At 63.4% G+C, this 55,250-nt stretch carries 55 protein-coding genes, 2 tRNA genes and 3 rRNA genes (2 of these 60 cut by a window edge); 32 read left to right on the plus strand and 28 right to left on the minus strand.

The annotated features are described in order from the left end of the window. Both cooS and AArcSl_RS04440 read left to right on the plus strand, forming a co-directional pair. Nucleotides 1-409, plus strand: the end of a protein-coding gene (cooS, locus tag AArcSl_RS04435) for an anaerobic carbon-monoxide dehydrogenase catalytic subunit (protein WP_119815581.1). 1,472 nt of this gene lie to the left of the window's left edge; 409 of the gene's 1,881 nt are visible here — the last part of the coding sequence; its start codon lies beyond the left edge, outside the window; the stop codon is at nt 407-409. A gap of 6 nt (nt 410-415) precedes the next feature. Next, the gene (locus AArcSl_RS04440) at nt 416-1,327 is read left to right on the plus strand and encodes an ATP-binding protein (RefSeq protein ID WP_119815583.1); all 912 of its coding nucleotides are present in this window, start codon (nt 416-418) and stop codon (nt 1,325-1,327) included. Between the two features lie 57 nt (nt 1,328-1,384). Here the strand turns inward: AArcSl_RS04440 and AArcSl_RS04445 are convergent, their stop codons facing one another. After that, the gene (locus AArcSl_RS04445; protein ID WP_119815586.1) at nt 1,385-3,064 is read right to left on the minus strand and encodes an ABC1 kinase family protein; all 1,680 of its coding nucleotides are present in this window, start codon (nt 3,062-3,064) and stop codon (nt 1,385-1,387) included. A gap of 3 nt (nt 3,065-3,067) precedes the next feature. Then, nucleotides 3,068-3,424, minus strand: a complete 357-nt coding sequence (locus tag AArcSl_RS04450; RefSeq protein ID WP_119815589.1) for an Hsp20/alpha crystallin family protein — start codon at nt 3,422-3,424, stop codon at nt 3,068-3,070. Nucleotides 3,425-3,552: 128 nt separating this feature from the next. On the opposite strand from AArcSl_RS04450, the gene AArcSl_RS04455 reads away from it, so the two are divergent. Next, nucleotides 3,553-4,275 carry an HAD family hydrolase gene (locus AArcSl_RS04455; RefSeq protein ID WP_119815592.1) on the plus strand — a complete coding sequence of 241 codons (723 nt, stop codon included), beginning with the start codon at nt 3,553-3,555 and terminating at the stop codon, nt 4,273-4,275. 57 nt (nt 4,276-4,332) lie between these two features. On the opposite strand, the gene AArcSl_RS04460 is transcribed toward AArcSl_RS04455, so the two are convergent. After that, nucleotides 4,333-5,124, minus strand: a complete 792-nt coding sequence (locus AArcSl_RS04460; protein ID WP_119815595.1) for a Nif3-like dinuclear metal center hexameric protein — start codon at nt 5,122-5,124, stop codon at nt 4,333-4,335. Nucleotides 5,125-5,244: 120 nt separating this feature from the next. Between AArcSl_RS04460 and AArcSl_RS04465 the strand changes: the two genes are divergently transcribed. Together AArcSl_RS04465 and AArcSl_RS04470 are read left to right on the plus strand one after the other, a co-directional pair. Beyond that, a complete protein-coding gene (locus tag AArcSl_RS04465; protein ID WP_119815598.1) occupies nt 5,245-5,667 on the plus strand; it encodes a fluoride efflux transporter FluC in 423 nt (140 codons plus the stop codon). Further along, nucleotides 5,664-6,020 carry a fluoride efflux transporter FluC gene (locus AArcSl_RS04470; protein WP_119815601.1) on the plus strand — a complete coding sequence of 119 codons (357 nt, stop codon included), beginning with the start codon at nt 5,664-5,666 and terminating at the stop codon, nt 6,018-6,020. The genes AArcSl_RS04465 and AArcSl_RS04470 overlap by 4 nt, the downstream gene beginning before the upstream one ends. 164 nt (nt 6,021-6,184) lie before the next feature. Here the strand turns inward: AArcSl_RS04470 and rrf are convergent. From rrf to AArcSl_RS04490, 4 genes are all read right to left on the minus strand, one after another. Then, nucleotides 6,185-6,306, minus strand: a 5S ribosomal RNA gene (gene rrf, locus AArcSl_RS04475). A gap of 138 nt (nt 6,307-6,444) precedes the next feature. Continuing rightward, nucleotides 6,445-9,359, minus strand: a 23S ribosomal RNA gene (locus AArcSl_RS04480). Between the two features lie 209 nt (nt 9,360-9,568). Further along, nucleotides 9,569-9,640: transfer RNA gene (locus AArcSl_RS04485), tRNA-Ala, on the minus strand. A gap of 177 nt (nt 9,641-9,817) precedes the next feature. Then, nucleotides 9,818-11,289 (minus strand): 16S ribosomal RNA (locus AArcSl_RS04490). The 16S, 23S and 5S rRNA genes sit together here with 1 tRNA gene alongside, the layout of an rRNA operon. Nucleotides 11,290-11,827: 538 nt before the next feature. Between AArcSl_RS04490 and AArcSl_RS04495 the strand changes: the two genes are divergently transcribed. Next, nucleotides 11,828-12,388: a TATA-box-binding protein gene (locus AArcSl_RS04495; protein ID WP_119815603.1), complete on the plus strand. Its 561-nt coding sequence runs from the start codon at nt 11,828-11,830 to the stop codon at nt 12,386-12,388. 30 nt (nt 12,389-12,418) lie between these two features. Here the strand turns inward: AArcSl_RS04495 and AArcSl_RS04500 are convergent, their stop codons facing one another. Together AArcSl_RS04500 and AArcSl_RS04505 are read right to left on the minus strand one after the other, a co-directional pair. After that, nucleotides 12,419-12,784 carry a HesB/IscA family protein gene (locus AArcSl_RS04500; protein ID WP_119815606.1) on the minus strand — a complete coding sequence of 122 codons (366 nt, stop codon included), beginning with the start codon at nt 12,782-12,784 and terminating at the stop codon, nt 12,419-12,421. Between the two features lie 222 nt (nt 12,785-13,006). Then, nucleotides 13,007-13,090, minus strand: a tRNA-Leu gene (locus AArcSl_RS04505). A gap of 71 nt (nt 13,091-13,161) precedes the next feature. Here AArcSl_RS04505 and AArcSl_RS04510 point away from each other — a divergent pair. Next, on the plus strand, nt 13,162-13,701 hold the full coding sequence (locus AArcSl_RS04510) for a DUF309 domain-containing protein (protein WP_119815609.1): 540 nt from the start codon (nt 13,162-13,164) through the stop codon (nt 13,699-13,701). A 117-nt stretch (nt 13,702-13,818) separates the two neighbouring features. After that, nucleotides 13,819-14,628: a M14 family metallopeptidase gene (locus AArcSl_RS04515; protein ID WP_119815611.1), complete on the plus strand. Its 810-nt coding sequence runs from the start codon at nt 13,819-13,821 to the stop codon at nt 14,626-14,628. Nucleotides 14,629-14,669: 41 nt separating this feature from the next. On the opposite strand, the gene AArcSl_RS04520 is transcribed toward AArcSl_RS04515, so the two are convergent. Beyond that, nucleotides 14,670-15,116: a UPF0179 family protein gene (locus tag AArcSl_RS04520; RefSeq protein WP_119815614.1), complete on the minus strand. Its 447-nt coding sequence runs from the start codon at nt 15,114-15,116 to the stop codon at nt 14,670-14,672. Between the two features lie 118 nt (nt 15,117-15,234). Between AArcSl_RS04520 and AArcSl_RS04525 the strand changes: the two genes are divergently transcribed. Further along, entirely contained in the window at nt 15,235-17,118 is a 1,884-nt protein-coding gene (locus tag AArcSl_RS04525; RefSeq protein WP_119815617.1) for a YcaO-like family protein, read from the plus strand. 35 nt (nt 17,119-17,153) lie between these two features. On the opposite strand, the gene AArcSl_RS04530 is transcribed toward AArcSl_RS04525, so the two are convergent. Then, nucleotides 17,154-18,164, minus strand: coding sequence for a mechanosensitive ion channel family protein (locus AArcSl_RS04530; RefSeq protein WP_119815620.1), 1,011 nt, complete (start codon nt 18,162-18,164; stop codon nt 17,154-17,156). A gap of 74 nt (nt 18,165-18,238) precedes the next feature. Next, complete coding sequence (locus AArcSl_RS04535; protein WP_119815623.1) at nt 18,239-18,682, minus strand: RNA-binding protein; 444 nt, start codon at nt 18,680-18,682, stop codon at nt 18,239-18,241. A 112-nt stretch (nt 18,683-18,794) separates the two neighbouring features. On the opposite strand from AArcSl_RS04535, the gene AArcSl_RS04540 reads away from it, so the two are divergent. Then, a complete protein-coding gene (locus tag AArcSl_RS04540) occupies nt 18,795-19,295 on the plus strand; it encodes a DoxX family protein (RefSeq protein WP_119815626.1) in 501 nt (166 codons plus the stop codon). 6 nt (nt 19,296-19,301) lie between these two features. On the opposite strand, the gene AArcSl_RS04545 is transcribed toward AArcSl_RS04540, so the two are convergent. Next, on the minus strand, nt 19,302-19,526 hold the full coding sequence (locus AArcSl_RS04545) for a DUF1918 domain-containing protein (RefSeq protein ID WP_119815628.1): 225 nt from the start codon (nt 19,524-19,526) through the stop codon (nt 19,302-19,304). Between the two features lie 120 nt (nt 19,527-19,646). Between AArcSl_RS04545 and AArcSl_RS04550 the strand changes: the two genes are divergently transcribed. Beyond that, nucleotides 19,647-20,207, plus strand: a complete 561-nt coding sequence (locus AArcSl_RS04550) for an NUDIX hydrolase (RefSeq protein WP_119815631.1) — start codon at nt 19,647-19,649, stop codon at nt 20,205-20,207. A 75-nt stretch (nt 20,208-20,282) separates the two neighbouring features. Here AArcSl_RS04550 and AArcSl_RS04555 read toward each other — a convergent pair whose 3' ends face one another. After that, nucleotides 20,283-21,350, minus strand: a complete 1,068-nt coding sequence (locus tag AArcSl_RS04555; RefSeq protein WP_119815634.1) for a phytoene/squalene synthase family protein — start codon at nt 21,348-21,350, stop codon at nt 20,283-20,285. A gap of 142 nt (nt 21,351-21,492) precedes the next feature. Between AArcSl_RS04555 and AArcSl_RS04560 the strand changes: the two genes are divergently transcribed. After that, nucleotides 21,493-22,635: an acyl-CoA dehydrogenase gene (locus AArcSl_RS04560; RefSeq protein WP_119815637.1), complete on the plus strand. Its 1,143-nt coding sequence runs from the start codon at nt 21,493-21,495 to the stop codon at nt 22,633-22,635. Nucleotides 22,636-22,656: 21 nt separating this feature from the next. Here the strand turns inward: AArcSl_RS04560 and AArcSl_RS04565 are convergent, their stop codons facing one another. Further along, nucleotides 22,657-23,061 (minus strand): nuclear transport factor 2 family protein, encoded by a 405-nt coding sequence (locus AArcSl_RS04565; protein ID WP_119815640.1) that lies wholly within the window; start codon nt 23,059-23,061, stop codon nt 22,657-22,659. A 76-nt stretch (nt 23,062-23,137) separates the two neighbouring features. On the opposite strand from AArcSl_RS04565, the gene AArcSl_RS04570 reads away from it, so the two are divergent. Further along, nucleotides 23,138-23,638 (plus strand): DUF367 family protein, encoded by a 501-nt coding sequence (locus tag AArcSl_RS04570; protein ID WP_119815643.1) that lies wholly within the window; start codon nt 23,138-23,140, stop codon nt 23,636-23,638. 60 nt (nt 23,639-23,698) lie between these two features. On the opposite strand, the gene AArcSl_RS04575 is transcribed toward AArcSl_RS04570, so the two are convergent. Beyond that, the gene (locus AArcSl_RS04575; protein ID WP_119815646.1) at nt 23,699-24,247 is read right to left on the minus strand and encodes a hypothetical protein; all 549 of its coding nucleotides are present in this window, start codon (nt 24,245-24,247) and stop codon (nt 23,699-23,701) included. 129 nt (nt 24,248-24,376) lie between these two features. On the opposite strand from AArcSl_RS04575, the gene AArcSl_RS04580 reads away from it, so the two are divergent. The 3 genes from AArcSl_RS04580 (at nt 24,377) to AArcSl_RS04590 (ending at nt 26,428) form a co-directional block, all read left to right on the plus strand. Then, on the plus strand, nt 24,377-24,790 hold the full coding sequence (locus AArcSl_RS04580; protein WP_119815649.1) for a MarR family transcriptional regulator: 414 nt from the start codon (nt 24,377-24,379) through the stop codon (nt 24,788-24,790). A 168-nt stretch (nt 24,791-24,958) separates the two neighbouring features. Beyond that, on the plus strand, nt 24,959-25,684 hold the full coding sequence (locus tag AArcSl_RS04585; protein WP_119815652.1) for a diphthine--ammonia ligase: 726 nt from the start codon (nt 24,959-24,961) through the stop codon (nt 25,682-25,684). Nucleotides 25,685-25,783: 99 nt separating this feature from the next. After that, nucleotides 25,784-26,428: a hypothetical protein gene (locus AArcSl_RS04590; RefSeq protein WP_119815654.1), complete on the plus strand. Its 645-nt coding sequence runs from the start codon at nt 25,784-25,786 to the stop codon at nt 26,426-26,428. 133 nt (nt 26,429-26,561) lie between these two features. Here the strand turns inward: AArcSl_RS04590 and AArcSl_RS04595 are convergent, their stop codons facing one another. Beyond that, nucleotides 26,562-26,978: a hypothetical protein gene (locus AArcSl_RS04595; protein WP_119815658.1), complete on the minus strand. Its 417-nt coding sequence runs from the start codon at nt 26,976-26,978 to the stop codon at nt 26,562-26,564. Nucleotides 26,979-27,075: 97 nt separating this feature from the next. On the opposite strand from AArcSl_RS04595, the gene AArcSl_RS04600 reads away from it, so the two are divergent. Continuing rightward, a complete protein-coding gene (locus AArcSl_RS04600) occupies nt 27,076-27,558 on the plus strand; it encodes a YbaK/EbsC family protein (RefSeq protein ID WP_119815661.1) in 483 nt (160 codons plus the stop codon). A gap of 323 nt (nt 27,559-27,881) precedes the next feature. Here AArcSl_RS04600 and AArcSl_RS04605 read toward each other — a convergent pair whose 3' ends face one another. Together AArcSl_RS04605 and AArcSl_RS04610 are read right to left on the minus strand one after the other, a co-directional pair. After that, nucleotides 27,882-28,631 carry a methyltransferase domain-containing protein gene (locus tag AArcSl_RS04605; protein WP_119815664.1) on the minus strand — a complete coding sequence of 250 codons (750 nt, stop codon included), beginning with the start codon at nt 28,629-28,631 and terminating at the stop codon, nt 27,882-27,884. Nucleotides 28,632-28,637: 6 nt separating this feature from the next. Further along, nucleotides 28,638-29,033 (minus strand): nascent polypeptide-associated complex protein, encoded by a 396-nt coding sequence (locus AArcSl_RS04610; protein ID WP_119815667.1) that lies wholly within the window; start codon nt 29,031-29,033, stop codon nt 28,638-28,640. Between the two features lie 122 nt (nt 29,034-29,155). Here AArcSl_RS04610 and AArcSl_RS04615 point away from each other — a divergent pair, with 122 nt between their 5' ends. Further along, nucleotides 29,156-29,941 (plus strand): creatininase family protein, encoded by a 786-nt coding sequence (locus AArcSl_RS04615; protein WP_119815670.1) that lies wholly within the window; start codon nt 29,156-29,158, stop codon nt 29,939-29,941. A 92-nt stretch (nt 29,942-30,033) separates the two neighbouring features. Here AArcSl_RS04615 and AArcSl_RS04620 read toward each other — a convergent pair whose 3' ends face one another. Beyond that, a complete protein-coding gene (locus AArcSl_RS04620; protein ID WP_119815673.1) occupies nt 30,034-30,699 on the minus strand; it encodes an O-methyltransferase in 666 nt (221 codons plus the stop codon). Between the two features lie 61 nt (nt 30,700-30,760). Here AArcSl_RS04620 and AArcSl_RS04625 point away from each other — a divergent pair, with 61 nt between their 5' ends. Beyond that, a complete protein-coding gene (locus AArcSl_RS04625) occupies nt 30,761-32,443 on the plus strand; it encodes an acyl-CoA mutase large subunit family protein (protein WP_119815676.1) in 1,683 nt (560 codons plus the stop codon). Between the two features lie 21 nt (nt 32,444-32,464). Here the strand turns inward: AArcSl_RS04625 and AArcSl_RS04630 are convergent, their stop codons facing one another. Together AArcSl_RS04630 and AArcSl_RS04635 are read right to left on the minus strand one after the other, a co-directional pair. Continuing rightward, nucleotides 32,465-35,254 (minus strand): ATP-dependent helicase, encoded by a 2,790-nt coding sequence (locus AArcSl_RS04630; protein ID WP_119815679.1) that lies wholly within the window; start codon nt 35,252-35,254, stop codon nt 32,465-32,467. Nucleotides 35,255-35,336: 82 nt separating this feature from the next. After that, nucleotides 35,337-36,143: an aldo/keto reductase gene (locus tag AArcSl_RS04635; protein WP_119815682.1), complete on the minus strand. Its 807-nt coding sequence runs from the start codon at nt 36,141-36,143 to the stop codon at nt 35,337-35,339. Nucleotides 36,144-36,191: 48 nt separating this feature from the next. On the opposite strand from AArcSl_RS04635, the gene AArcSl_RS04640 reads away from it, so the two are divergent. Then, a complete protein-coding gene (locus AArcSl_RS04640) occupies nt 36,192-36,416 on the plus strand; it encodes a hypothetical protein (protein ID WP_119815685.1) in 225 nt (74 codons plus the stop codon). Between the two features lie 26 nt (nt 36,417-36,442). On the opposite strand, the gene AArcSl_RS04645 is transcribed toward AArcSl_RS04640, so the two are convergent. Together AArcSl_RS04645 and AArcSl_RS04650 are read right to left on the minus strand one after the other, a co-directional pair. Continuing rightward, complete coding sequence (locus AArcSl_RS04645) at nt 36,443-37,483, minus strand: carbohydrate kinase family protein (protein WP_119815688.1); 1,041 nt, start codon at nt 37,481-37,483, stop codon at nt 36,443-36,445. A 66-nt stretch (nt 37,484-37,549) separates the two neighbouring features. Next, on the minus strand, nt 37,550-38,707 hold the full coding sequence (locus AArcSl_RS04650) for a cobalamin-independent methionine synthase II family protein (RefSeq protein WP_119815691.1): 1,158 nt from the start codon (nt 38,705-38,707) through the stop codon (nt 37,550-37,552). Between the two features lie 164 nt (nt 38,708-38,871). Between AArcSl_RS04650 and AArcSl_RS04655 the strand changes: the two genes are divergently transcribed. The 5 genes from AArcSl_RS04655 (at nt 38,872) to AArcSl_RS04675 (ending at nt 44,094) form a co-directional block, all read left to right on the plus strand. Then, nucleotides 38,872-39,156, plus strand: coding sequence for a DUF7545 family protein (locus AArcSl_RS04655; RefSeq protein WP_119815694.1), 285 nt, complete (start codon nt 38,872-38,874; stop codon nt 39,154-39,156). Nucleotides 39,157-39,428: 272 nt separating this feature from the next. Beyond that, the gene (locus tag AArcSl_RS04660) at nt 39,429-41,909 is read left to right on the plus strand and encodes a PKD domain-containing protein (protein ID WP_119815697.1); all 2,481 of its coding nucleotides are present in this window, start codon (nt 39,429-39,431) and stop codon (nt 41,907-41,909) included. Nucleotides 41,910-41,983: 74 nt separating this feature from the next. Then, on the plus strand, nt 41,984-42,763 hold the full coding sequence (locus AArcSl_RS04665) for a hypothetical protein (protein ID WP_119815700.1): 780 nt from the start codon (nt 41,984-41,986) through the stop codon (nt 42,761-42,763). Between the two features lie 95 nt (nt 42,764-42,858). Beyond that, nucleotides 42,859-43,584: a metal-dependent hydrolase gene (locus AArcSl_RS04670; protein WP_119815702.1), complete on the plus strand. Its 726-nt coding sequence runs from the start codon at nt 42,859-42,861 to the stop codon at nt 43,582-43,584. Nucleotides 43,585-43,695: 111 nt separating this feature from the next. After that, nucleotides 43,696-44,094, plus strand: coding sequence for an OsmC family protein (locus AArcSl_RS04675; RefSeq protein WP_119815705.1), 399 nt, complete (start codon nt 43,696-43,698; stop codon nt 44,092-44,094). Between the two features lie 36 nt (nt 44,095-44,130). Here AArcSl_RS04675 and AArcSl_RS04680 read toward each other — a convergent pair whose 3' ends face one another. Next, nucleotides 44,131-44,922, minus strand: a complete 792-nt coding sequence (locus AArcSl_RS04680; protein WP_119815708.1) for an HAD-IIA family hydrolase — start codon at nt 44,920-44,922, stop codon at nt 44,131-44,133. Nucleotides 44,923-45,126: 204 nt separating this feature from the next. Here AArcSl_RS04680 and AArcSl_RS04685 point away from each other — a divergent pair, with 204 nt between their 5' ends. The 3 genes from AArcSl_RS04685 (at nt 45,127) to AArcSl_RS04695 (ending at nt 47,397) form a co-directional block, all read left to right on the plus strand. Continuing rightward, nucleotides 45,127-45,903 (plus strand): GTP cyclohydrolase IIa, encoded by a 777-nt coding sequence (locus AArcSl_RS04685; RefSeq protein ID WP_119821728.1) that lies wholly within the window; start codon nt 45,127-45,129, stop codon nt 45,901-45,903. Next, the gene (locus tag AArcSl_RS04690; protein ID WP_119815711.1) at nt 45,900-46,907 is read left to right on the plus strand and encodes a zinc-dependent alcohol dehydrogenase; all 1,008 of its coding nucleotides are present in this window, start codon (nt 45,900-45,902) and stop codon (nt 46,905-46,907) included. The genes AArcSl_RS04685 and AArcSl_RS04690 overlap by 4 nt, the downstream gene beginning before the upstream one ends. 112 nt (nt 46,908-47,019) lie before the next feature. Further along, the gene (locus AArcSl_RS04695) at nt 47,020-47,397 is read left to right on the plus strand and encodes a 6-pyruvoyl trahydropterin synthase family protein (protein ID WP_119815714.1); all 378 of its coding nucleotides are present in this window, start codon (nt 47,020-47,022) and stop codon (nt 47,395-47,397) included. A gap of 55 nt (nt 47,398-47,452) precedes the next feature. Here AArcSl_RS04695 and AArcSl_RS04700 read toward each other — a convergent pair whose 3' ends face one another. Then, the gene (locus tag AArcSl_RS04700; RefSeq protein ID WP_119815717.1) at nt 47,453-47,929 is read right to left on the minus strand and encodes a type IV pilin; all 477 of its coding nucleotides are present in this window, start codon (nt 47,927-47,929) and stop codon (nt 47,453-47,455) included. Nucleotides 47,930-48,124: 195 nt separating this feature from the next. Here AArcSl_RS04700 and AArcSl_RS04705 point away from each other — a divergent pair, with 195 nt between their 5' ends. Genes AArcSl_RS04705 through AArcSl_RS04715 form a run of 3 tightly spaced genes read left to right on the plus strand, consistent with a single transcriptional unit; the run spans nt 48,125 to nt 50,959 of the window. Further along, a complete protein-coding gene (locus AArcSl_RS04705) occupies nt 48,125-49,561 on the plus strand; it encodes a hypothetical protein (RefSeq protein WP_119815720.1) in 1,437 nt (478 codons plus the stop codon). Between the two features lie 25 nt (nt 49,562-49,586). Next, nucleotides 49,587-50,357, plus strand: a complete 771-nt coding sequence (locus tag AArcSl_RS04710; protein ID WP_119815723.1) for an O-methyltransferase — start codon at nt 49,587-49,589, stop codon at nt 50,355-50,357. Between the two features lie 20 nt (nt 50,358-50,377). Next, nucleotides 50,378-50,959, plus strand: a complete 582-nt coding sequence (locus AArcSl_RS04715) for a CoxG family protein (RefSeq protein ID WP_119815726.1) — start codon at nt 50,378-50,380, stop codon at nt 50,957-50,959. Between the two features lie 99 nt (nt 50,960-51,058). Here the strand turns inward: AArcSl_RS04715 and AArcSl_RS17010 are convergent, their stop codons facing one another. Further along, on the minus strand, nt 51,059-52,039 hold the full coding sequence (locus AArcSl_RS17010; protein ID WP_119815728.1) for a hypothetical protein: 981 nt from the start codon (nt 52,037-52,039) through the stop codon (nt 51,059-51,061). A gap of 312 nt (nt 52,040-52,351) precedes the next feature. Here AArcSl_RS17010 and AArcSl_RS04725 point away from each other — a divergent pair, with 312 nt between their 5' ends. Beyond that, nucleotides 52,352-54,544, plus strand: a complete 2,193-nt coding sequence (locus tag AArcSl_RS04725) for a GH32 C-terminal domain-containing protein (RefSeq protein WP_119815731.1) — start codon at nt 52,352-52,354, stop codon at nt 54,542-54,544. Between the two features lie 33 nt (nt 54,545-54,577). Here AArcSl_RS04725 and AArcSl_RS04730 read toward each other — a convergent pair whose 3' ends face one another. After that, nucleotides 54,578-55,250: the 3' portion of a glycoside hydrolase family 68 protein gene (locus AArcSl_RS04730; protein WP_119815734.1), read on the minus strand. Its footprint extends 623 nt past the window's final position; 673 of the gene's 1,296 nt are visible here — the last part of the coding sequence; the start codon falls outside the window, past its right edge; its stop codon occupies nt 54,578-54,580.

Consider the following 55,250-nt stretch of genomic DNA (forward strand, 5'->3'; position numbering starts at 1 on the left):
GCTGCACGCGCTCGGTAACGCCGCTGGGCTCGACGGCCCGCTTCCGCCGGTGTGGCACATGGGTTCGTGTGTCGACAACTCCCGGATCGGCAACCTGGTTCGGGCGATCTCGGAGGGCGCCGACGTCCCCACGCGGGAGCTTCCAGTCGCCGCGAGCGCGCCGGAACTCATCGCCGAGAAGGCAGTGAGCATCGGCGCCTGGGCGCTGACGCTGGGCCTGCCGGTCCACACCGCCCCGACGCTGCACATGGATCAAAGCGAGGAGGTGAGCCGGATCATGACCGAGGACCTGAAGGGGATCACCGGCGGCTACGCGATCCAGGAGGAGGATCCCGACGCCGCGATCGACGCGCTCGTGGCGGCGGTCGACGAACGCCGGCTGGCGCTGTTCGACGAGACTGGAGCGTGATATCGGATGTGTGAAGAGTGCGGCTGTCACGACGGCGCGGGACACGCGCACGGTCATCCCCACGGTCACGACCACGACCACGACCACGATCACGATCACGCCGATGTCGAAACCGAGTCGGCCGTCGACGCTCCGTTGCGGATCGCGGTGACCGGGAAGGGCGGCGTCGGGAAGACGACGCTGTCGGCGGCGCTTTCGACCCGGCTCGCGTCGGCAGACGACGTCGTCGCCGTCGACGCCGACCCCGACATGAACCTGGCGGCGACGATCGGCTGCGCGGAGCCGCCGCCGGTCACCGAAAAACGGGATCTCATCGAGGACCGGGCAGGCGGCGACGGGCTCGTGCGGCTCTCCCCCGACGTCGAGGACGTCCTCGAGAGCCACTCGACCCGATTCGGCGACGGGGACCGCGGTCGCCTGCTGACGATCGGCGCACCAGAGGGCGCGAACACGGGGTGTATGTGTGCCGAAAACAGCTTCGTCCAGTCGCTGGTCCGGTCGGCGCTCGACGCCGACTGCGCCGTGCTCGACATGGAGGCCGGCATCGAACACCTGGGTCGCGGGACCGCAGGCGACGTCGACGCGATGATCGTGGTCGTCGGCCCGTCGCAGTCGGCGGTGGAGACCGCAGAGGGGATTCGGGAACTGGCCACGGAGATGGGTGTCGAGGACGTGTACGCGGTCGTCAACCGGGTCCGCGGCGAGGAAGGCGAGACCGTCCGGGAGGCGCTGGCACTGCCAGTGCTGGAGACGGTACCATACGACGAGGACGTTGCCGCGGCGGCGCTTTCGGGAAGGCCACCCGTCGAAGCCAGCGATCGACTGAACGTCGCGGCCGAACGGATTCTCCGGGGGATCGAACGCCGGATCGACGGCGAGTCCTCCCCGTCGGCGCGTCCCGTCGAGGGCGACGACTGATCTGCGGCTGCGGTGACGGCGACGCCTCCCCTCGCGGCGGCGGCGCGATGGACGACGTCACTTCTCGTTTTGTTTCCGCTCCCGGATCGCCTGTCGGGTGAACTGCGGGCGCGCCCGGATCGCCTTCGGCGTGCGGAACGACCGGTAGAGGAACAAAAGCGGCACCACCGTGAGCAGCGCGACTGCCGCCGCGATCCGCCAGTCGGCGCCGAACGCGTAGATGATCGACGCCGAGAGCACGCCGACCGCCGAGAAGATCGTGTACGTGAGCCGCTTTGCGAGCTTCGCGAACACGTCGTGGTCGTCCTCGACGGCGACGTTGACCGAGAGGCTGTCGCGTTCGAGCCGGTCGAGCGTCCGGTCGAGCTTCGGCGGGATCGTGACCATCGCCTCCGCGGTCGACTGGAGCTGTCTGGCGCCCCGTTCGGCCAGTTCCCGGGCGGTCTGCTCGTAGTACCCCTTCTCCGAGAGGTAGTCGGTCGCGACGGAGATGAAATCGAAGTCCTCATCGAGCGTGACACACACCCCTTCCAGGACCGTGACCACCCGGAGGATGAGCGCCAGGTTCCGCGGCAGACGAAGGGGGAACTCGTAGATCGTCGACTCCACGCTGGCGAGCACCTGGTTCACCCGGTACTGTTCGATGTCCTCCCCGCGGGCGTCCGCGATCGCGAGCTCCATCACCTCCCCCATCACCTCCCGGTCGACGTTCGGCGAGATCGTCCCCATCTCGATGAGCGTCTGGAGGATCGCGTCAGTGTCCTGCTGGGCGACCGCGACGTAGAAGTCGACGATCTTGTCCTGGATGAACGGGTCCACCCGCCCCGACATGCCGAAGTCGTAGAAGATGATCGTCCCGTCTTCGGCGACTGCGAGGTTCCCCGGATGTGGGTCGGCATGGAAGACGCCGTCCTCGATGATCATCTGCATGTACACCCGCTGGAGGTCGACCGCGACGTCGGTCCGGTCGAGCCCCATCGCGTCGAGTTCCTCGACATCGGTGATCTTGGTCCCGGGGATGTACTCCATCGTGAGCACTCGCGGGGTGCAGGCGGACTCGACCGACTCCGGGATCACGAGGCTGTCGTTGTCCGCGAAGTTGCCGCGGATCTCTCGAAGGATCGACCGCTCGCGTTCGTAGTCCATCTCCTCACGGATCGTCTTCGCGAACTCGTCGGCGAGGTTCTCCAGCGAGAACGCCCGCCCCTCGCCGATGAACCGCTTCAACACCGGCAACAGCCACCGGATCGCCCGGAGGTCCGCCTCGACCAGCTCTTCGATCCCCGGTCGACGGATCTTGACCGCCACCCGCTGTCCCTCGTAGGTGGCGACGTACACCTGCCCCAGCGATGCGCCGCTTATCGGATCCGTGTCGAACTCGTCGAACGCCTCCGCGACGGGGCCGAGCTCCTCCTCGAGCACCTGTCTGGACTCCACCCACGGCGCCGGGGGGACGTCGTCCTGCAGGCTCGAGATGACGTCGATGTACGCCGGCGGGAGGATGTCCGGACGCGTCGACAGCAACTGACCGAGCTTGATAAACGTCGGCCCGAGCGTGAGAAGCGTCGACAAGAGGATTTCCGCGCGCTCGACCTGGGTCTCGTAGGCGACGTCCCTCGACGCACCGAACAGGAGATACCGTCGTCTGTCCCTCGCGTAGGCGACGATCAGCGGGAAGAACTGGCGGATGATCAGGACGAACCGCCAGTACGCGCGGAGAGTGACCAGCGTGACCACCCGCTACGTTTCGTCGATCGGGATCTCTCTGCGTCCCGCCGCATCGCGTTTGGGAAGCCGGATCTCGAGGACGCCGCCGTCCATCTCCGCCTCCGCCGCGTCGCCGACACAGTCCGGAGGCAACGGGAGTTCGGCGTCGAGAAACAGCGGCCGGTTCTCGCGGACGTACTGGAACCCCTCGGGGGAGACTTTCTCCCGGCGCGCCTCCACGTCGACCCGGTTCGGTTCCGCGATCACTTCCGTCGTCTCCGCGGTCGCCCCGGGGAGATCGATGACGAGCAGATACGCGTCCTCCGATTCGAGCAGATCGGCGAAGATCGCCTCCGGAAGCTCCCGAAGGGCTTCCCGTAACGCGGACATATCCCCGGATACGGGGCGACGGGCGTTAAATGTCGTGGTCGGCGTAGTTGACGCTGCCCGCCCGGCGACGAGAAGACGCCGCTCGGCCGCAAAACCCATACCGGTCGACGTCCTATAGAGCAGTCCCGATGGCAATCGACTCCTACGACGTGTGGCTGTTCGACCTCGACGGCACGGTCGTCGACGTGGAGTGGTCGTACACGCGGGAGCTGTTCGATCGTGTCGGCGACCGGATCGGCCGGGAGTTCACCGACCGGGAGGCGCTCGTCCTCTGGCACGGCCTCGGCGGGGATCGGAACGGGCAGCTGCGCGAGTGGGGACTGGAGCCGACGGGGTTCTGGGAAACCTTCCACGACGAGGAGAACCCACTCGAACGCGCCGACGCCACGTATCTCCATCCCGACGCCGAGCGCCTCATCCGAGAGATCCACGGCCCGATCGGGCTCGTAACTCACAGCCAGGAGTTTCTGGCGTCGCCGGTGCTCGACCGGCTCGACATCCGCGACTGGTTCGATGTCGTCGTCTGCTGTACGGACGAACTCGGCTGGAAACCCGACCCGGCACCGGTGTGGTACGCGCTGGAGTCGATGGGTGCCGCCGACGCCGATCGGGTGGTGCTCGCCGGCGACAGTTCGAGCGACGTCGGCGCCGCCTGGAACGCCGGCCACGACGCCGTCCACGTCGAACGCCACGGCCACGAGAGCCGGGGACGGTGTGTACTCGCCGATTACATGGTCCAGTCGTTCGACGAGTTCCCCCGGGTTCCGCTCGCCGACGCCGATCTGTCCTTCCTCCAAACGTCGGAGGAACCGACGTCGATCGATCGAACCCGAACGCGGGCGAGCGACTGATCGCCGTCCATTCGGTCGATCAGAGACCGGTTAGTCGATCAGAGACCGGTTAGTCGATCAGAGACCAGTCGGTCGATCCAGGTACGTCGTTTCGAGTCCCCACTCGTCGGCGAGCCGTTGCAGTGACCTGACGCCGAACGTCTCGGTCGCGTAGTGACCGGCAAGAACGACAGTGATCCCGGCTTCGCGCGCCTCGTGATACACCTTCGCCTTCCCCTCGCCGGTGACGAGGGCGTCGACGCCGGCGTCGATCGCCTCATCGAGCCAGTCGACCCCCGACCCGGTGACGATCGCCACCTCCGAAAGCTCCGCGGGGCCGAAATCGAGGAGTTGAACCCCACCACCGCCGACGTCGAGGTCGCGTTCGAGCGTCTCCACCAGTTCCTGTGCTCCGACGCCGCCCGGTATCTCCCCGCGCGTTCCGATCCACTCCCCGCTCAGGGTGCCGAACGGCTCGCGATCCCGCACGCCGAGCAGGTCGGCGAGCCCGGCGGCGTTGCCCAGTTCCTGGTGGCCGTCCAGCGGGAGATGCGAGACGTACAGGGCAACGTCCTCCTCGAAAAGCGGCGCCAATCGGGCGTAGTCGCTGCCGGTGACCCGATCGAGCCCGCCCCAGACCAGCCCGTGGTGCGTGACGAGCACGTCCGCGCCGGCGTCTGCGGTCGCCTCGATCGTCTCGGCTGCGGCGTCGACTGCGAACGCGGCGTGATCCACCTCGGGGTCCGAGCCGGCCGCCCCGGCGTCGGGCGAGGGCCCCACCTGGAGCCCGTTCGCGCTCGCGTCGAGGTCGGCGTACGCCTCGGTGTCGAGTCTGTCGTCGAGTTTCGCGGCGAACTCGGAGAGTCGCATGTCCGACGATTGGGCGACGGCGGCTTGAAACCCGCGGCGTCGGAGCGGGAGAGACGAACCGGTAGATGTCGAACGAAAAACCGGAACCGTTTACCTCGTCGTCACACCATCCAGGGACGAATGGGACGGCTCCTCGCGGTCGGACCCCGGCGGCACGCTCTCGACGTGGCGGTCGTCGCCGGCGGCGGCTACCTCGGCGCGAACGGTCGATACGGGATCTCGCTTCTCGTCCCGGGAACGCTGGAGGCGACGCTTCTCGTGAACGTCCTCGGGAGCTTCCTGCTCGGCGCACTCGTGTACAGACGCGTGGTCGTCGGTGCGCTTTCCTCCAGGCTTCGGCTGCTGTTCGGTACCGGATTCCTCTCGTCGTTTACCACCTACAGCACGTTCGTACTCGACGCGACGTCACACCCCGAAAGCGCGGTTCCGTACGTGCTCGCGAGCTACGCGCTCGGATTCGGCGCGGTGCTTCTCGCCCGATGGATACTTCGTCGGCCCGCTACCCCGGGTCGTGGTCGGAACGACGGAGGTGATCGGGAGTGAACTCGCTTCTGGCGGTGCAGTTGGTCGGCCTCGGTGGAGCGCTGGGTTCGGTGCTCCGGTACGGGGCGTACGCGGCGCTGCCGACGGACGGCTACCCGTTCGCGACGCTTCTGGTGAACGTCCTCGGGAGCTTCCTGCTCGGTGTCGTCACCTTCGGCGGTGCGGGTGACGGCGCCGCGCTGTTTGTCGGGGTGGGCGTCTGTGGCGCGTTCACGACGTATTCCTCGTTCAGCGTCGACGTCGTCCGCCTGTGGGAGCGCGGACGACGGAGCCACGCAGCCGCCCACGCCGTCGGAAACCTCGCACTATCGCTTCTCGCCGTCGGCGCCGCGTGGGCTCTCGTCTCGGTGTGAGAGATTCGATCGCCACACCCGACTGCCGGCGTTGCCACTCTCGGTGTGACTTCGTTATATGTCGCTCTGTGGCTCAAAACAACCCAGTGATCCCTCTCTTCGGCTTGTTAGACGGAACGGAGAAAGATCCCTCTCCGCTCTAACGTGTCTCTGCTGTATGAATGGCGAGGCGGCGATCCGGATTTTCCAGAGGTTCGCACACTCCAGTACTCCCCGCAACGCTGGCGGGCTTAACTTCCGTGTTCGGTATGGGTACGGGTGTTCCCCCGCCGCTCTGGCCGCCTCAACACCGACCGACGGACTCGAACCGTCGTCTCTCACCTGTGTCGGCCGCTCACACCTCGCGTCCGTCTCGCTTTGACGCCTTTGTGTCCGTGCAATCCAGCTTCCGCCTGAACCCGCCTCCCGGCGTGGTCGTATACGATGACTGTGGCTCGGTCTGTTAGTTCTCGTGGGCTCAACACCTCGTTCCCTCGGTGCGTACACCCCGAGTCTATCTACCTCCTCTTCTAGGAGGGACCTCTACGGTACCTCTTTTGCGTGTGGGTTTCGAGCTTAGATGCGTTCAGCTCTTACCCCGTGTCGCGTAGCTACCCGGCATCTGCCCTTCCGGACAACCGGTACACCAGTGGCGACCACTCGCAGTTCCTCTCGTACTATGCGAGCGTTCACGGCAGGTACCTCACACCCCCAATAGATAGCAGCCGACCTGTCTCACGACGGTCTAAACCCAGCTCACGACCTCCTTTAATAGGCGAACAACCTCACCCTTGCCCGCTTCTGCACGGGCAGGATGGAGGGAACCGACATCGAGGTAGCAAGCCACTCGGTCGATATGTGCTCTTGCGAGTGACGACTCTGTTATCCCTAAGGTAGCTTTTCTGTCGTACCCCGGGTCCATTGAGGACCCTGGACCGTTCGCTAAACCACGCTCTCGCGTCAGCGTCTCGTGTTAGGAAAGACACTGTCAGGCCACCTTCTGCTCTTGCGCTCTTCTCCGGGGCTCTGACCCGGATGAGGTGACCATTGGGCGCGCTCGATATCTTTTCGAGCACGTACCGCCCCAGTCAAACTGCCCGGCTACCGGTGTTCTCCTCCCGGAGTGAGGGTCGCAGTCACTGACGGGTAGTATTTCACGCTTGCCTCGGTGACGTGCTGGCGCACGTACCTGTGTCTCGGCTCCTACCTATCCTGCACATCAGCGACCACGTCCCAGCGACAGCCTGCAGTAAAGCTCTATAGGGTCTTCGCTTCCCCTTGGGGGTCTCCAGACTCCGCACTGGAACGTACAGTTCACCGGGTCCAGCGTTGGGACAGTGGCACTCTCGTTGATCCATTCATGCAAGCCGCTACTGAAGCGGCAAGGTACTACGCTACCTTAAGAGGGTCATAGTTACCCCCGCCGTTGACGGGTCCTTCGTCCTGTTGTACCAGGTGTTCAGATACCCGCACTGGGCAGGATTCAGTGACCGTACGCGTCCTTGCGGATTTGCGGTCACCTGTGTTGTTACTAGACAGTCGGAGCGCCCGAGTCACTGCGACCTGCTCTCTGCAAAGCAGGCATCCCTTCTTCCGAAGGTACGGGACTAACTTGCCGAATTCCCTAACGCCGGTTCTCCCGACAGGCCTTGCCTTTCTCTGGCCGAGCACCTGTGTCGGATCTCGGTACGATCACTCCACTCGCCTTTTCACGGGCCCCAGGTACCGTCGAGTTTCCCTCTCCCGGGCTTCGATCGCTTCTTGCCATGACGGCGTCCACGACCTTCCCCGGTTCGACTGGGCGATTGCCCAGCTCGACGTTTCCTCGGGCGTCGGCTTTCTCTGTGGAGCGGCACTGGAATATTAACCAGTTTCCCCTTCGTCTCCCGCGTCTTACGAGGAGACTTAGGATCGGCTAACCCTCGGCTGACTGACAGTGCCGAGGAACCCTTGCTCTTCAGGCCGTCGGGGTTCTCACCCGACTTTCGCTGCTACTGTGACCAGGATTTTCGTTCCCGACCGGTCCATACGAACCCTCGTCCGTACTTCCACCCGATCGCGACGCCGACCTACTGGATCACCACTATGGGTGCCGCCAGGTCTCGCAAGTGGACTTGAGCCCCGATCATTTTCGGCGCCTCGAACCTCGGCCGGTAAGCTGTTACGCTTTTCTTGGAGGGTAGCTGCTTCTAAGCTCACCTCCCGGCTGTCTGGGGCTCGAGACCACCTTCGATCGCACTTAGTCCACATTTTGGGTCCTTAACCTAGCGCTGGGTTGTCTCCCTTACGGTGCACAGGCTTACCCCGCACACCGGACTCCCCGCGTCCACGGCGCCCGTAGGTTCGGAGTTCGACAGGATGGCCGACACCTCTCGGTGGCGGGTCATCCAATCGGTCGCTCTACCCCACGAGCTACCTCGACGGAGGTCATGCTTCGACATGTTTCGGTCGGAACCAGCTGTTGCCAGGTTCGATGGGCCTTTCACCCCTACACACGGGTCACGAGAGGGTATTGTAAGACACCAACTCTAACGGGCCTCCACGTGGCTTTCGCCACGCTTCACCCTGCCCCTGCGTAGATCACCTGGTTTCGGGTCGTACCCGCTTGACTCCCCGCGCTTGAACACGGCGGCCCTCGCACGTCGAAACGCGCTGCGGCCCTGTCGGTTTCCCTTCGCCTCCCCCGATTCTCGGGTTAGACTCGCCAAGCAAGTACAGTCCCTGGTTCGTTTTTCAAAACGTACGACGCAACACCGGCTCCGATCGATTCCTACTGGAGGATCGCCCCTCGGTCGTTTCTCGATCGGCCTTTCGTGCCACGTCGCTCTATCGCCATCTGATTTCAAGCCCTTTGCACCGCCCTTCTCGGGGTGCTTTTCAGCGTTCGCTCACGCTACTTGTTCGCTATCGGTCTCGAGGAGTGTTTAGTCTTCCCAGTCGATGCCTGGGTCCTTCACAGAGGATATCCAACCCCTGCTACTCTGGTACCGGTCCGCGGGAGTTTTGACGCGATACGGGGCTGTCACCCTGTCTCGCGCTTCGTTCCAGAAGACTTCTCGCGTCGCCGCTCCCGGTTGTGACCAGCCCGTACACCACATTGCCCGAAGGCTTCGGTTTGGACTGTGTCGCGTTTACTCGCCGTTACTGACGACATCGCTGTTGCGTTCTGTTCCTGCTCCTACTGAGATGTTTCAATTCGGAGCGTTCCCCATTGCGCAAGGCAATTGCTGTGGGGATTCCCATTCGGAAATCTCCGGTTCTTCGCCTTCTTGCGGCTCCCCGGAGCATATCGCTGCTTGACACGTCCGTCATCGGCTCTCGAGCCGAGCTATTCACCAGATGGCACAGTAGCCATTCTGTAATTGTATACGTCCACGACCCGCAAAGCGGGTTCAGTGGGCGTCTGGATTGCACGTACACACGGCGTCATCGATGCCGCCCGGGTGTGAACGGGCAGCGATCTCGAACCCTTCCCATCCTCGCTCTCGCGGCATGGTGCATCGGTCGTCCATCCCACCGTTCCCGATCCGCCCCCATAAGGGGACTGATTCGTAACGGCGGGGCGGGCATGGACCCGCTGGGATTCGAACCCAGGGCATCCTCCTTGCAAAGGAGGCACTCTACCACTGAGCTACGGGCCCTCCCCCCACTCGCCAGGGACCTCCCTGGCGAGTGGGGTCTGTGTGAGCCGCGATCGTTCGTTAGTGCCCCAAATGTCGAATGGGCGAACCGTGGAGCTTCCTCCACCTCGGTGGGTTCCGAACGGAACCCGTACAGCGAATGGGCGCTGTGGAGTGATCCACAGCGTCCCGGTCTGTAGGAGGTGATCCAGCCGCAGATTCCCCTACGGCTACCTTGTTACGACTTAAGCCCCCTTGCAAAGCCCAGATTCGACTCGCGTGAACGAGCCTCATCCGGACCTCACTCGGGTGCTTTGACGGGCGGTGTGTGCAAGGAGCAGGGACGTATTCACCGCGTGCTAATGACACGCGATTACTACCGAATCCAGCTTCATGAGGGCGAGTTTCAGCCCTCAATCCGAACTACGACCAGGTTTGTGAGATTACCTCTCCCTTTCGGGGTCGGAACCCATTGTCCTGGCCATTGTAGCCCGCGTGTTGCCCAGCCCATTCGGGGCATACTGACCTACCGTTGCCCGTTCCTTCCTCCGCCTTGGCGGCGGCAGTCTCCGTAATGTACCCATCGACCCAGGGGTCATGCTGGCAATTACGGACGCGGGTCTCGCTCGTTGCCTGACTTAACAGGACGCCTCACGGTACGAGCTGACGGCGGCCATGCACCTCCTCTCTGCAGCTCGTGGCTAGGTCATCAACCTGACCGTCATTACTGCAGTCGGGGCTGGTGAGATGTCCGGCGTTGAGTCCAATTAAACCGCAGGCTCCTCCGGTTGTAGTGCTCCCCCGCCAATTCCTTTAAGTTTCATCCTTGCGGACGTACTTCCCAGGCGGCTCGCTTAGCGGCTTCCCTACGGCACAGCACCCGCTCGTAGCGGGAGCCACACCTAGCGAGCATCGTTTACGGCTAGGACTACCCGGGTATCTAATCCGGTTCGAGACCCTAGCTTTCGTCCCTCACCGTCGGATCCGTCTTCCCAGCGTGCTTTCGCCATCGGCGGTCCGTTCGGGATTACAGGATTTCACTCCTACCCCGGACGTACCCGCTGGGTCTTCCGGTCCCAAGCCGAGCAGGTTCCGCCGGACGCCCACGCGTTGAGCGCGTGGATTTCCCGACGGACTTGCTCGGCCGGCTACGGACGCTTTAGGCCCAATAAAATCGGCCATCACTCGGGCTGCCGGTATTACCGCGGCGGCTGGCACCGGTCTTGCCCAGCCCTTGTTCGTACACCTCCCTACGGTGTACAAAAGCGAGGACGATATGCCCTCGCACTCGGGGTCCCCTTATCGCACTGGCGTGCAGTGTAAAGGTTTCGCGCCTGCTGCGCCCCGTAGGGCCCGGAATCTTGTCTCAGATTCCGTCTCCGGGTTCTTGCTCTCACAACCCGTACCGATTATCGGCACGGTGGGCCGTTACCCCACCGTCTACCTAATCGGCCGCAGCCACATCCTTCGGCGCCGGAGCGTTTCGCCCTGGCGTCATTCCAGACGTCCAGGAGTATGCGGGATTAGCCTCAGTTTCCCGAGAGTATCCCCCTCCGAAGGGTAGTTTGGCCACGTGTTACGGAGCTATTCGCCACGGGTCTGAACCCGTGCGACTAGCATGGCTAAATCGGACCCCGATAGCAATGGCCTCCGGCAGGATCAACCGGAATGTCCCTGATCCGGGAATGCCGGGTCAGGGGGGTGGCGGGAATAGACACCGAAGTGTCTACTCACCATTGCAAGGTCCACGTTCGCTGCCACCGACATCGGGGGTGACACCGAACGATCGCGGCTCACATCAGAACGCGCCTTACGGCGGACCGCAGGGACGCAATCCTCATCTTTCGTTCGCATCACGATCCGAGTGCCCTCGTACTGATAAGGGCATCGGATCGGACGCAGTCGGCCGCTCCGATCCGGAGCGGCCGGACCCCAGGTCGCCCCGGGGCGTTCGCATCCCAACCGAGGAGAGTCGGCCACTTAACCCCGTCGTTCCATCGCCGCCTCGTCACGGAGTTTCATGGGCCACTCGCCCGTGTTGGACCGTTATAAAGCACGGCCGACATCACACCGAGAGAGACATCACAAATCAAGCGGCGTGGGGGCTATCGCCCGCGATCTCCGGTTCAAAAGGGGATCGCCGCGCCGCGAGCTCGGTTTATAACACCGCGGTTTATAAGGGAGGGGTTCGCATTAAAAAGCGAAGCGATGACGGAACCCGCCGATTCAATCGAAATCCAGAACGTAGTCGCATCGACCGGCATCGGGCAGGAACTCGACCTGGAGGCGCTTGCGGAGGACCTTCCGGGTGCCGATTTCAATCCGGACAACTTCCCTGGACTGGTCTACCGAACCCAGGAACCGAAAGCTGCCGCGCTGATCTTCCGCTCCGGAAAGATCGTCTGCACGGGCGCGAAAAGCATCGACGACGTCCACGAAGCACTCGGAATCATTTTCGAAAAGCTCCGCGGACTCGAAATCCCCGTCGAGGAGGATCCGGAGATCACCGTCCAGAACATCGTCTCGAGCGCGGACCTGGGACACACGTTGAACCTCAACGCGCTCGCGATCGGCCTCGGGCTCGAGGACGTGGAGTACGAGCCGGAACAGTTCCCGGGACTCGTCTACCGGATGGACGATCCGGACGTCGTCATTCTGCTATTCGGCTCGGGAAAGATCGTCATAACCGGGGGGAAGCACACCAGCGATGCCGAGGAAGCGGTGGTAGAAATCGTCGATCGGATCGAAAGCCTCGGACTCCTCGGCTGAACGCCAGCCGACGACGGGGTTCCGTCGCGATCAGGTCCGGAACGACTCGCCACAGCCACACTCGGAGACGACGTTGGGGTTTTCCACGTGGAACCCCTCGGCCTGGAGCCCGTCCTCGTAGTCCAGTTTCGAGCCGCCGATGTATTTCAGGCTCGCGGAGTCGACGAACACACGTAGCCCGTGGTGTTCGGTGATCTCGTCGTCGTCTTCCGGTTCGTCGTCGAACCGCATCCCGTACGAGAGGCCGGCACAGCCACCTTGCTGGACGAACAGCCGCAGCCCGCCGACGTCGACGTCCATGCCTTCCCCCTCCATCAACGTCAGTGCCTTCGCTGCGGCCGCCTCGGTCACCTCGACGTGAGTCGCTGGAGCGTTCTCGGCCGCTTCGGAACTCATAGAGTACCCTATCGACCGGACGATGTTAACTGTGGCGCCGGCGTCGACGCTCCTCGAACGTGGGAAACGAAGTGTTTTGCGAGGGAAGAGCGCTCCGAGAGCGTCTTCCGCATCACGGGGTGTGGACCCCGGCGATGCGAGGGAAGGGATTTGAACCACGGTCGCGCCGGAGGCGCTCCCTGATTCAAATCCCTCCCGTTGGCATTCGTGCTTTCACACTCATGCGAGGGAAGGGATTTGAACCCTTGGACCTCTACAGGAGCGGATCTTGAGTCCGCCGCCGTTTCCAGGCTTGGCTACCCTCGCACGCGGTCGAGAATATTCGACCGATCCGGTTTAAGCCATCGGTTTTAGGCCGTCCGTCCCCAACGGAAGCTATGGACGACCACACCCGGGACCCGAGCGTCGCCCCGCCGCTGGGGAACCCAACGGGGTGGAACCCGGCGCGTTCGGACCGACAGGAACGAACGGAAGCCGGAGACTGCGAGCCGGAGCCACGCGGCGGATACTGGGAACACGCGACCCTCAGGCGGGCAGTCGAGCACGGTGTTAGATTGTTCAACGCGGGCGCGTATCACGAATCCCACGACTGCTTCGAGGACGAATGGTTCAACTACGGCGGCGGAACGACCGAGTCGGCGTTCCTCCACGGAATGGTGCAGGTGGCAGCGGGCGCGTACAAACACGCCGACTTCGAAAACGACGACGGGATGCGGTCGCTCTTCGAGACGGCACTACAGTACCTCCACTCCGTGCCCGAGGACTTCTACGGCGTCGACGTCGCCGACATCAGGACGACCGTCCGGGAAGCGCTGGAGGATCCCTCGGCGATCGACGACTGGCAGATCACGCTGGACGGACACACCCCCGAGGCGTACCCGGCCGATTACGAGTACGCCGAACGCATCGACGAGTGACTGGAACGGCGCGTGACTGGAACGGCGCGTGACTGGAACAGCGCGTGACTGGAACGGCGAGTGATACGGCCGAGGAAATCGTGCGGTTGAAACCCATCGGCGCCCGAGGTTCGTGAAATGAGAGTCACGGAACTGGGCGAGGGAGTTCCGGAGGTCGCGGTCGTGGGGGGCATCCACGGCGACGAGCCGTGCGGTCCGACCGCGATCGAGCGGTTTCTCGCCGGTGACCCCGACCTCGAACGCCCAGTAAAGTTCGTCGTCGCAAACGAGGAGGCGCTCGCGGCTGGAGTGCGGTATCTCGACGAGGACCTCAACCGTGCGTTCCCGGGATCCCCCGACGCCGACACCCACGAGGGACAACTCGCCCACCGCCTCGCCTCCGAACTCCGCGGCAGTACCGTGCTCTCGTTGCATTCGACGCAGTCGTACGCGGAGCCGTTCGCCCTGTGTGACACCGTCGACGAGGTGATCCGGGGTGTCGTCCCGCACCTTCCTGTAGACGTCCTCATCGAGACCGCCCAGTTCACCGACGGTCGCCTCATCGAACACGCCCACACCGTCGAGGTGGAGTGTGGCCTCCAGGGGAGCGAGGAGGCCACAGACAACGGCTACTGGCTGATCCGCGCGTTTCTCACCGCGACCGGTGCGCTGTCGGCCCCGGGTGCCGAAGAGCCCGTCCGAACCGGCGCCGGAAACGGCGAGGGGATCCGGGTGTACAGGCTCGAGGAGAAACTGCCGAAGCCGCCGGCCGAACGCTACGAGGTGTTCGCCCGAAACTTCAGCCGGGTACAGGCCGGCGAACCGTTCGCCGTCGCCGACGGCTCCGAATCGGTCGCACAGCGGGACTTCTATCCGGTGTTGCTGTCGGCGTACGGCTACGAAGACGTGTTCGGGTACGCCGCGACGAAGATCGGAACGCTGGGATGAGAACCGGCGCTGTGTCGGACAACCAGCCGGGCCGATAGCTGTTAGTCTTCCGGTGCGAACTCGACGAGTGTGAGCTCTCGATCGAGCGCACAGTAGTCGTGTGGGGGTTCGCCGATCACTTCCTCGATCCGATACTCCCCGTCGAACTCGGCGCCTTCCGGAACGCAGTACTCGTGACTGGGACAGTCCGTGTGGGGACACGGTCCCGCAAGCGAGGCGCGCGAACCGGCGTAGACCCCACGCGACGGAACGTTCGCGCGGACGGACGCGGGTTCGACTTCGACCGCCTGAACCCCCTCGTCGTGGACGGCACAGTCGAGCACCTGCGTGTTCTCGCGCACGCCGACAACACGGTAGCGTCGTCCCTCCGTGAGGTTCAGACACTGCGCCCGGTAGGGACACCCCTCGCACGCCGGAGACTCCCCCCGATAGACGAACTCGCGGCCGGACTCCGCGAGGCGGGTTCCAATGAGCGTAACAGTCGGCATGCCCGCCCATTGCGCGGCCGAGGCGTTAAGCCTCTCGCTCGAACGACAGTTGTCCCGTATCCGCCGAAATCTCGAGGCGATGCCGATGATTTTTGCCCTCCATGAACGTGGATGGGGTATGGACATCGCTGTAGTCGGCGACGGCCCGGCCGCGGACGCGGCGGAGGCCGGCCTCGCGGACGTGGACGCGAACGTGTTCGCCGTCGAGGCGTCACTTCTGGACGGGTTCGACCGGGCGATCGTGGTCGGAACCGCCGGCGACGACGTCTTCGAAACGGCCGACGCCGCACTGGATCGGTGGATCGCCGTCGAGATCGGCGGCCTCGGCGGCCACCCCCTCGCGGAGATCGACGCCGCAGTCACCCTGTTCGACCGCGCCTGTTACGACTGCCTCCGGACCCGCGTTGCGGCCGGAAGCGCAGAACCCGTCGAGACCGCCCGCGGCGTGAGGTCGGCGGTCCGGTACGCCGGCGCCGCCGCCGCTCGCCGGCTCATCCGGGCGCTGTCGGGGGACGATCTCGGCGACACCGTCCTCGAGGAGCCGGGAGGTGAACGACGACTGTTGCCTGCTCCGGGCTGTGAGTGCACGGAACCGGACGAGCCACAGGTCGACGCAGTCGACCGTCGCGTGGTTCTCCCGGACTCGACCTCGGCTGCCGGCGAAGCCGGCCCGCCACTCGAGGACGCGCTCGGGCGCGCCGAGCGGGCGGTCGACGACCGGATCGGCCCCGTTTCGCAAGTTGGAGAGCGCGAGTCGTTCCCGATCCCCTACTACGTCGCCGCCGCCGCAGACACCAGGGAGTTCAGCGATGCCAGGGCCGCAGAGTTCGCCGGCGGCGCCGACACCGACTGGAACCGGGCGTTCATGAAGGCGCTCGGCGAAGGGCTCGAACGCTACTGCGCCGGGGTATACCGGGGCGACGGGTTCCGGACGGCGACGACAGCGACGCTCCGCGAGGAGGCGGGCGAGCGGGTCGTCGCCCCCGAGGCGTTCGTGACTCCGGAGGGATACCGACAGGGGAGCGACGACGGTGACGACGCCGCGGTGGACGAAACGGACGAAGGCGATTCGCGTCCGTGGGTGCGCGGGACCATACTGGACGCGAAAGCAGAAACGAGGGGGGAATCGGGAACCGAAGGAGAAACCGAACAGGCAAACGAGGGATCGGACGAAAGCTCCGCGTGGCTACCCGCCGAGTCCGTCTTCTATCCCCCCGTCGAACGCCGGCTCAAGCCGGCGATCACCACCGGACTCGGTCTGGGGAACTCGACGAGCGAAGCCGTCCTGTCCGGACTGTACGAGGTGCTCGAACGGGACGCGACGATGCTCGCGTGGTACTCGACGTTCGATCCGCTGGAACTCGAATACGACGGCGAACTCGCGGACCTGCGGAAGCGAGCCCGCGCCGAGTCCCTCGCGGTGTCGACGCTTCTTGTCACCCAGGACGTCGACGTCCCGGTCGTCGCCGCGGCAGTCCACCGCGACCCGGCGGCGTGTTCGATCCCCGTCGATACGGGGTCGGACGACTGGCCGGCGTTCGCCGCCGGGTCGGGTGCCGCGCTCGATCCCGTCGCCGCCGCCCGGTCGGCGCTCTCGGAAGCGCTACAGAACTGGACGGAGCTCCGGGCGATGGGACCGGAACGTGCCGACGAACAGGGGGGCGCGATCGGTCGATACGCCGGGTTCCCGGCGGAGGTACAGGCGTTTGTCGACGCTGACGCGAGCGTCCCGGCGGAGACGCTCGGCGAGCCGGAACTGTCCGGGCGGGCAGAGCTACAGGCGGTTCTCGAGCGGCTCGAAACCGAGGGACTCGGGGCGTATGCCGCCCGGACGACCACCCGCGACGTGGCGGCGCTCGGATTCGAGGGCGTACGCGTCGTGGTTCCGGAAGCGCAGCCGCTTTTCACCGGCGACCCCTTCTTCGGCGAGCGGGCCCGCGCAGTCCCCGAGACGATGGGGTTCGAACCGCGGCTCGATCGGGAGTACCACCCGTTCCCCTGACCGTCACCGGGAGTTCTGCGCCGGTGTGGGGGGAGTCAGCCGCCGTCGCTCGAGGGACCGATCGACTGATCCGTCGCCACTTCGGAGCGATCGAGTTCCGAGGCCTCCGAAACGGCGACCTCCGCACGACCGCTGGTCTCGTCGAAGATCAGATGCTGGTGGGGGTACGCGACATCGACGTGGACATCGTCGTCCTCGAGCGCTTCCCAGATGTTCGTCTGGACCTCCGAGCGAACCGCTATGAGGCGATACGGTTTTCGCGCCCAGTACCGCAGCGTGAGCAACACGCCGTCGTCGGCGTAATCGTCGATGTAGCAGGTCGGCGAAGCGGGATACCGCGCGGAACCGATCCGGATGTCGGGACCGCCGTCGATGACGGCGTCGGAACGCCGGGCGGCCTGTTCCATCACCTTGCGCGCCTGCGAGAGGTTGGACTCGTACGTGATCAAAATCGACAGCGAGAGCCTGGTGCGTTCGTCCTCCGCAGAGTAGTTGGTGACGTCCCGTTCACGGATGTTGGCGTTCGGAATGACGATGAACGTGTTGTCCAGCGTGAATATCTTGGTGTACCGGATCGTCATGTCCTCGACGAATCCCTGGGTGCCGTCGTCGAGTTCGATCATGTCGCCGATTTCGAACGGCTGGTCGGCGAGAACGAACAGCCCGTTGATGATCGATCCGACCAGCGGCGCGAGGATGATACCCACCACCGCAGAGAACACCGCAACCGAGAGGACGATGTCCGGGAATCCGAGGCCGGCAAGCCAGCCGCTGAAGAACAACGCGAGAACGATCACGGACAGCCGGATGCCACGGAGCACGGTCTGGGCGATGCTCGGGCGCACGAATTGGCTGGCGATCGGACGACCGAGCAGCCGCAACAGATACTTCGAGAGGTATATTCCGGCGATCAGCGCGGCCAGGGCGACGAGATACTCCATGCCCGTAAAGGAGATCGGGTCCGGGAGGATTTCCCGACCGGGCGGACCTCCGCCGGCCTGCAACGGAAAACGGGAGGCCGCTGCAGCCGCAGTCTCTGCGTCCATATCCCGTCGTCTCCCCCGCCGGGAAAAAACGTTTCCCGTCCGAAGGTCGGTTCAACCGGACTCGTCGGCGCCGATCAACCGGACTCGTCGGCTTCGATCGACTCTAGCACCTCGGCCGCGTTCTCCACTGCGTTCGGTTTCTTTGCGGGGTACGCCTCCACCTTCGCGCGGAGGGTGATCCCCTCGCCGAGTCGGACGTCCCCGCCGAAGGCGGCCTGTTTGTCCAGGCGGAGAAAAAGCGAACAGTTGTCGTCGACGCGCTCGTCGAGCTGGTCGATCACCCGATCGATACCCGAAAGCGACGCGAGACGACCGAGAACGTGTCTTATCTCGTCTGCGTTCTCGACTCGCGCGGAGAGCACCACGATCCGGTCCCCGTGGTGTCCCTCGTTTTCCGTCCGGTCGATCTCGAAATCCTCGGGGAGGAACGTCAAAAGCGCCTCCTCTACCCGCTTTTCGTCCTCCGTGGCGTAGCAGAACGTCCTGAGGTCAACGTAGTGAAACGGAACGGTAGCCATTAGCGACCAGTACGTACACCGGACGAAAAACGCTGCCGCTTGTCCGTCGGAGACCGTCATCTATCGAAGAGACCGACGGGTTCTTTCCCGGCCATCCCGTACTGGAATCGTTATGTCCGACGTATCCGTCTCGGAGCGGTTGGAGTCAGGAATCGACCGGATGATCGGCACCTCCACCCGCCTGGAAACACTCGACAGAACGATCGCCGACTGGATGGATCGCTGGAGCGTCCCGGTGTTGCGGATCGCTCTCGGAATCGTCTTCGTCTGGTTCGGGGGCCTGAAAGTGTTCGGCGTCAGCCCGGCGGCCGACCTCGTCGCAGCGACCGTGTACCTCGTTCCACCCGAGATATTCGTGCCCGTGCTGGGCGTCTGGGAGGTGCTGATCGGGCTGTGTCTGCTGTACCGACCGCTGATTCGAGTGGGAATCTTCCTGCTTTTCCTCCAGATGCCGGGAACCTTCCTCCCGCTGGTGCTGTTGCCGGACGTGGCGTTCGTCTCGTTTCCGTTCGCGTTGACGGTCGAAGGTCAGTACATCGTCAAGAACCTGGTCATCATCGGGGCGGCGCTGGTGGTCGGCGGAACGGTGCGGGAAAACAGCCGTCGGGAATGAGACGATCTACTCTTCAGTTTCTTCGGTTTCGGGTTCTTCGGCGTCAGCCTCGTCTTCAGCCGGCTCCAGCGCGTCCTCGGGGACGCCGGTCTCCTGTCCGTCCTCGAAGCTGACGGTGTAGGTCGCGTCGCCGAACATCGTCTCCATCACCTGTGTGATCGTCCCCGTCTCGCCGTCGTGTTCGCTGTGTTTGTCGTGCAAGACGACCTGGTCTTCCTTCTCGAAGCTCATACGCGTCGTTTCCGGGGCGAACTAAAAAGCCCGCCGGAATCGGGCCGGCGACTCAGCCCCGACCAACCACGGCCGAGCGCCGAAGCCTCTTTCCCACCTGTCGCTAATAGGTGAACGCGGATGACGAGTATCGACGACCTGTGGTTCCTGGCCGACACTGCGAGCCAGCGAGCCGAGCAGGCCGCCCACCAGCTCCGGACGCGGTACGACGACTACATCAGTAAAAGACAGTCCCGCCGGGTCTCCCGCTATCGGTTCCGGACGCTCGCCGACCGGATTCGACAGAGCGGCGCCCCGTACGGAGCACACACGATCGTGTACCGCGAGGACGGCGACGTCCTGCTCGTTCGCCACGACGGGATCGGCCAGTGGGTGCTCCCCGGGGGCGAGGTCGGTCCAGACGAAACCTTTCGGGAGGCGGCGAGACGCGAACTCGACGAGGAGGCCGGCATCGAGGCGGAGTACGACGGGTTGGCCCTGCTCGTGACCGTCGAAATCGAAAGCGACGGCCACGAGACGTGGGGCGTCATGCCGATCTTCGAGGCGCAAGCGAGAGCCGAACAGCCGGAAGTCGACGATCCGGACGGGGAAATCTCCGACGCAGAGTGGTTCACGAACGTGCCGACGGACAGCCGTGATCGGCCGTATCTGAACGCGTGGCGCGAAAACCGGAACGAGTGACTCCGCGGCAGTCGTTCGGTCGCTGACACAGGGTCGGTAGAGGACAGACGATCGATCGAGACACCACAGGACCGCTCAGTCGGCGGTAGAGATCGCCCGGTGATACGGCTGCCGGGAGATGATCTCCCGGAGATGGGAAAGCGACTCCCGGCTGTCGCCGGTCATCTCGGAGATCACCGCGAACACTTCCTGTCTGGACACCTTCACGTCGGCGTCGCACACCGCGTCCTCGGGACGGCTGCCGACCTCCCGGAGCGTTCCGACCGCAAGGAGGTAGGGAACTCCCCAGGCGGCGACAGTGTTGCCGTGGGAAAGCGGCATCGTCTCAAGATACGTCTGTGCGTCGTCGAGGAACGAACGGGCGTACTCGGCGGTCCGCTCGACGACTGCGGCGGTGCCCTCGCGGTTCTCCGGCTCGATCACGCCCTCCTGTGGAACCCCCTCGTCCTCCAGCCACTCGGCGGGGAGATACACGTTGTTCTCCTCGGTGTAGTCGTCGTAGACGTCCTTCGAGACGTTGACGAGTTGTAACAGCAGTCCGAACTCCTCGGCCGTGTCGTACAGCCTGGCGGCCCGCTCTTCGGCAAGGTCGCCGCGGGTGAGCAGGTTCGTGATGAGGTTGCCCACCGTGCCGGCGGCGTAGTAGCAGTACTCCTCCAGTTCGGCGCGATCGGAGATCCGGAGCCCCCCGTTGTCGGCGTGCCGTTCGACGAACATCGCCATCCCGTCAACGAGTTCGAGCACGGGCGGAACGATCGCCTTCCTGACGTCCGGCGGCAGTTCCTCGAACGTGGCTGCAACCGTCGGCGAGTGCGCCACCACGGACCAGTCGTCGTTTCGCTCCGCCGGCGCGGGGAGCCACTCGTCGACCGCCTCCCTGAACGCCGCCATCTCGGTCGGTTCGTCCGGGTCGACCGCCCGGCCGTACAGCCGGAGCAGTTCCGCCTGTTCGTCGGGCGGGATGTGACCCGCGTCCTCGACGGTGTCGGCGACACGACAGAGGAGATAGCCGAGACAGATGTGCGTCTCCATCGGTTCGTCCAGCACGTCCACGGTCAATGCGAACGTTCGGGACACTCCCTGGACTGCCTCGAAGCACCACTCGAGATCGGGCGTGCCGGGCGAACGGGGGTCTCCGATCATTAGGATACGGGCAACTACAGCGCCAGGGCTAAAAAGTGTCGTGGCACGCGCTCGCCGGCGAGTCGGAAGAACAGCCCGCGGGAACGAACGTCACCAACGTTCGTGTGGTAACGACTAAACCCGACGCCGTTGACGTTCGAGTATGGAGCTTTCCCTCTCCGCGGAGCAGCGCCAGATCCGCGACATGGTTTCGGAGTTCGTCGACGAGGAGATCGTCCCGATCGCCGACGAGATCGACGACACCGACGAGTTCCCGGCCGAACTGATCGACGAGATGGCGGAACTCGGCCTAATGGGGATGCCGTTCCCCGAGGAGTACGGCGGCGCGGGGCTGGACTATCACGCGTACGCCATCGGGCTGGAGGAGATCTCCCGCGGGTCAGGCGGGGTCGGAACGATCGTCGCGGCACACACTTCGCTGGCGGGCAACATGCTGTTCGAGTTCGGGGACGACGAGCAGAAAGAGACGTTCCTGACGCCGCTGAACCGCGGCGACGACATCGGGGCGTTCGCGCTGTCGGAAGCCGGGGCCGGATCCGACGTGCCAGCGATGACGACGACCGCCGAACCCCACGGGGACGGCTACCTCATCGACGGGGAGAAGCTGTGGATCTCCAACGGCTCGGTCGCAGACACCGTCGTCGTCTTCGCAAAGACCGATCCGGACGCCGGAAACCGGGGGATTTCCTCGTTCGTCGTGCGGCCCGAGGAGGACGACGGCTTCCACGTCGAAGGAACCGAAAAGAAGCTCGGCGACAAGGGCTGTCCGACCGCCGAACTCCGGTTCGACGGGCTGTACGTTCCGGAGTCGCGGCTGCTGGGCGGGGACGGCGACGGCTTCATCCAGGCGCTGAAGACGCTCAACGCCGGCCGGATCACCATCGCGGCACGCAGCGTCGGGATCGCCCGGGCGGCACTGGAGGACGCGACTGACTACGCCCAGGACCGCGAGCAGTTCGACCAGCCCATCTCGGAGTTCCAGGCGATCCAGCACAAACTCGCCGACATGGACACGAAAGTCCAGACGGCGAAGCTGTTGATGCACAAGGCCGCCGACTTAAAAGAGCGCGGCGAGCCGTACGTCAAGGAAGCGGCCCAGGCGAAGCTGCACGCCAGCGAGGTCTCCCGGGAGGTCGCGAACGAGGCGATCCAGATCCACGGCGGCTACGGCTATACTGCCGACTTCCCGGTCGAGCGCTACTACCGGGACGCCAAGCTCAACGAGATATACGAGGGCACCAGCGAAGTCCTGCGGAACACCATCGCCCGCGAGATGCTGAAGTGACCGCCCGGACGGTCAGGAAACCTACCCCGTGTACGTGTACAGCGTGTCGATACGGCCGTCGCCGTCCATCCAGAACACGTCCACGAACGAGAACAGTTCCTCACCAGCGGCGTCCAGCAATCGTCCCCGGGCGGCGACCCCGTGCCCGTTCGGATAGATCGACTCGATCTCGTGAGTCGTCTCGGTCATCGGACGCTCCTCGCGCATGAACGTCACGAACGTCTCCCGGCCGTCGAGCGTACGATCCGGCCGGTAGTGGACGAACGACGGCGCGAGGAGGGACGCGAGCCGATCGTACTCGTGGGCGTCGATCGACGCGTAGTAGCTCTCGACCGCGTCGCGGCCGGTCCCTTCGCTATCTGCGTCGTCGCGCCCGTCACCGTCTGCGGATCGCTCGACCGTCGTCACGTCGTCGTCGGCGTCCATGGTCGGAGTGTGGCGGGCGCCACCTTGAATCCGTCGCGAGCGAGCCGCTTTTGAACGTCGGCCGGGTAGCTCGAACGTGGAACTCCACGTCCGGTACGAGGGCGACGACGACCCCGAGAAGTGTACGGCACGCAAACTCGCCCGGTTCGACCTCGCGACGCTTCACCGCTCGGATCGTGCCACGCCGTACGGGATCGTACTGAACCCACACGCCGAGCGGGCGCTCTCGCCGGCTGACGCCGAGACGGTCGAAAGCGACGCCCTGATCGCGCTCGACTGTTCCTGGGAGTCGGCGAGCGAGGCCCGGTTCGCGCTTCCGGGCGAACACCGGGCGCTGCCGTATCTCGTGGCCGCAAATCCCGTCAACTTCGGACGTCCCCTCCGGCTCACCACCGTCGAGGCGCTCGCGGCGGCCCTCGTCATTCTAGGCGATCGCCCCCACGCCGAGGAAATCCTCTCGAAGTTCACCTGGGGCGAGACGTTTCTCGAACTCAACGAGGAGCCGCTCGGCCGGTATGCTGCCTGCGAGAATTCGACCGCGGTGGTCGCTGTCCAGCAGGAGTACCTCGATCGGTGAGTTCAGAGTTCGCACCCGAACGCCGGCAATGGTAACAGGCAGTATTGCTCCCGCCCCCTGTCACGGAAGTTCTTCTGTTACGTCGACGAGTTCCTCCTCAGTCTGCCACCGATAGAGCCGGCCTTCCCGGTCGAACAGTTCGAAGACCCCGTCCTGCATCCAACCGAAGGGGTACTCGTCACTCTCGTACTCCCGCTTGAGGACGTGGCTCTTGGCGAAGTACTCTGTCGTGCCGACGAGAAGTCCCTGCTCGACGAGGAAGTCACTCGGTTTCTTCTCGGCGACACCAACGAGGTGGGTTACCATGTCGGCGATCAGGCAGAACTTTTGGATGCTGTTGTCCCACTCCCCCCGGATATCAACCATCCGGAAGGCGTAGGCGTCCTGCCGGCGGTTGAGGCGGTCGGCCACCAGATTCAGCCGTCGGATCGGCTCGCGGTCGTAATTCCCGAGCACGAAGTAAGACCGGTCGTTCTCGTAGATCGGCGTCAGTTCGCTCAGAGCGTGGAGGATTTCCTCGTTGTCCGCCAGCGAGATTTCCTCCTCGTCGAGTTGTTCCTTCGCACTCGTGAGGATCTCCTCGAGGACGGGCGCCCCCTCGTCGGACATACACGGACTTTATCAGCGCTGTGAATTATAGTTTATGAAGTAATTTACTGTATCAATTACTGACTAGTTTACTTTAGCGTGGTTTACCTAGAGGTAAACTACTTGTCCCCGGGACGTGTACCCCGTCGTATGAGCACTGACTTGGAAAACGCAGAGGGAATAGAAACCCGCGAACTCGTCCACTTCGTGACCCAGCAGACGCGATTCGCGCTCGTCAACAACATCCTCCAGCACCCCGATCAACTGCCTTCGATGTACGAACTCGAGGAACTCAACCCCAGCGTGAGCGACGCCACCGTCTACAAGCACGTCCAGAAACTGATCGATGCCGGTATCGTCAGGGAAGTTGCTCTAGACGACGACCAGCGACGGCAGGGCTACCCCTGGAAGTTCTACGGACTCTCGGAGGAGGGCCGCGAGTTCCTCGAGGAGTACAATTTGCTCGCTGCCGAGGAGACCCTCCAGCAGATTTATGAAACCATCTCCGACAAACCCGAGAAGATGGTCAAATACGAGAACGCACCCCGCCCTGAGGACGTATAGCGACACAGTTTATTCCTGAAGAGTGTACTGTTCGTATATTCAGAGATCGAGAGTTGTGACGATTCCAGCTCGTTGGAGACGGATCAGACTCATCGGATGACGAACCCGGCTTGTCGGCGGACACGACCGACCCGGAATCGCCTTGAGTGTGGCCCCGAAAAGGGACGCATGGCCGACGAGTGCTGGGTGAGCCTCTTTTCGGGCGGGAAAGACTCCTCGTGGGCGCTGTATCGGGCACTGGAGGAGGGGCTGAACGTGACGCACCTGCTTACGGTCCACCCCGAAGGCGACTCGTACATGTACCACGTTCCGGCGACTCGCCTCGCCGAACTCGCCGCCGAGAGCATCGGACTCCCGCTAGTGGACGTCGAACCGGGAACCTTCGGGGCAGACACAGCCACTGATTCCGGAACGCAGGGCGACAGGGAGATCGAACCGCTGGAGACGGCACTCCAGGAGCTACAGGAGGACCTGGACTGCGAACTCGCCGGCGTGACGGCGGGCGCCGTCGAGAGCGAGTATCAGACCAGCCGAATCGAGGCGCTGTGTGACCGCCTCGGGATCGAGCTGTTCGCGCCGCTGTGGCACCGGGATCCCGTGGAGCTGGCAGAGGCAATGATCGACGCCGGGTTCGAGATCACGATAGTGCAGGTGGCCGCCTACGGTCTCGACGAATCCTGGCTCGGCCGGACGCTCGATACGGCTGCGCTCGCGGAGCTGCGAGAACTCAACGAGGAATACGGCGTCCACGTGCTGGGGGAAGGTGGCGAATTCGAGACGCTGGTGACCGACGCACCGCACATGGACCGACCGATCCGCCTCGAGTACGAACCCGAGTGGGACGGCACGCGCGGGCGGCTCCGGATCACCGACGCGTGGCTCGCCGACGGGTGAGGCAACCTGACGGATCCCGAACGGGAAAGCGACCAGGTGACGGGCGAACCGTCGCCTCCGGCTGTCTTTTTAAGTAAACCGACGACGTTGTTTGACGGGATGGGAGTGCCCGCCCCCGACATTCCCGAGGAGTTACTGGACGGCTGGCGCCGCATCGAGAAGCGCGAGGAGAAACCGTTTCGCGCCGGCCCGATCTCCGTCAGGGCACACACCGTCGTTTACGAGGACGCCGAGCGCCGTGAGCGACTCCGCGAGGCGATCGGTCCCGAGGTGGACACAATCTGGCGGTTCTACTTCGCCTCGCGGGTCAGGATACGTCCCCGCATTTCGTCGTCGGTCGCGCTCACGCGGATCGTCGAATCGAACGCGACCGCGGCCTTCCGGGAAGAGCTCCGAACCCGGGGCTTCCAGTCGGTAGAACGCCGAGACAGACGGACGCTCGATGTCGGCGGCCGCATCGCACCCACCTTCAGGTTCGTAGCCGTCGTGTCCGCCGTCAGTATGGCGGTTGCGAGCGAGGCGTTCCTCGCCGTCGTGCCCGGCGACAGGGAGTACCAGCTCGTCGGAGGAGCATACCCGACGTCCGTGATCGACGGTGATTCCGGGGACAATAACAGTGGAAACACCAGTGATGACACCACTGAGGACAGCAAATCCGCCATCGAAGCGTTCCTGCAACCCGAGTCGGACCGCGAAGAGTTGATCCGACTCATCAGAACGGCCCGGGGCCATCCGGACCGGTAAGAAGCGAAACGCGACAGTCGTGAGTATCAGATGCTTTCGAACCGTTCATCGAGCCGCTCCCGGGACCGTTGACTGCCGGTCTACAACCCTCATTGTGAGCGAACTCTCCAACCATTAGTTGGCCACTCTCGTTTCAGTAGCCGATCGGGGCAGCCATCCGACGTCGAACGGAGTCGGCGATGATCCCTCCGAGATACGCTGCAAGAAGCATCAACGGCCCGTAAACCACGATGTCGAGAACGGCAAACACCACACTGAAGAAGGCGGCGTCGCCGCCGGCAGCTGGGGTCACAGAGAGCCGGTAGATCACGGCGTACCCGTAGATCGGGAACAGCGATATCACGACCCCGAGAAGCCCGTTATTCGCGGGGACGCCGGAAAACTCCCCGACCATCGCGGCGACGACACCCGCGAAGAAGCCGATCGGGAGAATCCACGCCGGGCGCCCGACGATCAGGATCGCTACCGCGCCGAGAACGATCGACGTCGCCGCCGCACAGGCGACCGGGAGCCCGTCGTATTCGAACTGCGGATTGAACGATTCAACCATGGTAACACACCGTCGGACCTATCCTCGGTTGAACAACACAAAAACGTATCCAAGAGTTCAAAAGTAATTGTAACTACTCACGCATTACGAGAGTGACATGCATTCACGTGCCGAGGCGTTCGCCGAGCAGGCAACGCAGAAATACGGACTCGACATCGAGGTACTGGAGTTCCCTGCGGGAACGAAAACGGCAGCCGACGCAGCCGAGGCGCTCGGCTGTGACGTCGCCCAGATCGCGAGTAGTATCGTCGTCGACGCCGACGGCGACCTGATCGTCGCGATTACCAGCGGTGCGAACAGGGTTGATCTCGCCGCAGTCGCAGAGCGGTTCGACGCTCCAGTCGAACGAACGACGATGGCCGATCCAGATCGCGTCGCCGACGAGATTGGCTGGTCGATCGGGGGCGTACCGCCAATCTGTCACGAGACGGACGTTCCTGTCCTGTTCGATCCGGCGCTTCAGGAGTTCGAGACCGTGTACGCTGCCGCCGGAACGCCAGAGGCGGTGTTTCCGATCGATCCCGAGACGTTGCGGGAGCACGCTTCGGCGACAGTCGTCGACGTGACGGAGAGCCGGTGAGCGGAATCGGCAGATGGGTAAACGATTCTCGGGGGAGAGTATACGCGAAAGGCCCGTGAGGCCAGGTGATATTACAAGAAACTGCATACGCCGAGGCGAGCGAGATGTGTTACCGATAGCAAGGGCCGAAGACCCGAGCTATCGGCAGTTTTGATTCGCTCACGGAGCGAATTTCTCCTGTCATCCAGCAAATCCTTCGTAGTTGCACCACATATTTTACCGGAGTCGGGGGGAGCAAGGCGCTCTCAAGGGAGCCTCGCGGAGACGGGAACGGGAAGCGGAGCGACCCGTGAGCGCGCTCGCTCCACGAGGGCCCGAGTTTTTTAAAAGTCGTGGCGACCGAACGTCAGATATCCCGTGTGTCCGACACCCGCGGTGTCGGGCCTGGATCCCCGGTCGTCGAACTGCATCCGGCGCTGGATCGTCTCGAACGTCTTTACGTCGGATAGGTCTGCATCGCGGGTCGCCTCGACGACCTCGCGAGTGTGTTCGACGAACGGTGAATAGACCGAAAGAAAGCCGCCGGGAGCGAGCAGTTCCGGCGCCCGCCGGACGATCGTCGGCGCGTCTTCGGTGTCCAGCGTGAGCAGATCGAACGGGGCGGTGTCACCGTCGTCGATTTCGGCGATCAACTCGTCGACTTCGACGGCGAGATCGCCCGTCCGCACGTCGACGCGGTCGGCGACGCCGGCGACCTCCATGTTCGTTCGGGCCTGCTCGGCGAACTCCGGGTCGCGCTCGTAGGTCGTCACGTCGGCGCCGATCCGACCGAGATACGCCGACAGGATCCCCGTTCCGGTGCCGGCGTCGAGCACCCGATCGCCCGCCGCAGCGCCGGTATGGCCCACGACGAGGCCGATATCCCGGGGCATCATCGGCGCGCCCGTGCGGTCGAGGTGATCGAACAGGTCCGGGCCGCGAAGCTCCCGAACGTGGAAGGTCGTCCCCAGATGGGTCTCCAGGGTGTCACCGGGCGCCGCGTCTTCGGGGACCGTCAAGACGCCGAGGTCGGTCTGGAGTTCCTCCCCGGGCCCGCGGAGATACTCTCTGTCCTCGTGGACGAGCAGGAACACTGCCGCCTACTCCAGCCGGTTGATCGCGGCCGCCAGGTCGCCGTCCTCGGCCTCGAGGGCCTCGCGGGCCGTCGATTCGGGCACGCCGGCCCGAGCGGCGACGATTTCGACGTCCGAGTCGGGGATGCCGCCGTCGTCCGGATCCCCCTCGTCGGTCTCGGCGGCCTCGGCTTCGTCACCGGCCACCGCCGTCGCCTCTTGTCGGGTGGGTTCGCCGACGATCTGGTAGGTCTGCTGTCCCTGGGCGTCCATCCGCGTGACCTGCGGAGCGTCGAAGACGAGGTCCTCCTCGCCTTCGGTACGGATGACGACCTCGGTGGCATCGAGTTCGGTGACGTCGATGCCCATCTGCTCCATCATCTGCTTCATCTTTCGCGGGTTCATCCCGCCGCCTCCAAACATACCCGCACGGTCGGGCCCACGGAGCAAAAGATTGGCGAAGCCGTCCGAAACCACCACTCACCCGCCGGTGGACGCGTCCCGGAACCGACGCAATTGATGGTGCCGGGGTCGGAACTGCGACCATGTACCTTGCGGACCGAACCTGGCCGCAGTTGGGCGAAGCGATGGACGGTGAATCCCTGGCGGTGATTCCGCTCGGATCGACCGAACAACACGGGCCTCATCTCCCGCTTGCAACCGATCACCTCATCGCGGAGTCACTGGCACGGGCAGCCTCCGGGCGAACGGGCCACGTCTGTACCCCGACAGTCGACATCGGCGTGAGTGCCCACCACAAACAGTTCCACGGCACGCTGTGGGTCGACCCGCCAGCGTTCCGGTCGTACGTCGAGAGCCTTGCCCGAAACCTGACGTATCACGGGATCGACCGCATCGTTTTCGTCAACGCTCACGGCGGCAACGTGGAACCGCTCCGTGAGGTCGGCCGTCGACTCCGTGAGGACCGGGCGGCGTACGCCATCGAGTGGATGTGGAACGACTCGATCCCGGAACTCGTCGAGGAACTGTTCGAGCATCCGGGACCCCACGGCGGACCGAAGGAGACGGCGATGATCATGCACGTCGCCCGCGAGCTGGTCGACGAAGACAGGCTCGGAGACGCACGCGACGGCGGCGTCGTCGACCTCGAGAACACGGATTCGCGCAAGTTCGGTGCCCGAACGTTCTACGACGCGATCGACAACTCCGAAAACGGCGTCTTCGGCGACCAGACTGACGCGACCCCTGAAAAGGGGAAACAGCTGTTCGAGGCGGCAACCGATCGGCTGGTCGCGCTTCTGGAGTGGCTCGACGACCAACCGTTCGAGGACCTCATGCCGGAGCCACATGTCGGTACGGATCGTCGCTGATCGCCGAACCAACGGCGGTGATCGCCGAACCAACGGCGGTGATCGCGACCCACCGACGGTGACCGCCGGCCGATCGGCACCGGGCTCTCCGGTCAGGGAGTGACAGCCGATACCGCGATCCCGGATCCGACCGGAAGGACGACCGTTTCGGCGTCGGTGTCGCGTTTCACCCGTTTCAGATACGTTCCGATCCCCCAGGTTCCTTCGTCCTCCTCGTTGGACGGCAACGGCGTGCCGTCGCTGAAGTGGGCCGAAAGCGCCTCGAAATCCAGGGGCCCCCGAACCACGTTGTCTGCGACGACGACTGCGGTGTCGGAGAGCTTCGGCCTGACTGCGTCGTAGGCCTCTGCGTACCGGTGTTTCTGATGGTCGATCAGCACCACGTCGAACGGACCGTCGTGGCGTTCGATCGTCTCCAACGCGTCGCCGTACTCGAAGGTAATACGATCCTTGAAACCCGCGTCGGCAAGAAACTCCCGGCCGAGTTCGACTTCGTCCTGATCGAATTCGGTGCAGACGACGTCCGTCGCACCACCGCGAACGAACCAGGTGGCAGAGTAGCCGAACCCCGAACCGAACTCGAAGACCCGATCGGCAGCAGTCAGGCGCGTCAGCTGGGCGAGCACACCGCCGGCAACGGGGCCGACGATCGGAAACGAGAGCTCGGTTGCCGTCTCGGCCATCTCCCGCTGGAGCGGTGTCGGATCGGGCGCAGTCGCTTCGAGGAACGTCTCGAGTGTGTCGGTTCGGTGACTCATACCGACGGGTTGCAGCCCATCGCCTTCAACCCTTAAGTTCGTCGCCGGCAACCCTTCGGGTATGTTCGACCCCGAGGAGCTCGAACGGATCCGCTCGGCGAAGGAGGCCTGGGAGGAGGAAACCCTCTCGCCGACGCTGGAGCGGTTCGGGGAGCGAAAGGAGACGTTCACCACCGACACCGGCGGCACCGACGTGAAGCGGCTGTACACCCCCGCTGACGTCGAGGACGTCGACTACGAGGAGGATCTCGGCTTCCCCGGCGAGGAGCCGTTTACACGCGGCGTCTATTCGACGATGCACCGCGGGCGGCTGTGGACGATGCGCCAGTACGCGGGGATGGGGACCGGTCGCGAGACGAACGAACGGTTCCAGTACCTCATCGAGCAGGGCTCTTCGGGGTTGTCGATGGCGTTCGACCTCCCCACACAGATGGGCTACGATTCCGACGCCGAGATGGCACAGGGGGAGGTCGGTCGCTCGGGGGTCGCGATCGACACGCTCGATGACTTCGAAACGGTGTTCGACGGGATCCCTCTCGACGAGGTGTCGACCTCGATGACGATCAACGCGCCGGCGGCGATCCTGCTCGCGATGTACGTCGCGATCGGCGACAAGCAGGGCGTCCCCCGGGAACAGCTCCGCGGGACCGTTCAAAACGACATCCTGAAAGAGTACGTCGCACGGAACCTCTTCATTTATCCCCCGGAACCGTCGATGCGCCTGATAACAGACCTCTTTGCGTTCTGCGCCGAGGAGATCCCGAAGTTCAACACCATCTCGATTTCGGGGTATCACATCCGGGAGGCCGGCTCGACGGCTGCCCAGGAGGTTGCGTTCACCCTCGGAAACGGGATCGAGTACGTCGAGGCGGCCCTCGACGCCGGGCTCGACGTCGACGAGTTCGCCCCGCAACTGTCGTTTTTCTTCAACGCCCACAACAACGTCTTCGAGGAGGCCGCGAAGTTCCGGGCGGCCCGGCGGTTGTGGGCGCGTCTGATGGACGAGCGGTTCGACGCCGAGAAGCCGGCCTCGAAACAGTTGCGGTTCCACACCCAGACCGGCGGCTCGACGCTCACGGCCCAACAGATCGAGAACAACGTCGTCAGGGTCGCCTACCAGGCGATGGCGGCGGTTCTGGGTGGAACCCAGTCGCTGCACACGAACGGGAAAGACGAGGCGCTCGCGCTGCCGACAGAACAGTCCGTGCGAACCGCCCTCCGGACCCAACAGATCCTCGCCCACGAGTCGGGCGTCGCCGACACGATCGATCCGCTTGCGGGGTCGTACTACGTCGAGTCGCTCACCGACCGGATCGAATCGGAAGCCCGAACGCTCATCGAGGAAGTCGACGAGCGCGGCGGGATGCTGAATGCGATCGAGAGCCAGTGGGTCCAGCGACAGATCCAGGACGTCGCCTACGAGCGCCAGCGCGAGATCGAAACCGGCGAGCGCGTGATCGTGGGGGTAAACGAGTACACCGTCGAGGACGAGGAACCGGAAATCGGACTCGAAGAGGTGTCCGAGGCGGACGAACGTCGCCAGCGCCGTCGGCTCAACGACGTGAAAGCCGACCGCGACGACGAAGCAGTGGACGCAGCTCTCGTCCGGATTCGGGACACAGCCCGCGGCGAGGAGAACCTCCTGCCCCCGATCGTCGAGGCAGTGAAGGCGTACGCGACCGTCCAGGAGATAAGTGACGTCCTCCGGGAGGAGTTCGGCGAGTACAAACCGGAGGCGGTGTGAGCGAGTCGGTCCCGACGGAACTCACGCGTCGCCGTCGCCGCCCGGATCCGGAGATTCTTCGCGACCGGAGTCCCCGATCTCCGATCGAACGCGGGCGTGAAACTCCTGGAGAACTGCAGACTCGTCTTCCGCGAGCACGACGTCGCTGGCTGAGAGTGTCGCCAGCCCGAACGCCCGGGGTGATGGACCGTCGAGCCGGCGGGTTTCGACCTCGAGATCCCCCGACTGTATCGCCCCAAGCACCTCACGGATTCCAGCCAGATCGAGTTTGTCCTCCATGATCTCCCGGTACGTCTCCTCCAGAACGGCGAAATCATCGAGATCGCGCGCAAACGACAGCAGCATCTCCGCGGAGACCTGCTGTCTGGCCGCGGACTTCTCGTGACCCTTGTAGTTTTTGAGCACCATCAGCGATCGGGTGGCGTTGATCCGGAAGTATCGCTCCAGGAGGTCGGTATCCGAAAGCGCCTCCCTGAGCTCTCCGGGGGCGTCGGCGGGGTCGAGATCACGGAGCACGTCCGCGACGTCGACACGGCGGTTCAGTGGCATCGAGACGGTGAAACCGTTGTCGGCGACGGCCACCTGGACGTTCGTGGTGGCACGCCGGGAACACCGGTGGGCCACCAGCCGCGAGAGACCGTCGTTGAACCGACGCCCGTAGACCGAGTGGACGTAGTAGTGCCGTCGGTATCGATCCCGGTCGCGGACTTCCTCGACGACGATCCGGTCGGGCGTAGCGATACTCTCGATTCCGGCGTATCGGTGCTGTTCGTCGTACGTCCGGGCGATCGACCGAACGCTGTTTTCGTCGAGGGGGAACTCCCGGAGCCAGGTTCGGAGGCCGGGAGGGCCGCCCGATTCGATCCGGTTACACACCTCCGCCTGGAACGCGAGGATCTCCCGGCCGAGATCGTACGACAGCGGGAGCCGTTCGGAGTACCACGACGGAACGGTTGGGCGTGCGGAGGTCGGATCGACGTACACTTTCGATCCCCGTCGGTATCGGTACTCGAACCGCCTGCCGCCGAGGACGAACACGTCGCCCGGATCGAGGGTGTCCAGATACGACTCGTCGAGGTCGCCGACCCACTCCTCGTCACTCCGGGTGAACACCCCGCAGGTGAACGAGTCGGGGATAGTCCCGATGTTCGTCATGTAGATGACGCGGGCGAGTCGGCCCCGTTTTCCGATCAGCGGCTCGCCGACGTCGTATTCGGGATGGTGATGCCCCCCGTCGGGCGGATCGTTCGTGTCCCGCCAGACTTTCGCGTAGACGTTCCGGTCTTCGAGCCCGTCGTAGTCGGCGGTCAGATACCGGAGCAAACGCTCCCAGTCGTCGTCTTCGAACTCCCGATACGGATACGCTCGTCGGAGTGTTTCCTCCAGTTCGGCTTCGGGGCGGACCTCGGCGATCGCCATCCCGTAGACGTGCTGGGCGGCGACATCGAGGGCCTTTTCCGGGACGAACACCCGGTCGACGAACCCCTCCTCGGCCTTCCGGAGCATCACCGCACACTCGAGGAGTTCGTCGCGATCGAGCGCGATCACCCGCCCCTCGACGATTTCGCCGACCTGATGACCCGCGCGACCGACACGCTGGAGCAGCGCCGCGACGGATTTGGGGGAGCCGACCTGGACGACGAGATCGAGATGTGGCATGTCGATGCCGAGTTCGAGGCTCGTCGAGGTGGTGACGACGTCGAGGGTGCCCTCCTTGAGCCGCCGTTCGATCGACTGACGTCGGTCCTTCGAGATGGAGCCGTGATGACAGCCGGAGTTGCCCTCGTCGTAGCCGTCGAACCGTTCACGGAGGTTGTGGAGTACCCGCTCTGCACCCGACCGCGTGTTGGTGAACACCAGCGTGTTCGTGTGCGAGTCGATCAGTTCGTGGAGTCGTTCGTAAAAGCGATCCGTGACGACGTCCCTCGATTCGCCGATGAGGTCGTGTGTGGGGCACTCCAGTTGGAGGTCGAAGTCGCGCACGAACCGGGTGTCGACGATCTCGTAGTCGCGGGGGGCCATCGAATCCCCCGCGTGATTGGCGTCGGGTTCGCGACCGACCAGAAACTCCGCCATCGTCGAGAGCGGCTCGACGGTCGCCGAACAGCCGATCCGGGTGGGTGATACGTCTGCGAGATCCTCGAGTCGCTCCAGGGAAACTGACAGGTGTGTGCCGCGTTTGTTGTCCGCGAGGCTGTGGATCTCGTCGACGACGACGTACTCGACGCTCCGGAGCTTCTCCCTGAACTTCGGCGCGTTGAGCAAGATTGCGAGCGTCTCGGGGGTGGTGTTGAGGATGTGGGGCGTCTCCTCGAGCATCCGCTGGCGCGTTCGATCGTCGGTGTCGCCGTGCCGGATTGCGTGTCTGATCTCCGCGTCGATCCCACGTTCCTCCAGCCGTTCCGTGATCCCCGACAGCGGAACCGTCAGGTTGCGGTGGACATCGTTTGCCAGCGACTTCAGCGGGGAGACGTACAGACAGTAGACGGCGTTTTCGAGCCCGTCAGTCCGATCCCGCCGATACAGTTCGTCGATGATCGCGGTGAAGGAAGCCAGCGTCTTTCCGCTCCCGGTCGGGGCGGCGACGAGGGCGTTTTCGCCCTCGTCGATCAGCGGGATCGCCTCGCGCTGCGGGGGCGTGAAAAACCCCCGGTTCTGTGGGACGAACCCGCCGAACTGATCGACCCACCACTCCCCGACGACGGGTGACAGACGCTCGAGAACGTCGGCGTCCCGGATCTCCACCGTTTCGGGATCGAACGGGAACTCGTCGATCCCGGAAGCCTCCGCGAGCAGTTCCCTGCCGCGCATTCAGTTGGAGGTGGGGGCCCGGACGTATAGATTGTGGGGAGAACGAAGCCGGAGGTTGAACTGGCACGGTCTCCCCCACATTCTACTGACTCTCGCTCCACGGGGCGGCATCGGGGTCGACGAACCGCGTTCGCTCCCCGAGTTCGTCGATTCTGGCGACGTCGGTAGCCCGCAGATCCAGCTCCGTGGCGCCGAGGTTTTCCCGAAGGTGATCGCCCCGACCCTTGGGAATCGGCGTGACGCCCCGGGCGATCGCCCACGACAGCGCGACCTGGGCCGGCGTCGCGTCGTACTCCCCGGCAATCTCCGTGAGGATCGGTTCCTCGAGCAGTTCCCCTTGCCCCAGCGGGGAGTAGCCGACCAGTTCGTAGCCGTGCTCGTGAGCGTGCGCCCGAAGTTCCTGCTGTGGCAACAGTGGATGGCACTCGACCTGGTTGGCGGCGATAGGCGCGTCCAGCAATTGTCTGGCCTCCTCGAGGAGCGAGGGGGTGAAATTCGAAACGCCGACGTGATCGACGAGCCCCTCTTCGAGGAGTTCGTCGAAGGCCCGAAGCGTCTCCGGCGGGTCGTACGCGGAGATCGGCCAGTGGACGTACAGGAGATCGACCGTATCGACGCCGAGCTGATCGAGACTTTCCGCTGCAGTCTCCAGAACGTCCTCGTACGCGAGGTTGTCCGGATGTATCTTTGTCGCGATCGTGACCGCCTCCCGGTCGACATCACTTCGGCGAATACCCTCTCCGACGGCAGCCTCGTTGTCGTACATCTGGGCCGTGTCGACGTGACGATACCCGAGATCCAGGGCCGTCTCTACCGTCGCGGCACACTCCTCGAAGTCGTCGTTTCCGGACGTTCCGAGACCGATCGGCGGCAAGTCGAGTCGACTCATAGACGGCGGATACACACGGGATGGTGAAAGAACCGTGGGTGGGCCGGAGTGTCGTCGTCTCGGGCGGAGTGTCGTCGTCTCGGGCGGAGTGTCGTCGACGCGGACGAACCGGTCATTCGCGGAGACGAACTGCGAGTCGGTCTCAGCGGTCTGTTCTCGCTCCTCGAGGCCGCGCTCCTCGCGGATCCCCTCGATAGTGGTGTCCAGCAGCAGTGCGACAGCCCTCCCCCGACTGCCATGCCCGTCGAGCCGATGACGGAGACGGTCGTCTAAAACGTCTCGGTGCCCAGCACCGGGCCCTACCCCTCGAATCGCTCGCGGAACAGGGCGACCTCCTCGCGCGTCGGCAACGCAGTCATCGCTCCGGGTTCGGTGGTGGTCACCGCCGCCACCGCACCCGCGAACTCGAGGGCCATCGCGGGCGAGCCGCCGTTCGAGAGGGCGGCGATCGCGCCCGCGAAGAACGCGTCACCGGCGCCGGTGGTGTCGACCGCCTCGACCGGATAGCCGTCGTGTCGTACTACTTCGTCACTCGATCCCCCCTCGTCTTCGGACCGGTGTACGTCCCCGAACCACGGCGCGTCGGGAGTCGCATACGCGACCGCGCCAGCGGAGCCCAGCGTGAGAAACACCGTGTGCGGGCCGGCCTCCGCGACGCGGCGGACCAGTTCGACGTCGTCGAGTTCCCGGTCGTATCCTGCGGCCGCGAGATCCTCACGCGACGTCTTTACCACGTCCGCGAGCCCGAACGCTCGGTCGACACTGTCGGCAAAGTCGTACTCGTCCCACAACTCCGGTCGGGCGTTGGGATCGAACGAGACCGTGGCGCCGGCGTCGCTGGCGCGTTCGAGGAGGTCGAACGTCGCCTCCCGACCGGGATCGTCGGCGAGCGTGACACCGCCGGCGTGAACCCAGTCGACCGATTCGAGACGATCGTCGCCGATCCGCCCCGACTGGAGTCGGGTGTCGGCGCTTCCGTCGCGGTGGAAGCTGAACGCCCGGTCGGCGTCGGGATCGAGGCTGACGAACGCGAGCCCGGTTTTGGCGCGGGGATCGACTTCGACGAGTTCATCGGAGATTCCGGCCGCTTCGAGCGTTCCTCGGAGGAAGTCGCCGAACGGATCGTCGCCGACGCGCGTCCAGAACGCCGGCGTGACGCCCAGTCGCGAGAGGCCGACAGCGACGTTGGCTGGGGCACCCCCCGCGCGGCGATGGAAGGTTTCGACGTCGGGAAGCGGCCCGGGGGTCTCGGGAATGAAGTCGACGAGTGTCTCCCCGGCAACCAGAACGGACGGATCCGACCGTGAACCCGAATCGATGTCGAACGTCTCGTCCCACATACCCAGGTGGTCGGCAGCAGGTACCAAAGGACTGTCGAGAGCCGGTTTGACCGGGGTAGGTCAGTACTAGTACACTCGTTCGCTCGCAAGTGCCGCCCCGTCGGCGAGTGCGTCGAGTTTCTGCCAGGCGATTTCGGGGTCGACCGCGCCGAACCCCGCGAACGTACCCAGGCCACAGTCGGCGCCGGCGAGGATCCGGTCGGGATCGCCGACGGCGTCGACGAACCGCTCGAGGCGGTCGGCGATCACCGCCGGTGGTTCGATGTAGTTGACCGTGACGTCGATCACCCCGGGAACCAACTGCCAGTCGTCGGGCACGCCGTGTTCCTCGAAGACCGTGTAGTCGTGCTGGTGGCACGGGTTCGCCTGTTCGATCAAAAGCCCCCCAACATCCGCCTCGTAGATTTCTGGGAGGACCTTCTCCAGCGGTACGTCGTGGTGGTGTGGCCCCTCGTAGTTCCCCCAGCAGGTGTGAATCCGGACCTGTTCTGCCGGCACGTTTGCGAGGGCTTCGTTGAGTGCCTCGATGTGAGTTGCCGCGATGTCGACGAACTCGGATTCGGAGCGATCCTTGAATTTGAGGTGACGACCGCCGAGCAGGTCCGGGGCGTCGATCTGGAGAATGGCCCCGGAATCGGCGATCAGTTCGTACTCGGTGGCGATCGCGTCTGCGACCGCAAAGAGATACTCCTCGTGGCTGTCGTAGTGGGTGTTGCCCACGTAGGAGGCGACAGTACCTGGGGCGGCCGCGGTCACGAACGTGTCCTCGAATTCGGCGCCGGCCGCCTCGATTGCCGCCTCGAACCGATCGAGTTCCGCTTTCGTCTCGGCTTCGCCGTCGTACTCGATCGGCCCGGAGGCGGCCGGGATCGTCGCGTCCGGTTGCGACCACTCGCTGAACGTCGGTACCTGGCGGGCGTAGTTCGGATACTCCTCGAGGTCGGCCCACTGGATCGCCGGAACCTCGCCCTCGAAGCCGGTGAGCCGGTTCACGACGTACGTGACGAACGAGGGCCGTCCCTGTTCGCCGTGAGTCGCGACGTCGATGCCGACCTCGTCCTGGCGGCGGACCGCCGCCTCGGTTGCGTCTTTGACTGCCGCCTCGAAGGCGTCCTCGTCGATTTCCTCGCCGGCCTGTATGCGTTCGAAGTACGGAAGCAACTCCTCCGGGCGCGGGAGGCTCCCGACATGAGTCGTCAGTATGCGTTCGGTACTCTGTGACATAGCACCTCCGTCGTTGGAGCGAATACCACTTATTGGTTACTATTAGTTATATATTTCCTATATAATATTATTATAAATCATATACCGGGCCGGATCGACCGCGTACCGTCGAATAGTTCCAAAAGTTCCACAGAGCCTTACGTCTGGAATGCGTCGTCGACTCCATGGCAGAAACAGAAACCTACACCGTAACCGGACCGGACGGAAACGAGGACACAGTCGAGTTGCCGGCAGGGCTCGTCGACACGATGACCGAGCAGGGCGAAAACCCCACGCAGGTGATCACAGACATCGTGCTGCAGGCTATGGCCCAGCAGGCGCACGCGATGGTCCACCATTCGGAAGGCGAACCGCCGGCCGACATCGTCGACATGAACGACACCATCGAGGAACTGTTCGAAGAGCGGTTCGGAATGCCGCTTTCGGAAGCGCTCGGTCACCAGCACTGAGGGCAGTTTCGAGTAGCACCATCGAATTCGACAGACGCGCGTCGGCGAAATTTATTGAATAGATCCTTCTGAACTCCGGACAGGTCACTCACAACTGCTTCTGCAGGGAAGCTATTCATGATGGGTTCGAGGCCTTGGCAAAAGAGCAACTGACTCCCACAACGTTTAATTCGATTATTATTTCAGAATACTAACACCCAATTGTTCAATATTCTACCTTTATTTTATACAAAGATTTTTAATATAATATCCGGGTAGGGTCACATATTCCGATGGACGGAAGGACGATCATGGTCGTGGTGCTGCTCGTCGCAGCGGCGGGTTCAGCAGCTGTCGTCGTCGCAGAGGAGGAACAACCGATGGCGGATGCGGGTCTCGATCGGTCTGTCGATCTCGGAGAGACCGTTTATCTCGACGCGAGTGGGTCTCGGGGGGCGAGCGGTGAAATCGCTGAATATCAGTGGTATGTCGCTCCACCAGACGGCGAACGAGAACGCCTTGAAAAAGGAAATTCGGCGAGACACACTTATGTCCCGGATTCCGTCGGTGTGTGGCACTTTACGGTCGAAGTGACTGGCACGAACGGTGAGGTGAGCGAAGATTACGTGGAAGTTCAGGTAGAGATTGCAGACTCATCTGGAGATGAGCCGAAACAGTCCGATGACGGACCGGATGATTCAGATGAGACAGATGATACCTCAGAGGATACCCCATCCAATCCAGACGATAGTTCTGAAAGAGATCCAACGCCAACCCCGACTTCAGATGAGCCTGAAGATACAGCCGAGTCAGATGAAACAAATCAAGGTCCCAGTAATTTGGAAATTTCAGGACCCTCTGTGGTCGTACAGGGAACAGTGCATACTTACGAAGTGGAAAGCGATGGTGAGATAATCGATTACGATTGGGTATACACATCGAATCAAGATGCTCACCTCGGATCCGGAACAACACAAGACATCTCATTCAATGACCAGAAGGCAGAGTCTGGAAAAATTAGAGTTCTCGGCACAACCGACTATGGTGATGAAGTTTCAGATGTGATGACGGTTACAGTTGTCGAACCGGAAGCAGAAACTTCAGAGGTTGTAGATGAGCCAAAACACGAGGTTACTGGTTTAGAAACTAACACTCAATATGCTGGAAATGATCCAACAATAGAAATACAAGATATTGTAGATAGACAAGTAGAAAAAGCGTTATTAACCGCAGTCCCTCAAGAATCGATTCAATTCTCGGTAGATGTAAGTTCAACAAAGAATCTTGAGTTAACATACAACTGGGATTTTGGAGACGGATCCAAAACTAAAACCTCGCAACCTTCAGCGACTTATTTTTACCAAATACGGGAACCAACTAGCAGAGAATATAATGTTGAAGTAGAAGTTGTTGATCAGTTTGGGAGAAAAGACAGATATGAGGACACCGTAGTTATTCAAGGACCAACTGTCAGCCATGGTGAAGATAATGTCGAAATAAGGGAGATTGAGGATTCCACACTGACTGCTACTTTTGAGATCGATACAGCGACGACGCCTGCAGATCATGAAAATCTCTATGAATTCAATTTCGGCGATGGCAGTTCTTTAAATCTATATGCAGACGATTGCCAAAGATATCGGATGTGTGATGGTAATACATACTTAATAACACACCAATATAGTTCTCCAGGAACATATTCAGCGTGGCTTTCTGGAAAAGAATTTCAGGACACAAGTGGCCAAACACAAGTGACAGTCACCTTCGACTCCTACACCGAGTACCACTACACCGAAAGAACCACTGCAGTCGCCGAACACGTTTCCGAGGAGGATCCCGGCGAGGGGTGGGAAATGGTCGGCATCGAGTCGATCGACGAGGAGGTAGTCGACCGAGAGGAGACGCGTATTCGCGACGAGCAGAACCCCGACGCTCTGTTATCAAACGACTGGCGTCGAATCGGAACCGAAACCGAAACCGAGCAGCGCCGCGAAACCCGGGTCGCCGCAAACTGGCCCGGAAGTGGCTGGTCGATGGACGAACGGTCCGTGGATTCTCAGACCCGGATCGTCGGCTACGACCACGTTGAGGTCCCTCACCGCAGCCTCGCGCCGAGAGACGGAACCTACGTCGGGACGACGACGAACTATCAGACGACCACGGAACAGGAACGGAGCACCTCCCGTCCATCCGGCTCGGGATGGTCGCGAGTCCGATCTACCGGGCAGGTCCGCGACGGGACCGGGTCGACGTGGCGATCGTCCCGACGAGCCCCGGCGTCCGGCTGGCGGATCGTCGACTCCAGGACGGTGACCGAATACTACACCGAAACCGAACGGTACTGCAAGGAACGTACGAACAGTTGGTTCGGAGACGGGAGATGCGTCGACTGGGGCGAACGAACAGTGTGGAAAAGCGACACCAGTAGAGAGTACAAGTTCGAGTATCCGACGTACAGCACCGAGTACCTCTGGGAACGAACCGAGAGCACGCCAGAGGTGTACTACGAGTATCGCGTTCCCGAGTATGGAACGCAGGACCTCCACCGTTGGGAGCGAACGTACATGGACGAAGTCGAGTACGGGGTGTACGAAAAACTGGAATACGAGACGACGACAACCTACGAGTGGGAAAAGGAGGTCGAACGCGAGGTCGATCACGTGAGCCTCACGCCGCCGAACACCGACGAGGTGGACGTCGTGGGCGACGTCTCGGAGCAGGTCATCGCCTGTGGAAGCGGCGACGGGGAACTCGAAGAAAAGGGCTGCACTTAAAACGCCGAGAGACGGAAACCTCTTGAATCTCTCTCCTACAATTGAGATCATACACCATGTTAAATACCCGCACAATGGTAGAGACCATTTTCGGCGGGGGAGAGCCTGCAACACCACCCGTTTCGGTCGTCCAGCTGTTTGTCGAGGGCATCATTCCGCTGATCATTCTGTTCGTTCTGACGGCAGTCCCGCTCGTCTTCGGGCTTCGCGCTCTCTACGACGGTACCGTCCAGGCACGACAGACGGCGGCGGTCTGGGCCAGCGACACGATTCCGATCGGGGAGGTTCCGGATACCGACGGAACAGTAGAAATCGAAGGAACCGCCCAGAAACTCTCGGACACCGTCGAAGCGGAATATTCCGGAACAGAATGTCTGGCGTACCGATACGAGAAACATCGGCGGGAAGACGAAGATGACTCCTGGCAGCGCGTGGATTACGGCGAGACGGCAGTCCCGTTCCTGGTGGCCGACGACTCCGGGGAGGTCGTCGTCGATCCCGGCGGAGCGTCACGCTCGTTCGAGCAGAAATATCGAGATACGGATCTGACCGGCCACAGAGACGAACGGAAAACGGAAGACCGGTTGGAAGCCGGCGACACCGTCCACGTGTACGGACAAAAGCGAACGGCGACATCCGGAAACGAGTACCGAAAAGAGGGAGATGTCTTCGTCGGCGACGGAGACGACGTTCGGTTCCAGCTCAGGGAAGGGAGTGAACTGGGAGCGGTTGCGAGCGGGGGGCTCCGGACAGTGCTCACATTCGTGATGGCGGGGGTCGCCCTGGCGATCGTTCTCGGCGTAACCGTAAGCGGAATCGCCGAAGCTCTCTGGAACACGAGTTCGCTCACCTGATCTGCGACGGCTGAGGGGGGACCGATCGGTTCCGACCGCGGCCGAAGGGGAGTCAGCGACTTTTATTACGTGTCGGTGAGGTGTATCGACTGTATATGGAGCTCACCTGGCACGGCCACTCCACGTGGTACGTAACGGTCGGTGAAACGTCGCTGCTGATCGACCCGTTCTTCGAAAACCCGAAGACAGACCTCGATCCGGCAGATGTCGAGCAGCCGGATTACGTCCTGCTCACACACGGCCACGCCGATCACGTCGCTCACGCAGGCGAGTTCTCCGATGCGACGCTCGTTGCCGTCCCCGAACTGGTCTCGTACGCCGAGGACAACTACGGCTTCGAGGACGCCGTCGGTGGCATGGGAATGAACCTCGGCGGCACCGTCGAGTGTGGCGACGCCTACGTCACGATGGTCCGGGCCGACCACACTAACGGTATCGAAACCGGCTACGAGACGAGTGCCGGGATGCCCGCCGGCTTCGTCATCTCGGACAAGAAGCCGACACAGGAAGCCGATCCCGAGTCGACGACGTTCTACCACGCCGGCGATACGAGCCTGATGAGCGAGATGCGCGACGTGATCGGACAGTTCCTCGAACCCGACGCCGCCGCCGTTCCCGCCGGCGACCACTTCACCATGGGACCGACCCAGGCCGCGATCGCGGTCGACTGGCTCGACGTCGACTACGCGTTCCCGATGCACTACGACACGTCCCCGCCGATCGAGATCGATACCGACGACTTCGTCCGCGAGGTGAAAGCAACCGGCAGCGACGCCGAGGTCCACGTCCTCGAGGGCGACGAGACGTTCACCCTCGAGTGAGGACAGCGGTCACGGTCGAACTGCCTGTTCGAGAACACCCGTCTTTTTGCGATACCGACCGGTCGTTCCGGAAGCAACCTTTAGGACGGTTCCGACCAATACGTAGTTGCAATGACGGATATCGAAACCAGCACGGTGTGTGAGGAAGGGTACCACTGTTCGAGCCACGTCGGAGAGTTCGAACTCTCGATCGACGCCACCGGAGAGGAGGGACCGACCGCAAATCAGGCGCTCGTCGCCACGTATGCGTCCTGTTATCTTCCCGCACTACGGGTCGCCGGACAACAGCGCGGTCACGACGATCTCGGCAAGCTCCAGATCGACGCCTCAGCCGATCTCGACGACGACGACGACCTCGCGGCGATCCGGTGGGATCTCCACGTCGAACTCGACTTGAGCGACGAAGAGCTCGAGGAGATCGTCGACCGGGGCAAGGAGATCTGCCACGTCCACTCGGCGGTTCGGCCCGAACTGCGCGCGGAGATTACCGCCCACGGCGACGCTTTTTAAAACGCGAACTGGCGCCCTCGGGATCGAGAGGGTGCTTCAGGAATCGCCATCCAGCACGCGATCGATCTGAGCGAGCGAATCCAGCACGTAGTCGGGCTGGATTTCGGCGTTTGCGAGGGTTTCCTCGTCTGTGATCCCGGACCGAACGAGCACGGTCGTCATTCCCGCCTCGTTGCCGAGCGCGATGTCGGTATCGAGCCTGTCGCCGACGACGAAACAGGCGGCCGGATCGTAGTCGAACCGCTCGAATATCGCGCGACGCGTCGGCTCGTTCGGCTTGCCGAACACCACGTCCGGCTGTCGTCCGGTGACGTCGACGACGACGTTTATCAACGCCCCCGAACCGGGGATGTTCCGCTTTTCCGCCGGGATCACCACGTCCGGATCGGTGCCGTAGAACGGAACGTCGTCGTCCTCCAGCGCCCACTGGACGGCACAGAGTTCCTCGTAGTCGAACTCTTTGTCCAGGGAAACGACCACGACGTCGGCGGCGTCGGGATCGGAAACCAGCGAGAGCCCGACGTCCCGGAACTGTCGAGCGAGCCCGGGAGCGCCGACGAGATAGATCGATTCGTCGGGATGGTGATTCTCGAGATAGTTCGTCGACACGGTTCCGGCGGTGACGACGTGCTCGACGTCGACATCGTATCCCGCCCGGGAGAGGCGGCGGACGTATGCCTGGGGGGCTTTGCTCGGGTTGTTGGAGACGAACAGCGGTTCGACGCCGGCAGAACGGATCCGTCCCACTCCGTCAGGGGCGCCGGGAATCGGTTCGTCACCCCGGACGACCGTCCCGTCGACGTCGAGGACGGCACCTCGGTATTCCATGGAGGAAGCTACGGCTGGGACGGAGTTGAACGTCCCGGTCCACCAACGGACTTTTTCCCTCGTCCTCACCCACCTACTCATCCTACTCCGCCACTCCGAATCAGGATACGCAGCGTCGACCACAGGCGCAGATTCAGAAACGATCGTCACCTGGTGGGACCAACGGAAAGAACCAAAGTGCCGGCAACCCGAATGGAGGATACAGTGACGAACACACAGATTACGCTGGTTCAGATCGACAATTACGGGCCCTGGACGGTGTCGCCGGAGCCACGCCGGGAAATGGATCTCCAGACCCTGCAGTCGCGACTGTTTGCCGACCTCGCGCAGTTCATCGGCAGCCGCGACGGCTACGTTTTCTTCACCCGGTTCGACAACATGGTCGCGGTCACCAACGGGATGGGCCGGGCGGATCACCACACCCTACAGGAGTCGATCCGCAACCGCTATCCGGTGACCGTGAGCCTCGGCATCGGCGTCGACTCTCGGCCCTCCGAAGCGCTCGAAGACGCGACCGAGCGACTCCAGCGCGCCGGAAGTGCACAGGACAGCGACCGGAGGGAAGTGTTTTCGGGATCGTTCCGGGAGCCCACCGCAGGCGACGATCTCCAGATAGCCCACTTCGACGTGAACGACGCGACCGAGAAGTACACCGACCGCCTCAACGAGTTCGATTCGTTCATTCAGATCGAACACGGCTACGCGGAGCTGATGCGGTACATGCGAGAGTCGCACGGCGCACTGTCGTTCTTCGTCGGCGGCGACAACATCATCGCTGTCTGTCCGGAGTTGAACTCCGGCAACTATCGGGACGCGATCGACCACGTGGCCGACGCCGTCGACGTGCAGTTGAAAGTCGGCGTCGGAACCGGTGAAACGCCACACGAAGCCGGATTCGCGGCGAAACACGCCCTCGAGGACTGTCGGTACGAGGGAACGGCCGTCGAGTTCGCGGCGGGGCACGCGACAGCCGGGGACTGATGCGCCGTCGACTCTCTTTCGTGGCCCCGGGAGAGGTCGAACTCGAACGGACGGACCGGCCCTCCCCCGATCCGGATCAGCTCCGGGTCGAAACGACCGCCTCCGCGATCAGTAGCGGAACCGAACTGCTGATCTACCGGGGGGAAGCGCCCGAACGGCTGGCGGTAGACGAGAGCCTGCCCGCGCTTTCCGGACGGTTTACTTATCCGCTGTGTTACGGCTACGCCGCCGTCGGCGTCGTCGACGAGGTCGGTGTAGACGTCGCCGACGAGTGGATCGGAGAGCGCGTGTTCGCGTTCAATCCCCACGAGAGCCACTTTCTCGCCTCGCCCGGGGAGGTGTTCCCGGTACCCGACGGGATCGACACCCCATCCGCCACGCTTTTGCCGCTCGTCGAAACGGCAGTGAACTTCGTCCACGACGGGACGCCGCGGCTGGGAGAACGCGTCGCCGCGTTCGGACAGGGAACCGTCGGGCTGCTCACGACCGAACTCCTCTCGAAGTTCCCGCTGGAGCAGCTGATCGCGATCGACCCCGTGGAAACGCGCCGGGAACTCGCCCGGCGGCTGGGTGCCGACAGGGCGATCGCCCCCGCGGCGCTGGAAGCGCAGTACGATCCGGAGTCGGAGCATGCCGGAACGGACCTGGCGTTCGAGCTCTCGGGCAACCCCGAGGCCCTCGACGACGCGATCCGCACGGCCGGCTACGACGGCCGGATCGTCGTCGGATCGTGGTACGGGACCAAGGAGGCGACGCTGGATCTCGGAGCCGAATTCCACCGGAACCGCATCACCGTCGAAAGCAGTCAGGTGAGCACCGTCGATCCGGACCTGCGCGGCAGGTGGGACGCCGACCGGCGGCTCTCTGCGGCGTGGGAACTGCTCGCCGATCTCGACACGGAGTCGCTCATCACTCACCGGGAGCCGCTGTCGAACGCGGAGGCTGCCTACAAGCGACTCGAAGAAAAGGCGGACGGCGTCGTCACCACGCTGTTCGAATACTGAACACGAGAAGAACACGAGAAAAACTGTGGACGCGCCAACCGTTACGAACCCGAGGAGATAGCACCCGGCGGCTGGAGGAGGTTCTTTACCGAAGAACCCCGTATTCAGGAGTATGTATTCGGTTACAGTAACGGAGACGTTCATCGCTCAGCACTACCTGACAGTGCCGAACCCTGGTCCCGAGGGGGAGCTTCACTCCCATCAGTTCACGATGGAGGCGACCTTCGAAGGTGAACAGCTCGGGGAGTACGGCTATCTAATCGACATCGACGACGTCAAAGCCGGTCTCGACGCCGTCCGGGAGCGATACGCGGACGAGACACTCAACGAACAGCCCGCGTTCGAGGGCCGCAATCCGAGCGTCGAGCACTTCTCGCGGATCGCCTGTGAGACCCTCCTCGAACACGTCGATCCGGCCGCCGCCGATCGCGTCCGGGTCCGGATGTGGGAGGACGACGACGCCGCAGCCGGCTACGAGACCGCCCTTTGAGGCTGCACCTCGATCACGACTCCTCGATCACGACTCCTCGATCACGACTCCTCGATCACGACTCCTCGATCACGACCGCTCCCTCGAGGGTAAACTCGACCAATATCGCCGACCGGTCCTCGATTTCCCATATGAGGGCGATTTCGGTGTCCCTTGCCAACACGTCCCCTTCATCCCCGTCGATCCCGATGTCTACGGAGTCTCCCACAGACAACTGTTCCGTCTCGGAATCAACAGCACCGAGAGAGGCGTTCCCCTCCCCCGAGAGGATCACTGCGTCCAACGTATCGGCCGACACGGTGTCCCCGCCCCTGTGTGTGAACTCCAGAAACACCTCACCGTTCGCGGGCGTGGTGTTGACGACCTCCCCACTCCAGGTTGCACTGGGGGTACTGTCGACGATAGCTCCCAACCCCAGCACGGAGAAACTCACGAGCGTCGCGAGCGCGACCACGATCGCGACGAGCAAAACGATACCCACGACTGGCGCGGCCGCATCGTTTTCCCCCTCGAACCGCGAACGTGAAGCCATGGAACGATCTACGGTCGAGACAGCGGACGACGTCCCCCGATTTCGTACGGTTCCTCCGAGTCGACCATCGCGCGTCCCGTGTCCGTAGAGTGAACTGTGTATCCAAATGACTTAAAATTCCGTGCGGGATCACACCCACGAGCAAACTGAGCGCCCATGGAAAACCATATAACAGATAACCTGTAAACTAGAACTATGGACGATGGAGTTTCTCCGGAAGTTCGGGAAAAAATCGACAAACACAGGGAAGGACGCTCCGAGCACCGCGGGACGCTGGTGGTGAGCGACGCGGAAGCGTACGTGGGTGACACCGTCACGCTGGAAGGACGGAACCTCCCCGAGAACGCCGACGTCGACGTGATCTGGCACACGGCAGAGGGGATGTGGGGCGTGCTCGAGGCGAACGAGGTCGTCGGGGCGCAGTACCAGCCCAGGAAAGAGCAGTTGACGTCGGTTACGACCGACGAGAACGGTCGATTCACCGAAGAGTGGCAGATTCCGGAGGACTACGGCGGCGAACACCGGATCGAGCTCCGGCCGAAAGGCGACGAGGAGTCCACCCTGGCGGAGACGAAGCTCCAGATCCTCCCGTGGTTCGAGATCGATCGCACCGAGGCGGAGTTGGGCGAATTCTTCACCGTGACCGGCTACGGCCTCGGCCCGAACGTGATCACGAACAACTACCAGATCGCCTGGGACAACGGGATGGTCGGGATCATGACCGGCGTGCAGAACCGCGGAACCGCGACCGCCGAAGTGCGAGCCGTTGGCCCACCCGGAAAGCACGTCCTCCAGGTGTGGCGCAACTACCGCGGGGTGCCGTTCCTCCAGAACAACACCCAGTCGCCGTTCGGTCCCGTCGCAGGAGGCCGGAAGTCCTCCTGGACTGTGGAGGTCACCGAACCCGAATCCGAACCGGAATCGGCGTGGCTCGACCCGATGTGGGACGAGGGACCGCTCAGTGTCCACCTGCCCGATATCGACGAGGAGACCGACGCGGAACTGGAAATTTCGCCGACCTCCGGGCAGCCGGGGACTGACGCCTTCATCACGGGACGTAACTTCCCCGCCGACACCGAGGTGAACCTGATCTGGCATAGCCACGAGGGACACCGCGTGAAGGGGATCGACATCACCCCCGTGCCGATGCCCGAGGCGCTGCCGACGGTGACGACCGACGAGGACGGGGCGTTCCAGGTCGAAGTAGAAATCCCGACGGACATCGGGGCAACCCGGCCGATCACCGCGGAGATCGACGGCAAGTCCGTGGCGAAGGCCGGCTTCATGATGCAGCCGAAAATCGAGACGTTCTCCCCGACCGAGGGCCCCGTAGGCACCGAGATCGAGATCGAAATCTCCGGCGTCGGCTGGCCCACGTACGGGAACGCCTACTACTTCGTGTACGACAACAAGCCACTGGGATACATCTGCGGACTGGAAGCCGCAGTGAACCGGACCGTCCTGCAGGCGGCCGGCGAACCCGGGTGGCACTTCATCGACGTCTACCCGAGCTTCTTCCAGGTGCAGGAGGACGAACCGGACTTCGAGTTGAAGCCGCACCTCTCGTATCTCGACAACCATCCGATCCGTCCCCTCCCGGCAGCACACTTCGCGTTCGAGATCACGGAGTGACCCGCCCCAGGCGCCCCGAGATCCCATGATCGAAATCCTCCCGGAACACAGCGCGGAGTTCGTCCGACAGCTGGGGCCCGAGCCCGACGAACTGCTGATCGAGATGGACGAGTACGCCGCGGACCACGACGCCGAGAAATTCTCCGGCGAGGAAAGCTTTCCACACGTCGGCCCCGAAGTCGGCGGCTGGCTCCAGTGGCTCGCAGGGCTCGTCGAGGCACGTCGGGTGTTCGAGTTCGGCTCCGGGTTCGGCTACTCGGCGTACTGGTTTGCACGCGCGCTCCCGCACGACGGGGAGATCGTACTCACCGACCTCGACGAGACGGAGCTGCAGCAAGCCCAAGCGTTTCTGGATCGCGGGGGAGTCGGAGAGCGTGCCCGGTACGAACCCGGGAACGCCCTCGAGACGATCGAACGGTACGACGGACCGTTCGACGTCGTCCTGCTCGATCACCGGAACGACCAGTATCCGGAGGCCTTCGAGGCCGTTCGGGAGAAAGTCGCCCCGGGCGGACTCCTCGTCGCGGACAACGTCATGACGGCGGTCATCGTCGAGTTCGAACAGTTGGCGCGGGCGTTCGACGGAGGGGAGCCACCGACCCGCGCGAACGACCACACGAAAGGGATCTACGACTACCTGACTGCGGTACAGGAGGCGCCGGAGTTCGAAACCGGGATTCTGCCAGTCGGCGGCGGGATCGCCGTTAGCTACAGGCGCCGCACGGACGGCCGGAACCGACACGCGACCGAACAGACGGGGAGACGGACGAACCGACAGACGGAACGGAGCGACTGAACCCAGAACGCGGAGACACCATGAATTTCACCAGAAACGGATCCGGGACACCAGAGACAAATGAGGAACAGCAGGCCGAACACGGGACGGCGACCGACGGCGACACAGAGAATGAAGAATCCGCAGACGGAGGACTCTCTTTCGACGGAACAGTTCAATTCGGGACGACGAAAGAGGAACTGTGGGGGTTCGTCTCCGAACCGGAGAACCTCGTTCAGTGTGTCCCCGGCGCGGACGACGTCGAACAACTCTCCCAGCGACGATACACCTTCGATATCACCCGGGGCGTCAGCCGGCTGACGCTGTCTGTGTCGGGCGAGGCCGAACTGGTCGAGATGCACGAGCCCGACTGGATCGTCGCCGACGGCAACGCCTACGATGCGACGACCGGGAGCCAGTTCGACGTGGTCGCAGCCATGGAGTTGAGCGAAACGGACGACGGGACCGTCGACATGGCGTACACGGTCGACATCGACCTCACCGGCGGTGTGGCCGGCGTCGCCGGGCTCACCGACGGGCTGGTCAGATCGATCGTCAAATCCGACATGGAGACGTACTTCGAAAACATCAGGGCCGAGGTCGAATCCCCCGAAGCAGCGTGAGGGCAACCGGCTTGCTGTGACGGTCGCTCGACCCGTCAATCTCGGTAGCAAACGGCAAAAAGTCGATTATATACCAACCGGGATAGTGGAGCGGCTAGATTACTCTTCGACGACGGTGATCTCGCCCTGGAAGATCCCCACACGGTGGAACTGCGCGTCCGCGTCGTCTGCGGCAGTCACTTCCACCTCGTAGGTGAAGGCTCCGGCTTCAGTGTCCTCGGGGATCGTGTACCCGTTACTCCACTCCTCGTCTTCGTCGTCCCATTCGAGTTCGTTCGTGTCGCCGTTTTCGTATTCGAGGACGACTTCTTCGAGGGTGTCATCGCCCACGATTTCGCCGTTCGACCCGTCGTAGACGCCGATACTGAACCCGACGTGCATTCCCGGGTAGAACAGGCTGTTCGGAAGGCACGCCTGCGACAGGTTCGTGTTTTCTTTATCGTCCATGTCGCTCGTGGCGTACGTGTCGTCGGTCACCACGTAGCTGGCTGCCGGATGTTCGAACTCGATGATCTCGAGTTCGCTGTCCAGCACGCCGACGTCCCGGTATTCGCCTTCGTTCGTGACTTCGACGGTGTACGTGACAGTTCCGGCCTCGTGGTCTTCGGGAATCGGCCAGTTGCCCGACCACTCGTCGTCCTCGTCATCGAATTCGAGTTCGACCGACGGGCCGCCGTCGATCTCGACGGTGGCCTCGTCGACGACGTCGTCGCCGACGATGTCCCCCGTCGCCGGGTCCCAGACGCCGATCTTGAAGACCGGCTGCATCCCGGGAACGAACGTCCGTTGGGGAGCACACGCCTGGGCGAATCCGCCTGTCCCCTCCGGGATATACGCCGAGCCGGCGATGATGTCGTCGGTGACGACGTAGTTCTCCGGCTCAGGCGTCGGCTCCGGTGTCGGCGTCGGCGTCGGTTCGGGCGTCGGCTCCGGCGTCGGCTCCTCCTCGCCGGCACAGCCGGCGAGCGCAACCGACGCGAAGCCGGCTGTCCCCGCCAGCACACCGCGACGACGCACCGACAGACCGGGACGGTTCCTCGATTCTTCCTCTCCCGTGGGTACCTCGTGCTCTTCTGGCATCAACGGGAGTAAACCACCCTTAACATATGTATATTCCGATCAATATTACAAGTTTCCTGTAATTGGCGATTAGCAGTCGAAGAGGCCCGCAAATAGCCGTTTAATCCTTTTGCAGATTCGACTCCGTGGAAAGTATTTGAAACTTTTCAATATTGAACCTTCATATTACATACACGTTCTCAATATCCAAACCGGCTCCCCAACAGCTATGGGTATATCCCGATGAAGCTCCGTTCCCGGTGAACCGAACGAGGGTTGTAGGTTGGACCGTTCCCGTATCACTTAACTCTCCGGTGTGCCTGTCGTGACCTGATGGACACGTCCGATGTGGCCGTCGGTTTCCTCGCTGTCGGCGAACTCGACACGGAGGAACGGGCGGCTCTCACGTGGTGTCGAACCGAATTCGACACGAAACGGATCCAGTTAGACGCCGTTTCCGACGGCGATGCGCTCGCGGGACGCGACGTGATCTGGTGGCACGCCAACGAACCGATCGCGACTCCCCGAGATGTCGCGGACTGTGCCTCGGTATTCCAGTCGTTTCTCGATGACGGCGGCGGCCTCCTGTTGTCCTCGCGTGCGGTTGCTCAGGTTTCCGCGCTCGGAATCGATCCCGTTCCGCCGGACGCGACCGGCACCGAACCGATCGACGAACCGACGGGCGTTCTCTGGAAGTCGGTGTACTCGGACCATCCGATCCTCGGTGAACTGGCCGGGCTTCGCCACCACACCCAGCCCGCCGGCAAACCCGCACCGTATGCCCGATACGAGGACGTTCTTCCCGAACGGGCGGACGTGCTGGCCGGGACATTCCGGGGCGACACGGACGTGCCGGCGGAGCTTGCGACCCTGCAGTGGCGCGTCGGCGACGGAACTGTCGTCGGAATGGGGCAAGGGATGGCGTTTGCAGGCGCGGACGCGAAAGACACGGAAGCCAACCGCGAGCGAATCGCGAAGAACGCGCTCCGGTTCCTCGCCGAAGACGCAGGGTTCGCTCTCACCAGCGGACGGCCAGTCGACGCCGAGGGGCTCGACCGTCATCGCCGGGAACTGGCCGACGATTTTCAGCGGCCCCGGTACCACCTCTCCCCGCCGGCAAACTGGCTCAACGACCCCAACGGCTGTCTCCGGTGGAACGACCGCTACCACGTGTTTTATCAGTACAACCCCGCTGGCCCACACCACGACACGATCCACTGGGGCCACGCGGTGAGCGAGGACCTCCTCCACTGGGAGGACAAACCTGTCGCGCTATCCCCGACGCCGTCGGGGCCCGACCGGGACGGCTGCTGGTCCGGGTGTGCTGTCGATGACGATGGAACCGCCCGGATCGTCTACACCGGCGGCCGCGACCGGTGGCAGCTCCCGTGTCTGGCCACCGCAGCCGACGACGAACTCTCCGAGTGGATTCCTGTCGACGACAACCCGGTGATCGAACAGCCACCAGCCGAACTGGATCTGCTCTCGACGGAACACTGGCACGCCGAGTTCCGCGATCACGCGATCTGGGAGACCGGCGGGCGCTGGTATCAGCTCGTCGGCGGCGGACTGGAAGACGTCGGCGGGACCGTGATATTGTATGAATCTCCGGACCTGCGGAACTGGGAGTACGTCGGCCCGGTGCTGGTGGGAGACTGGGAGACGCCTGGGACGGTGTGGGAATGCCCGGAACTGCTCGACTTCGGAGACAGTCAGCTCCTTCACGTCTCCAACTACGAGGAGGTGCTGTACTTCCTCGGGGAGTTCGACGCCGACGCCGGAACGTTCCACGAACGGCGTCGCGACACACTCGATCCCGGAGATTTCTACGCGCCACAATCGCTACAGGACGGCGATCGGACAGTCACGTTCGGCTGGATCCCCGAAGCCAGAGGAATCAGCCGCCAGTGGGACGCCGGCTGGGCGGGAACGCTCTCGATCCCGCGAGAACTATCTGTAGAGGGAGGTCGACTACACCAGCGCCCGATTCGGGAGTTCACGGAACTTCGAAAGCGCCGACTGTGCGAGGGGCGCGTCGGCCTCGACGACGAAACGCGCCGATTGGACGCGGCGGGACGCTCGATCGAGATCCAGGCGACCCTCGAGATCGACGACGCCTCGGAGATCGGGTTCCTGGTGTGTGCGACTCCAGACGGAGCCGAGCAGACGAAGATTCGATACGACGGCGAGTCGGTGACGATCGACCGGGAAGACGCGAGCCTCGATCCGGGGGCGAACGCGACGCCGCAGTCGGTCGGCGTCGAGGATCTCGAGTCGCCGCTGGACGTTCGGATTTTCGTCGACGGGTCAGTCGTCGAACTGTTCGCCGGCGGACGGCGGGCACTCACGGGTCGGATCTATCCGACGCGCCACGACAGCACCGGCGTCGCCGCCTACGCGTCCGACGGAAGCGGCAGTGTCGATGCGACGGTGTGGGATATGGGCGGCGCGTGGCCGGCCGTCACGGAGCCCTCCGCCAGGTCGAAACCGAAGAAATCCGGGATAACGTCCCCCGACGGCGGGTGACTCCCTCGGGAACGTACCGTTCGAGCGAAAACGCTAATAGGTGTTCGTGTACCCGGCGGTTCGTCCCTCGAACGATCGCAGCTCCGGGAGCGGTTCCGACGGGAGCGGCAGGTGGCCGTGATCCAGTGTGCCGAGGATACGGGTTCTGTCGCCGTCGAGTCGGATCCGGAGCGTCGGCGCGAGCGTCCCCCCGAACCGACGCAGCTGTTCGGACTCGGGGAGTTGTGCGATCCCGTCGAGCGACTCGCCGACGTAGTCGTAGTAGTTGAAGAAGCTGGTGACGAGCAGCTCATCGCGGTGGAAATACCCGATCCAGGAGTACGCCTGAAACGGCGCGTTCGCGGGGTTCGTGGCAACCAGCCCGTGGCCGTTGAGTGGCCTGTAGGGGCCATACAGGTCGTCGGCCACGAAGCCGTACAGCCCGTCGAACCCCTCGATTCCGGGGGCAAACGTGTGTCTGTGGCTGGAGACGAACAGGTAGTAGCTCCCGTTTTTGTGCGCCACGTGGGGCCGTTCGAGTTCCTGGTTCACGCAGACGGCGTCCACGAGCGGCTCACGAAGCTCCCAGTCCATAAGGTCGCCAGACTCCGTAATCGCCATCCCCACGCTCCCGTTGAACTCCTGCTGGACTGGATCCCCGTCACAGCGATCACTTCCCTCCGGTACGGGCGTGTTGGCTTCGAACAACAGTGTCGTCTCCCCGGTT

The organism is Halalkaliarchaeum desulfuricum (assembly GCF_002952775.1).
GTDB lineage: Archaea > Halobacteriota > Halobacteria > Halobacteriales > Haloferacaceae > Halalkaliarchaeum > Halalkaliarchaeum desulfuricum.

Coding starts and splice junctions, on each gene's coding strand:
- AArcSl_RS04440 (WP_119815583.1), top strand. CDS start 416: ATGTGTGAAGAGTGCGGCTGTCACGACGGCGCGGGACACGCGCACGGT.
- AArcSl_RS04450 (WP_119815589.1), bottom strand. CDS start 3,424: ATGTCCGCGTTACGGGAAGCCCTTCGGGAGCTTCCGGAGGCGATCTTC.
- AArcSl_RS04455 (WP_119815592.1), top strand. CDS start 3,553: ATGGCAATCGACTCCTACGACGTGTGGCTGTTCGACCTCGACGGCACG.
- AArcSl_RS04460 (WP_119815595.1), bottom strand. CDS start 5,124: ATGCGACTCTCCGAGTTCGCCGCGAAACTCGACGACAGACTCGACACC.
- AArcSl_RS04465 (WP_119815598.1), top strand. CDS start 5,245: ATGGGACGGCTCCTCGCGGTCGGACCCCGGCGGCACGCTCTCGACGTG.
- AArcSl_RS04495 (WP_119815603.1), top strand. CDS start 11,828: ATGACGGAACCCGCCGATTCAATCGAAATCCAGAACGTAGTCGCATCG.
- AArcSl_RS04500 (WP_119815606.1), bottom strand. CDS start 12,784: ATGAGTTCCGAAGCGGCCGAGAACGCTCCAGCGACTCACGTCGAGGTG.
- AArcSl_RS04510 (WP_119815609.1), top strand. CDS start 13,162: ATGGACGACCACACCCGGGACCCGAGCGTCGCCCCGCCGCTGGGGAAC.
- AArcSl_RS04515 (WP_119815611.1), top strand. CDS start 13,819: ATGAGAGTCACGGAACTGGGCGAGGGAGTTCCGGAGGTCGCGGTCGTG.
- AArcSl_RS04520 (WP_119815614.1), bottom strand. CDS start 15,116: ATGCCGACTGTTACGCTCATTGGAACCCGCCTCGCGGAGTCCGGCCGC.
- AArcSl_RS04525 (WP_119815617.1), top strand. CDS start 15,235: ATGGACATCGCTGTAGTCGGCGACGGCCCGGCCGCGGACGCGGCGGAG.
- AArcSl_RS04530 (WP_119815620.1), bottom strand. CDS start 18,164: ATGGACGCAGAGACTGCGGCTGCAGCGGCCTCCCGTTTTCCGTTGCAG.
- AArcSl_RS04535 (WP_119815623.1), bottom strand. CDS start 18,682: ATGGCTACCGTTCCGTTTCACTACGTTGACCTCAGGACGTTCTGCTAC.
- AArcSl_RS04540 (WP_119815626.1), top strand. CDS start 18,795: ATGTCCGACGTATCCGTCTCGGAGCGGTTGGAGTCAGGAATCGACCGG.
- AArcSl_RS04545 (WP_119815628.1), bottom strand. CDS start 19,526: ATGAGCTTCGAGAAGGAAGACCAGGTCGTCTTGCACGACAAACACAGC.
- AArcSl_RS04550 (WP_119815631.1), top strand. CDS start 19,647: ATGACGAGTATCGACGACCTGTGGTTCCTGGCCGACACTGCGAGCCAG.
- AArcSl_RS04555 (WP_119815634.1), bottom strand. CDS start 21,350: ATGATCGGAGACCCCCGTTCGCCCGGCACGCCCGATCTCGAGTGGTGC.
- AArcSl_RS04560 (WP_119815637.1), top strand. CDS start 21,493: ATGGAGCTTTCCCTCTCCGCGGAGCAGCGCCAGATCCGCGACATGGTT.
- AArcSl_RS04565 (WP_119815640.1), bottom strand. CDS start 23,061: ATGGACGCCGACGACGACGTGACGACGGTCGAGCGATCCGCAGACGGT.
- AArcSl_RS04575 (WP_119815646.1), bottom strand. CDS start 24,247: ATGTCCGACGAGGGGGCGCCCGTCCTCGAGGAGATCCTCACGAGTGCG.
- AArcSl_RS04580 (WP_119815649.1), top strand. CDS start 24,377: ATGAGCACTGACTTGGAAAACGCAGAGGGAATAGAAACCCGCGAACTC.
- AArcSl_RS04585 (WP_119815652.1), top strand. CDS start 24,959: ATGGCCGACGAGTGCTGGGTGAGCCTCTTTTCGGGCGGGAAAGACTCC.
- AArcSl_RS04590 (WP_119815654.1), top strand. CDS start 25,784: ATGGGAGTGCCCGCCCCCGACATTCCCGAGGAGTTACTGGACGGCTGG.
- AArcSl_RS04595 (WP_119815658.1), bottom strand. CDS start 26,978: ATGGTTGAATCGTTCAATCCGCAGTTCGAATACGACGGGCTCCCGGTC.
- AArcSl_RS04600 (WP_119815661.1), top strand. CDS start 27,076: ATGCATTCACGTGCCGAGGCGTTCGCCGAGCAGGCAACGCAGAAATAC.
- AArcSl_RS04610 (WP_119815667.1), bottom strand. CDS start 29,033: ATGTTTGGAGGCGGCGGGATGAACCCGCGAAAGATGAAGCAGATGATG.
- AArcSl_RS04615 (WP_119815670.1), top strand. CDS start 29,156: ATGTACCTTGCGGACCGAACCTGGCCGCAGTTGGGCGAAGCGATGGAC.
- AArcSl_RS04620 (WP_119815673.1), bottom strand. CDS start 30,699: ATGAGTCACCGAACCGACACACTCGAGACGTTCCTCGAAGCGACTGCG.
- AArcSl_RS04625 (WP_119815676.1), top strand. CDS start 30,761: ATGTTCGACCCCGAGGAGCTCGAACGGATCCGCTCGGCGAAGGAGGCC.
- AArcSl_RS04630 (WP_119815679.1), bottom strand. CDS start 35,254: ATGCGCGGCAGGGAACTGCTCGCGGAGGCTTCCGGGATCGACGAGTTC.
- AArcSl_RS04635 (WP_119815682.1), bottom strand. CDS start 36,143: ATGAGTCGACTCGACTTGCCGCCGATCGGTCTCGGAACGTCCGGAAAC.
- AArcSl_RS04645 (WP_119815688.1), bottom strand. CDS start 37,483: ATGTGGGACGAGACGTTCGACATCGATTCGGGTTCACGGTCGGATCCG.
- AArcSl_RS04650 (WP_119815691.1), bottom strand. CDS start 38,707: ATGTCACAGAGTACCGAACGCATACTGACGACTCATGTCGGGAGCCTC.
- AArcSl_RS04655 (WP_119815694.1), top strand. CDS start 38,872: ATGGCAGAAACAGAAACCTACACCGTAACCGGACCGGACGGAAACGAG.
- AArcSl_RS04660 (WP_119815697.1), top strand. CDS start 39,429: ATGGACGGAAGGACGATCATGGTCGTGGTGCTGCTCGTCGCAGCGGCG.
- AArcSl_RS04665 (WP_119815700.1), top strand. CDS start 41,984: ATGGTAGAGACCATTTTCGGCGGGGGAGAGCCTGCAACACCACCCGTT.
- AArcSl_RS04670 (WP_119815702.1), top strand. CDS start 42,859: ATGGAGCTCACCTGGCACGGCCACTCCACGTGGTACGTAACGGTCGGT.
- AArcSl_RS04675 (WP_119815705.1), top strand. CDS start 43,696: ATGACGGATATCGAAACCAGCACGGTGTGTGAGGAAGGGTACCACTGT.
- AArcSl_RS04680 (WP_119815708.1), bottom strand. CDS start 44,922: ATGGAATACCGAGGTGCCGTCCTCGACGTCGACGGGACGGTCGTCCGG.
- AArcSl_RS04695 (WP_119815714.1), top strand. CDS start 47,020: ATGTATTCGGTTACAGTAACGGAGACGTTCATCGCTCAGCACTACCTG.
- AArcSl_RS04700 (WP_119815717.1), bottom strand. CDS start 47,929: ATGGCTTCACGTTCGCGGTTCGAGGGGGAAAACGATGCGGCCGCGCCA.
- AArcSl_RS04705 (WP_119815720.1), top strand. CDS start 48,125: ATGGACGATGGAGTTTCTCCGGAAGTTCGGGAAAAAATCGACAAACAC.
- AArcSl_RS04710 (WP_119815723.1), top strand. CDS start 49,587: ATGATCGAAATCCTCCCGGAACACAGCGCGGAGTTCGTCCGACAGCTG.
- AArcSl_RS04715 (WP_119815726.1), top strand. CDS start 50,378: ATGAATTTCACCAGAAACGGATCCGGGACACCAGAGACAAATGAGGAA.
- AArcSl_RS17010 (WP_119815728.1), bottom strand. CDS start 52,039: ATGCCAGAAGAGCACGAGGTACCCACGGGAGAGGAAGAATCGAGGAAC.
- AArcSl_RS04725 (WP_119815731.1), top strand. CDS start 52,352: ATGGACACGTCCGATGTGGCCGTCGGTTTCCTCGCTGTCGGCGAACTC.